This is a genomic window from Streptomyces sp. NBC_00459, from assembly GCF_036013955.1.
In the GTDB taxonomy this organism is placed as follows: domain Bacteria; phylum Actinomycetota; class Actinomycetes; order Streptomycetales; family Streptomycetaceae; genus Streptomyces.
In genome coordinates, this window is sequence record NZ_CP107903.1 from 5,101,121 (window position 1) to 5,156,804 (window position 55,684).

Here is a 55,684-nt window from a genome sequence, read left to right on the forward strand (position 1 = left end):
TCGTTGCGGGAGCGGAAGCGGGCGGCCGCGTAGCGCACGAGCGGGAGGTTCGCCTCGATGAGCGCCCCCCGTACGCGGTTGTGCTCCGGCGTGCCCGGCTCCAGCATCTTGAGCTGGCCGAAGAGCACCTGGGTGAGCGCCCGGGTGTCCGCGCCCCGGCTCCGCTGGGGGGCGGGCTCCTGAGGTGCGGGTTCCTGGGCGGTGGCTTCTCGGGCAGTGGCTTCCTGGGGTGGCGCAGTACTGGCCGACACGGTCAAGGCCACCTCTTCATCGGTCAACTCATCTGTCAACTCATCCGTCAAAAGCGGTCATAGCATCACAAGACATGTGCACTGTGTGCAAGCACCCCATAACACCGTGTTGAGGAAGAGTTGGCCCATAAGACGCAAAAAAGCCCCGCACTGTCCCGGATGATCCGGGGTGCGGGGCGGTCTGCGCGGCCGTGCGGCTCAGAACTCGTAGTCGGCGATCACCCAGGTGGCGAACTCGCGCCAAGGTCCGGCAGCCGCCTGATGGGCCGGGTGCTCCAGGTACCGCTTCAGCGCATCCACGTCCTCGACCGCCGAGTTGATCGCGAAGTCGTAGGCGATGGGGCGGTCGGTGATGTTCCAGGCGCACTCCCAGAAGCGGAGTTCGTCGATCTGGCCGGGCAGGGCGCGGAAGGCCTCGACACCGGCCACGACCCGTGGTTCGTCGCGCTGGACGCCCTCGTTGAGCTTGAAGAGGACCAGATGGCGGATCACATGTACTCCCCGGCTGCTGTTCGGGCTGGCTGGCTGCTACTTGGCGCCGTCGGCGACCCAGGTCATGAAGTCGCCTATGGCGCTGGCCGCGTTCGAGATTCCTTCGAACGCTATCTGGACGTAGTCGGCGGCCTTCGACGGGTCCGTGATGATCACATACAGCACGAAGACCACCACTGCGTAGACGGCGATCTTCTTCGAATTCACCGCCACGGCGGCCTCCCCCTCAGACCCGACCAGACCCGACCGCACGACACCCGACTGATGTCGCACGAAAGGCCCCGCCATCCGGCGAGGCCCTTCTACAGCGGTAGCGGAGGGATTTGAACCCTCGGTGACTTGCGCCACACTCGCTTTCGAGGCGAGCTCCTTCGGCCGCTCGGACACGCTACCGAGGGAGACCTTACAGCAAGGTGTGGCGTGGTCCGAAATCCGTTTTCGTCGGCCCCCGCCGGTGCGTGGGCCGGTGTGTCAGCGGTCAGCGGTCGTGGCGGAAGAAGGTGGTGAGGAGGCCGGCGCAGTCGTCCGCGAGGACGCCGCCGATCACCTCGGGGCGGTGGTTGAGGCGGCGGTCGCGTACGACGTCCCAGAGGGAGCCGGCGGCGCCCGCCTTCTCGTCGCGGGCGCCGTAGACGACCCGGTCGATCCGCGACTGCACGAGGGCGCCCGCGCACATCGTGCAGGGCTCCAGCGTGACGACGAGCGTGCAGCCGGTGAGCCGCCACTCCCCGAGCTTCGCCGCGGCCCGCCGCAGCGCGAGGACCTCCGCGTGCGCGGTCGGATCGCCCGTCGCCTCGCGCTCGTTGTGCCCGGCCGCGAGCACCGTCGTACCATCGGCGGCCAGGACGACGGCGCCGACGGGGACGTCACCGCCCAGGGCGGCCCGCCCGGCCTCGGCCATGGCGAGCCGCATCGCGGCCCGCCACGGATCACGTACCGGGTCGGGCGTCCCTTCGTCGGTCGTCGGGCCCTCCTGGCTCAGCGCACCGTCTCCAGGACCTCCGACGCTCCCAGGGCCTCGGCGATCGCGCTCAGCGCGTCGTCGGCGTCCAGGGCGCGCAGTTCCTTCTCGCCGACGCCGAGGTCGTCGAGGATCACCGGGTCCCCCACGGGGCCGTGCGGCACCGCGTCGGCGGGGGCGATGGTGTCCTCATCGTCGGAGTCGGTGTCCGGATCGGAGTCCGACTCACCGTCCTCGGTGCCGTCGAGGTCGAGGGCGTCGAGATCCGGCTCGTCGGTGTCCGGATCACGGCCGAGCAGCTCGGCCGTGAGCAGGATCTCACCGTACGAACTACGAGAAGCGGCGGCGGCGTCGGAGACGTAGATCCGGGGGTCGTCCTCGCCGTCGATGCGGACGACGCCGAACCAGGCGTCCTCCTGCTCGATGAGCACCAGCACCGTGTCGTCCTCGGGGGAGGCTTCACGGGCCAGTTCGGCCAGGTCCGACAGGGTTTCCACATCGTCGAGCTCTGTGTCGCTCGCTTCCCACCCGTCTTCGGTGCGCGCGAGCAGTGCGGCGAAGTACACCGTGACTCTCCCACTGTTCCTAGGCGTGCCGGTTGGGGGTCCCCCCGGCGGAGGTTACGGGCGGGGCAGGCTGTGCGCCGAGCCCCACCCACTCGGAATCGTGGCAGAAACGGAGCGTTCAGGGGACGTCTTCGCCACCCTGTGTCCGGCTCTTTTGATCGCTTGTCGGTCGAGCCCTTCAGCAGCGCTCTCGTTGCTGCCACCAGCGGATCGTAACCGGCTTCCCTCACCGCCCTCGCACGGCTACCCCTTCAACGCGCGTACTACCAGCGGAACGTACGCATGCGCATGGCGTGGCGGAGGCGGGCGGCCTTGGCGCGGCGGGGCTGGACACGGTCGCGCAACTCGCGTGCCTCGGTCAGCTCGCGCAGGAAGACGGCCCGGCGTCGACGCCGTTCGGCCTCGGTCTCCGACGCTTTCCGGTCGCGGTCGGGTTCCTGGTCAGGCATGGGCAGACACCCCCAATCCGTCCATCCACCTTCCCTCCCCCGGGCGGTTTGATGCCAGCGGAGGGGTGAGGGGGAGCGGAGTCGCTGTACGGGGAAGCGGAACCGCTGTATGGGGGAGCGGGCCGCTGTACGTGACCACGGCTACTGTTAGGGACATGCGTCTCCACGTCGTCGACCACCCTCTGGTCGCCCACAAGCTCACCACCTTGCGCGACCAGCGCACCGACTCCGCGACCTTCCGCCGTCTCGCCGACGAGCTGGTCACCCTGCTCGCCTACGAGGCCACGCGCGACGTGCGTACCGAACAGGTCGACATCACGACGCCGGTCGCCTCGACCACGGGCGTCAAGCTGTCCTACCCGCGCCCGCTGGTGGTGCCGATCCTGCGGGCCGGTCTCGGCATGCTGGACGGCATGGTCCGGCTGCTGCCGACCGCCGAGGTGGGCTTCATGGGCATGGTGCGCGACGAGGAGACGCTCCAGGCGTCCACGTACGCCACCCGCATGCCGGAGGACCTCTCCGGGCGCCAGGTGTACGTCCTCGACCCGATGCTCGCCACCGGCGGCACCCTGGTCGCGGCGATCCAGGAGCTGATCAAGCGCGGCGCCGACGATGTGACGGCCGTGGTCCTGCTGGCCGCCCCGGAGGGCGTCGAGGTCATGGAACGCGAGCTGGCGGGCACCCCGGTGACCGTGGTGACGGCCTCGATCGACGAGCGCCTGAACGAGCACGGCTACATCGTCCCGGGCCTCGGCGACGCGGGCGACCGGCTGTACGGCGCGGCCGAGTAGTACCGAACAGGCAGTACGGAGTACGAGGCTCAGCAGCTCTTCTGGGTGCTGGAGGGCGTCGGCGCGGGACCGGTCAGTGCGGCCAGGGCCTGGTCGGCGTCCTTTTTGCTGGTCAGGGCCGTGAACTTGGTGCCGATGAGCAGGTCGACCTCGGTGGCCGACGCACGCGCGTCGGTCTTCACCTGGGCGCCGGCCAGCTGGGTGCCGAGCACGGGCAGGGCGGCCCGGGCGGCCGACTTCGCGCCGAGCACTATTCCGGCTCCGGCGATCTTCTTGTCGTAGGCCTTGGGCGCGTTGCCGACGTCGCCGATGCGGAAGCCGCGCCTGCGCAGCTCGTCGGCGGCCTGCTTGGCCAGGCCGCTGCGGGGCGTGGCGTTCAGGACGTTGACGGTGATCCCGCCGGGCTTGGGCAGCGTTCTGGGCGCCGTCGGCGCCGTGGCCGTCGGAGTCGCTTTGGTGGCGCAGTCCGACTTCGGTCCCGCTGCCGTGGCCTTGCTGCCGCCGCCGGTGAAGACGTCGATGAGCTGCAAGGTGCCCCAGCCGATCAGGCCGAGGGCGGCGACGGAGGCCACGAGTCCGAGCACGAACCTGCGGCGCCCCCGGGGTCGGCGCATCCGCGGGTACTTGTCCCCCGTGATGCGGTACTGGCCGCCCATTCCGGGGGGAGTCAGCATGCTCATGGGCGCAGCGTAGTGCGCCCGGGCGGCGATGCCTACTAAATGATCATTGACCCGGCCGCAGTACTACCCGAAAGGGCCAATAAGCGTCGCGAGAAAGGCTGTAGGGCCCCGCGTGAGGCCCTCCGCCGGACCGTCCGTCAGTCCATTTCGAGGACGCGGGCGTGCAGCACCTGACGTTGCTGGAGGGCCGCCCTGACCGCGCGGTGCAGACCGTCCTCCAGATACAGGTCGCCCTGCCACTTCACGACATGCGCGAAGAGGTCGCCGTAGAACGTCGAGTCCTCGGCGAGCAGGGTTTCCAGGTCGAGCTGGCCCTTGGTCGTCACGAGCTGATCGAGGCGGACCGGGCGCGGCGCGACGTCCGCCCACTGCCGGGTGCTTTCCCGGCCGTGGTCGGGGTACGGCCGGCCGTTTCCGATGCGCTTGAAGATCACACGGAAAGCCTACCGGTCCAGACGTTCCGGGCGCAGCCATGGAGACGGAGTGCGACGCTGGAAAAGATGCTGTAAAGCGGGGCAAAACGGAAGAGGGGCCCGACATGAGCGACAGCGAGACCGTGCCATCGGCCACCACGGAGGCCGTGACGGAGTCCTTGCCACCGGCAAACGCGCCCGGTTCGCCACCCCGTGCCCCTGGGAGCGCTCCCGCGCTCCCCCGGCCCGCTCTGGAGATCGCCGCCGGGTACGCCTTCACCGGCCCGGCACTCGATCTGGGCGCCCTGCTGTGGGACGGGACGTGCCTCCCGGACGCCCAGATCCGCATCCCGCTGCCCATGCTCAACCGGCACGGTCTGGTCGCGGGGGCCACCGGGACCGGCAAGACCAAGACGCTCCAGCTGATCGCCGAACAGCTCAGCGCCCAAGGTGTGCCCGTTTTCCTGGCCGATGTGAAGGGTGACGTCTCCGGGATCTCCGCGCCGGGGACGATGAACGACAGGGTCGCGTCCCGTGCCGCCGAGGTGCACCAGAAGTGGACGGCGACCGGTTTCCCCGCCGAGTTCTACGCCCTGGGCGGTCTCGGCCACGGCATCCCGGTGCGGGCCACGATCACCAGTTTCGGCCCGGTGCTGCTGTCCAAGGTGCTCCAGCTCAACCAGACCCAGGAGCAGTCACTCGGCCTGGTCTTCCACTACGCCGACCAGAAGGGGCTGGAGCTGCTCGACCTGAAGGACCTGCGGGCCGTCGTCGCCTTCCTCACCTCCGACGAGGGCAAGGAGGAGCTGAAGGGCATCGGCGGACTCTCGACGGCCACGGCCGGGGTGATCCTGCGGTCCCTCACCGCCTTCGAGGCGCAGGGCATGGCGGACTTCTTCGGCGAACCGGAGTTCGACACGGCCGAGTTGCTGCGTACGGCGTCGGACGGCCGGGGCATGGTCTCGGTGCTCGAACTGCCCGCCGTACAGGACCGGCCGCAGCTGTTCTCCACCTTCCTGATGTGGCTGCTGGCCGACCTCTTCCACGATCTCCCGGAGGTCGGGGACTCCGACAAACCCAAGCTCGTCTTCTTCTTCGACGAGGCGCATCTGCTCTTCAACGACGCGTCGAAGGCCTTCCTGGACGCGATCACCCAGACCGTGCGCCTCATCCGCTCGAAGGGGGTGGGCGTCTTCTTCGTGACGCAGACGCCGAAGGACGTTCCCGCCGATGTCCTCGCCCAGCTCGGCAACCGCGTCCAGCACGCGCTGCGTGCCTTCACCCCGGACGACCAGAAGGCCCTCAAGGCCACGGTGAAGACCTTCCCGAACTCGGCGTACGACCTGGAGGAACTGCTCACCGGCCTCGGGACGGGTGAGGCGGTGGTCACCGTCCTGAGCGAGAAGGGCGCCCCGACCCCGGTCGCCGCGACCCGGCTGCGCGCCCCCGAGTCCCTGATGGGCCCGGTCGACGCTGGGGTCCTCGACCAGGCGGTCAGGGCCTCGCAGCTCCACGACCGTTACGCACAGGCTGTGGACAGAGAGTCGGCGTACGAGAGGCTGGCGGCGGCGAAGCCCTCCGGGGGAGCCGGCGGCGCCAAGGGTCCGGACGAGATGAGGCCCAAGGAGTCCAAGGCGCCTGCGGCGCCCAAGGAGGATCCCTCGGTCGTCCAGCAGGTGGTGGGCAGCGGCGTGTTCAAGTCGCTGGCCCGGTCCCTGGGGACGCAGATCGGGCGCGAGATCACCCGCTCCCTCTTCGGCACGGCACGGCGGAGGCGGTAGCCGCAGAGGCCCCGCCCCCGCCGCCCGGTCAGTGGCCCGGCTGCTCCGCGGGCTGCTGCGGCTTGACCTCCTTGGCCTCCTTGACCTGCGGTTTCGGTGCGTTGCGTACGGCCTCGGCGCGCAACAGGGCGCGCAGGAGCACGTAGGGGTCGATCGCCATGTCGGTGTTCCTTGTCCCGTGTGTCGTACGGAGTGACTGACTGATGGACCGGGGGAGCCGGGTCCGTCAGCAGCGCAGGACCACCGAGCGCAGGGCTCGCAGGGAAGGAGGGGTGGGTGCGATGCGGGGTGGCGGCAGGGGCCGGGCGGTGGGAGCCGGGGCCGGGGCCGGTGCGGGCCGCGGCGGTACGTTACGGGCGGTGCCCCGCGTCACCGGCCGCGGCACGGTGTCCAGGGCGTCGTACTCGAAGACGGGCGAGCCGCTCTCGGTCACCGTCGCGGAGAGGGGCACCGCCTGGGCGCCCGCGTACCCGCCCGGCAGGGACAGGGCGAGCAGCAGGACGAACGCCCGCAGCCAGGCACGCCGACGGGCGTGACCGAGAGCCTGCGGTGCGACGGTGCTCACGGGGTGTGTCTCCCGTGCGCGGGACGTCGCTCATCCCACCGGCGGGGAGAACCGCCCGGATGGCTGCTACTTGCCGGAGGCCTTCGCGGCCCTCGCCGCCGCCTTCATCTCCTGCTTGTGGGCCCGGACCTTGGTCAGGGACTCGGGGCCGGTGATGTCGGCGACGGAGCGGAAGGACTCCGGTTCGCCGTACGCGCCGGCGGCCTCGCGCCAGCCCTCGGGCCGGACGCCGAGCTGCTTGCCGAGGAGGGCCAGGAAGATCTGGGCCTTCTGCTTGCCGAAGCCCGGCAGGTCGGTGAGGCGCTTCAGCAGTTCCTGGCCGGTCGTCGCGTCCCGCCAGACTCCCTCGGCGTCACCGTCGTAGTGCTCGACGAGGTACTGGCAGAGCTGCTGGACGCGCTTGGCCATCGACCCCGGGTAGCGGTGGACGGCCGGTTTGTCGGAGAGGAGCGCGGCGAAGGCCTCGGGGTCGTACGCCGCGATCTCGTGTGCGTCGAGGTCGTCGGCGCCGAGGCGCTGGGCGATCGTCGATGGTCCTTTGAACGCCCACTCCATCGGCACCTGCTGGTCCAGCAGCATGCCGGTCAGCGCGGCGAGCGGGCTGCGGCCGAGGAGCGCGTCGGCCTCGGGGTCCTGGGCGAGGTGGAGAGTGACGTCCATGGGTCGATCATGCCCCGATCGGGGCGGGGGTGCCCGGTTGCGGCTACGGCTGCCAGTAGCCCAGCCCGTGCACCCGCTGCTTCGGCAGCCCCGCCTCCTTGCGGAAGTAGCCGGTCAGGGTCCGGGTCGTGACCGTGTCGCAGGCTGTCCAGACGTACGGGTCGGCGGTGCGCCTCAGGAGGTCAGGGAAGGCGGAGCGGACCTCGGATACCAGGTGGGCACCCGCGTCCAGGCGGGGCACCGGGCGGAGGTCGTGGATGTCGGTGATGGTGCGGAAGGGGTAGCCGTCGGTGCCGTGGTCCGACTCGAACCAGATCGTCGCCGGGACCGGACCCAGCGCGTCCAGGAGGGAGTTGAGCGCGGGCAGCGATGCCGGGTCGCCGATCGCGAAGACGTGCGAGGGCTCCGGCCGGGGCCGTGTGAAGCCGGTTCCCTGGACCGTCGCCCCGATGGTGTCCCCGGGCTTCGCGGCCCGCGCCCAGTCGCTGGCGCATCCGTCGTGGAGCGCGAACTCAAGGCTGAACGTGCCCGTCTCGGGGTCCGGGTCGACCAGTGTGTACGCCCGCTGGTGCGGCTTGCCCGCGTTGTCGAACCACAGCCGGACCCACATCGTGGGGTGGACGCCGGTGGCCGAAAGCATGCCGCCGTCGGTGAGATGGAGGCGCCGGTAGTGCGGGGTGACGTCCTCGGCGCCCGTCACGGTGAACACGAAGTCCTTGCCCCGGAAGAGCTTGAGGACAGCGCCCTCCCAGCCGCGCCGTCCCTGGATCTGACCCTTTTCCTGCCGGTTTCGCTGTCCCTGTACCTGTCTCTGCCCCTGCGCCACGACTTCCTCACCCCTCACGTACGATTCCCACACGGCTTACTTAGGTAAGGCTAACCTAAAGCACAGTTTCGGACCCCGTGAGGATGCAGATATGGCCACCGAGATCTACCGCGACGCCTGGGGGATCCCGCACCTGCGTGCCGGCGACGCGTTCGAACTCGCCCGTGGCCAGGGCCGCGTCACCGCCCTCGACCGGGCCTGGCAGCTGGAGGTCGAGCGTCACCGCGCCCAGGGCACCTCGGCGGCCTTCCTCGGCGCCGAGGCGGTCGGCTGGGACGTCTTCGCCAGACGCGCCCGCCTCGACGACACCGCCCGCCGCTGCTACGCCACCCTGGAGGGACGGGACCCCGAGACCGCGGCCTGGGTGCGGGCGTACGCGGAAGGTGTCAATGAGGGGTTGGCGCAAGGGGCCGTCGCCGCACCCGAGTTCGCCGCGACCGGGCTCGCCCCCGGCCGCTGGGAGCCCTGGACCCCGCTCGGTGTCTGGCTCGCCACACACATCCTGTTCGCCGGTTTCCCGGCCAAGCTCTGGCGCGAACAGGTCGCGGCACATCTCGGCGCCGACGCCATCGCCCTGTTCGCCACCGACGGACCCGGCACCTCCGGCAGCAACGGCTGGCTGGTGAGCGGCGAACGGTCGGTCACCGGACTCCCGTTGATCGCGGGCGACCCGCACCGCTACATCGAGGCTCCCGGCGTCTATCAACAAGTGCGGCTGTCCTGCCCCGAGTTCGACGTCGTCGGCTTGGCCGTCCCGGGCGTTCCCGGCATCGCCCACTTCGGCCACACCGGCACGGTCGCCTGGGCCATCACCAACGCCATGGCCGACTACCAGGACCTGTACGTGGAGCGACTTCGCCGTACGGGGACTCCCCTTGCGCGTAAGGGAGTCGAGGCACTCGATCCGGACGGTGAGTGGCGAGCCGCCGACGTGCACGTCGAGGTCGTCGACGTCGCGGGCGGCGAACCGGTCGAGGTGGAGGTGATCGAGACCCGGCGGGGACCGGTGGTGATCGGTCCCGATGAACATCATGGCGATGATGGCGATCGTGCAGAAACGATTAGTCTGCGTTGTCCGCCCCGCGTCACCGGCGACCTCGGCTTCTCCGCCCTTCTCCCCCTGCTCCGCGCCCGCAGCGTCGCCGACGTCGACAGGGCCGTCGACCTGTGGGCCGAGCCCGTCAACGTCGTCCAGGCCGCCGACACCGAGGGCGGGCTGCTGCACCGGGTCGCGGGCCATGTCCCCGTCCGCGCCGAGGCCAACCGGACCCGGCTCGTGCGGGCCTGGGAACCCGGTCACGAGTGGCACGGCCGGCACGAGACGCCGTACGGCACCGTCGACGACGGCCTCGCCGTCATGGCCAACCAGCGCGGACCCGCGACCCCCCTCGGCGTCGAGTTCGCGCCGCCGCACCGGGCCGCCCGGATCCGCGCCCTGCTGGAGGAGAGGGACCGGTGGTCGGCGGCCGAGCTGCCCGCACTCCACATGGACACCCACCTCGCCTCCGCCGCCCCGCTCCTCGACCTCCTCGCCGACCTCGACGGACTCACCCCCGAGGAGACGGCCCTCCGTGACCAACTCCTGCGCTGGGACCGCCGGATGGACGCCGACAGCACGGAGGCGGCTGCGTACGCCGCCCTGCGCTCCGCCGTCGTACGCCGCCTCGCCGCCCACCCCGCCTTCGCCGCACTGGCCGACCCGCCCCCGTACCCCGAGGTCTTCCTCCCCTGGCTCGCGCTGCTCCCCCGGATCGCCTTCGCACTCGAAGGGCTCCTGAAGGCGCGGGAGTTGTACGGCATCGATCGCGCCGCCGCGGTCAGGGAAGCTCTCGCCGAGGTGGCTGCCGAGGCGGTGTCCGTGACCTGGGGCGAGCGTCACCGGCTGGCCCCCTGGCGGGCGTCGGCCACCTCCCCGCACTCCGCGTACGACGAACCGGGGCTCTCGGGCGACCACGACTGCGTACTCTGCACCTCCTCCGTCCCCGGGCTCACCGACCTCAGCGCGCGCGGGCCCGCCGCCAGGTACGTCTGGGACCTGGCCCGGCGTGAGGACAGCCTCTGGGTGGTGCCCTTCGGGGCCTCCGGGGTGCCCGGCTCCGCCCACCACCGCGATCAACTCCCCCTGTGGACAAGGGGGGACCTCGTCCCGGTCGTCACCGACTGGGCCCGGCTGACGCGGGAGTACCCGCCGAGGCCGACGTCGATGTACGAGGCCCGCGCCGCCGTCCACGAGCAGGTGGCCGACGGGTTCGGGACCGTGCGCGTGCTGCGCCTCGACCCCGTCGCCGACGCCGGGGTGGTGCACGGGTGGGTGAGTGAGCCGCGGTCCGCCTTCTGGGGCATGAACGGGCTCAGTGAGGAGCAGGTCGCCGAGATCTACGGCCACTTGGACACCCTCGACACCCATCACGCCTACCTGCTGGTCCAGGACGGAACGGCGGTCGGGCTGCTCCAGACGTACGAGCCCGAGGCCGACCGGGTGAGCGAGTGCTACGCCGTCGAGCCCGGCGACATCGGCGTACATCTGCTGCTCGCGCCCGCCGGGGCGGAGGGCGGGCGGCCCGGGTGGTCGGCCGCGCTGATGGCGGTGCTGGCCCAGTACGTGCTGGTCGTGCTCGGGCGGCGGCGGGTCGTGGTCGATCCCGATGTGGGGAACGAGAAGGCCGTAGCCCGATTTCTGCGGCAGGGGTTCGTGGCCGGGCCCGTGGTCGTCCTGCCCGAGATCGACCTGCCGGACGTGTATCTGCCGGAGAAGCGCGCCCAACTGGCTTTCCTGTCCCGGGAGGTAGCTTTTCCCGGGTGACCTCGACCTCCGGAAACCCGACGCCCGCCGACCTGATCGCCCACTACGGGCTGGAGCCGATCCCGCGTGAGGGCGGGCTGTTCCGGCGTACCTGGGAGGGGCCCGAGCGGGCCGACGGGCGGCCGGAGGGCACGGCGATCGTCGCGCTGCTGACCGCCGCGCCCGGCGACTTCTCGGCGCTGCACCGGCTGCCGTCGGACGAGATCTGGCACTTCTACCTCGGTGATCCGCTGCGACTGCTGCTTCTCGCACCGGACGGCACCTCCCGGACGGCGGTGCTCGGCCCGGATCTCCTGCACGGGCAGGAGCCTCAGCTCACCGTTCCCGCCGGGACTTGGATGGGCGCGCGGGTCGTCGAGGGCGGCGCGTGGACGTTCTTCGGGTGCACGATGGCGCCCGGGTTCACGTACGAGGGGTACGAGCACGGCGACGCCGTCGAACTGGCCGCGCGTTATCCGGCCGAGGCGGCCCGCATCCAGGCACTGTGTCGCCCATGAGGCCATCCATGATCCCATCCATGAGTTCTGCGAGTTCTGCGGGTCTTCTCGCCGGTCAGGTCGCCCTTGTCACCGGGGGCGGTGGCGGGATCGGGCGCGGGGTCGCGTCGCGGTTCGCGGCGGAGGGGGCCGCCGTCGCCGTGCACTGCCGGACGTCGGACGAGGGTGCGCGCGAAGTGGCCGCGCGGATCGAGGAGGCGGGCGGCCGGGCCGTCGTACTGCGCGGTGATCTCACCGTCGAGGACGAGTGCCGACGGGTGGTGCGGGAGGCCGCCGAGTGGGGTGGCGGGCGGCTCGACGCGCTGGTCAACAACGCGGGCGTGCAGCCGGTCCAGGAGCTGGCCGGGATGACGGCCGCGGACTGGCGGGCGGTCGTCGACACCAACCTCCTCAGCGTCTTCGCGTGCACACAGGCCGCCGCGGAGATCATGCGGGAGCAGGAGGGCCGGGGCGCGGACGGGGGCGGGGGCGGGGGCAGTGTCACGCACATCGCGTCCATCGAGGCCGCGCACCCGGCGCCCGGCCACGCGCACTACAGCGCCTCGAAGGCGGCGGTCGTGACGCACGCCCGGTCGGCGGCTCTGGAGTACGGGCGCTACGGCATCCGCGTCAACACCGTCTCGCCCGGCCTCGTCGACCGGGAGGGGCTGGCGGACGACTGGCCCGACGGAGTGCGGCGATGGCAACAGGCGGCGCCCGTAAGGAGGTTGGGGCGGCCCGAGGACATCGGTGACGCGTGCGTGTTCCTCGCCTCCCGGCTGGCTTCCTGGGTGAGCGGGCACGACCTGGTCGTGGACGGTGGGGTGTCCGCCCGTCCCACGTGGTGAAGACCACGGCGAATCCGGTTCCGGCGGGGTGAGCGGGGCGTCAGGATCGTCCGTACGTATACGAGAGCCGAAAAGTCCCGAAGACGGAGAAGGTACGTGGGCCGACTACGGAACGAAGGGCGCGATGACCGACGAGCCGCAGGAGGCGACCGCACGGGGATCGGTGAGCGCACGGAGCTCGGCGGGCGGATGGGCGTGAGGAACGTCCGGGGAGCAAGGAACGTCCGGGGAGTTCAGCGGCTGGCGTTGCTGGGCACCATGCTGGTCCTCTTCCTCCTCGTCGGCGGGGCGGGCACCGCGTCCGCGCACGCCGCTCTCCGTGACACCGACCCCCGGGACGGCAGCGTCCTCGACTCCGCGCCCCGACAGGTCACCCTGACCTTCACCGAGTCCGTCGCCCTGCTCGACGACTCCTTCCGTCTCTTCGACCCCGACAGCCGGCGCGTGAGCACCGGCGAGGCCGAGCATGTGGACGGGCGTTCCGACGCGGTGCGCGTCAGTTTGCCGGGGGGCCTCGGCGAGGGCACGTTCACCGTGGCCTGGCGGGTCGTCTCGGCGGACAGCCACCCCATCTCGGGCGCCTTCACCTTCTCCATCGGCGCACCCTCCGCGACCCCGGCCACCATCGACACCGGCCCCACCGAGAACGTCGCCACCAGCGCCCTCTACGACATCGTGCGCTACCTGGCGTACGCAGCTCTGGCACTGCTCGTCGGCACCGTCGTCTTCGTCCTCCTCTGCCGCCCGCCGAGCACGGACCCCCTGCGCCGACTGGTCCTGACGGGCTGGTGGACCCTCCTGGTGTCCACCGTCGCCCTGCTCCTGCTGCGCGGCCCGTACGAGGCGGGCACCGCACCCGGCAGCGCCTTCGACCTGGCGACCCTGGAACGGACCGCGACCGGCAGGCCCGGTCTGGCGCTCCTGGCCCGGCTCGCTCTGCTGGCCACAACGGCCGTACTGCTGAATCTGGTTGTACGTCGACACCGGCGCGCCGAAGCCGACACGGGCGACCGCGCGAAACCGGTCCTTCTCGCCGCCGGGGCCGTGCTCGCCCTCGGTCTCACGCTGACGTGGGCCGCCGCCGAGCACGCGTCGGCCGGTATCCAGGTGCCGGTGGCGATGGCCTCCTCGGTGCTGCATCTGCTCGCCATGTCCGCGTGGCTGGGCGGCCTCGTCGCCCTGCTCACCCTGCTCCAGGCGGAGGAGCCGCTCCCGGCGTCCACCGTCGCCCGCTTCTCCCGGCTGGCCTTCGCCTCCGTGGCCGTCCTGACCGTCACCGGCATCTACCAGTCCTGGCGCGGCCTCGGCTCCTGGGACGTGCTCACCGGTACGTCGTACGGCCGGATCCTGATCGCCAAGGTGTGCGCGGTGGCCCTGCTGCTGGTGGCCGCCGGGTTCTCGCGACGGTGGACGGGCCGGCTGCTGGTCCCGGAGACGGCGGAGGCGAAGGTCGAGGAGCGGGTGCCGGAGACGGTCGGCGGTCCGGCGACGCGGTCGGGCGACAGCGGCAGCGACGGTGACCGCGACAAGGACGGGAAGGGGGACGGAGACGGGGACGGGGTCAGCGACGCTTCCGACGACGGCATCTCAGACGATGTACGTGCCTCCTACCGGCGTCGGCTCCGCCGTTCCGTGCTGGCCGAAGTGGCCGTCGGGGTAGCGGTGTTGGTGATCACGACCGTCCTGACGACCACCCTGCCGGGCCGGGCCGCCGCCGAGGCGGCGGAGGCCGCCAAGGACGCGCCCGTCCCCGGCGTGATCGGCGCGTCCACGACCACGATTCCCTTCGACGTCGGTACACCGGGCGGCCACGGCAAGGTGCAGATCACCCTCGAACCCGGCCGCGTCGGCGAGAACAGCGTGCAGGCGGTGGTGTTCGGCCCCGACGACGGCTTCGCGACCGTCCCCGAACTGCGCGTCTCCTTCTCGCTCCCCAGCAAGGACATCGGCCCGCTCAACGCCGAAGTCACCGACCAGGGCGGTTATTGGGGCACCAACAACCTCAACCTGCCGATCGCCGGCACCTGGACCATGAAGGTCACCATCCGGACGTCGGACGTGGATCAGGTGAGTGTGTCGCGGAAGGTGCGGATCGGCGGCTGACCCGACCTGATCCGATGGCGGGAGCTCCGGTCCGGCATCTGTCGGGCCCGCGCGGAACCACACCGCCAGGACGAGCGGGTACACCAGATAGCCGAACCGGGTGGCGGGTATCAGGCACATCGCCAGGCCCAGGCCGATGGCGAGACGGTCGGCCGCCGCCCGGAGCGTGTGCGGTGGCCGGACCACGAGTGACGCCGCCACCGCTACGGCGCTCGCGACCAGCAGGGCGACCGCGAGGACGAAGCCGCCGGGGACGTACTCCGCGAGCAGACGGCCGGGCAGCGGGCTCGTCGCCGGGGAGCGGACGTCCCCCTTGCCCAGGGGGAACAGCACCACGTGCTCGACGAAGGCGCGGGGACCGGCCAGGGCGACCGGTACGACGGCCGCCGCGGACGTCAGGAGGGCGGTCGCCGTAGCCCGTACGGCCGAACGGCGGCCCGCCGTGACGGCGATCAGGGCGAGGCCGACCGGGAGGAGGGGCCAGGCGGTCCACTTCAGGGCCGCGGCGGCGCCCATCACCAGCCCGGCCGCTACCCCTGCTCCGGGCCCGGAACCGACCCGGGCCGCCAGCGCGAGCCCCAGACACATCAGCCCGATCACCGGCAGGTCCACCCCGCCGACGGCGAGGGGCAGGGCCACGGCGGGGAACGTGAGCAGCAGCGCCGTGGCACGGGCTGAGCCGGCTGCTGGGGCCCCACCGGGCCTACGGGACCTGGCCGTGGCGTACACGCAGGCGGCGAAAGCCGCGCAGAACCACAGCCGGGCGTCCGCGAGCGGGGCCAGTGGGGTGTCGCCCAGGAGTGCGTGGGGGAGGCCGAAGAGGGCCATGCCGGGCAGGTACGGGTTGTAGTCGTCCACGGTGACGGGGTGAGGCGCGTACGGGTTGCCCGTGTGCAGCAGCAGAGCGCCCGAGTGTTCGACGACCCCCACCTCGGACTGGGCCCCGCCGAACGCGATCAGCAGGGCCAGGGGGAGCAGTACCGCGCCGACGGTGGCCGCGAGCGGTGCTGCCCGGCTCGCCCAGGGGCGGGACGCCCGCGCGGCCAGGGCCGCCGCCGTGCCGTAGCCGAGGGCCGCGCAGACGCCCCAGACGCGGTGCGGGGTCAGGGTCGTGACCAGCGCCAGACAGAGTGCGAAGGCCGCGCAGGCCAGCAGGAGGACGACGTCCCGGCGGAACGGTGCCAGGGTCGACAGCCGGGCCGAGGCCCGGGGCGGGGGCCCGGCGGGGGGTCTCCCGGTAGCCCTGGGTGCCGTGGCGGTGGGCGTGCTGGGCATGGGCGGGCTCCTGCCGGCTCCGGCTGACGTGATCGCCACCAATGTCGCTTCCGGGCCGGTCCGCCCGCCTCGGCTGAAAGGTCATCTTTTGCGGTGGGCGGGGCCGCGCCCCTCGGTCGAACGGCCGAGGGAAGGGTTTGCGTCGGCTGTTTGCCGCCTGTCCGTTAGCAAAGGTTCACGTTCACGTGTCCATCACGTTTCAGGAACGGCGGACCTCAGCTCTTGACGCATGACCGGACATGGGGCTGTTATTGCCGCCACGATGTTCGGTCAAGTTGATTTCTGGTCGATTTAGATCAGCATGGACTAAGCGTAGTCGTGACCTTGCTCCCCGTTTCGGGGGGTCTGTCCTCAGGAGCCGTCATGCACCACACACCCTCCGGTCTGTTCGTCCCCGGTCCGAGTCGTCGCACCCTGCTGCGCGGCATCGGCGGCGCGGCGGCGCTCGGCGCGGCCGCGCCGCTGCTGAGCGCCTGCGGCGACAGCGACTCGGGTACCGACGCGAAAACCGTCACCCTCGGCTCGAACTCGTCGGACGCCGTCCCGAAGAAGGCCTTCGCCGAGATCTACGCGGCGTTCACGAAGAAGACCGGCATCAAGGTCGACGTGAACACCAAGGACCACAACACGTTCCAGGAGCAGATCAACTCCTACCTCCAGGGCACCCCGGACGACGTGTTCACCTGGTTCGCCGGCTACCGCATGCAGTTCTTCGCGGGCAAGGGCCTGGCCAGCCCGATCGACGACGTGTGGCAGAAGATCGGGAGCAACTTCCCCGACGCGATGAAGCAGCTCAGCAAGGGTGCGGACGGCAAGTACTACTTCGTGCCGCTGTACACGTACCCCTGGGCGATGTTCTACCGGAAGAGCGTCTTCAAGGAGCACGGCTACGAGGTGCCCACCACCTGGGCGCAGTTCATCGCGCTGTGCAAGCAGATGCAGAAGGACGGCCTGGTCCCGATCGCCTTCGGCGACAAGGACGCCTGGCCCGCGCTCGGCACCTTCGACCAGATCAACTTCCGTACCAACGGCTACGACTTCCACGTCGAGCTGATGGCCGGAAAGGCATCCTGGACCGACGCGAAGGTTCGCGCCACGTTCGACAACTGGGCCGAAATTCTCCCCTACAGCCAGGAGGGATCGACCGGTCGCACCTGGCAGGACGCGGCCCAGACCCTCGTCTCGAAGAAGGCCGGCATGTATCTGCTGGGCACCTTCGTGGGCCAGCAGTTCACGAACGCGACCGATGCGGCGGACCTCGACTTCTTCGCCTTCCCGGAGATCGACCCCTCCTTCGGGCAGGACACGGTCGAGGCGCCGACCGACGGCTTCATGCTCAGCAAGTCGCCGAAGAACAAGGCCGGTTCGGTCCAGCTGCTGGAGTTCCTGGGCACGCCGGAGGCCGAGCAGATCTACCTCAAGGCCGACCCGAACGTCGTCGCCGCCTCCAGCAACGCCGACACCTCCTCGTACAGCGCCCTGCAGAAGAAGGCGTACGCGATGATCAGCGGCGCGAAGAACCTCACCCAGTTCATGGACCGCGACAGCCGCCCGGACTTCACCTCCACGGTGATGCAGCCGGCGCTGCAGAAGTTCATCCGCGACCCCAAGGGGATCGACAGCCTGCTCTCGTCCATCGAGCGCCAGAAGAAGACGATCTTCGCCTCCTGATGAGCACCTTCGATTCGATCCCCGTGGTCCCGGGGGCGGCCGACACGCCGCCCCCGGGCGGTACCGGTACCCCGTCGTCCCCGCAGAGCCGCAAGCCGGCCTCGGGCCACCGCCGACTGCTGACCCGCCGTGACCGGGTAGCCCTCGGCTTCATGGCGGGCCTGCCGACCTTCCTGCACATCGCCCTCGTGTGGGTGACGGCCTTCGCCTCGATCGGGCTGGCCTTCACCACCTGGGACGGCATCGGCTTCGACTCCATCAAGTGGGTCGGGCTCCAGAACTTCCGTGACCTCTTCGCCGACAACCCGCAGTTCTGGCCGGCCGTCCAGCACAACGTCATCTGGTTCGTCGTACTCATCGCGATCCCGACCCCGCTCGGCCTGTTCCTGGCCGTGCAGCTGGACAAGAACATCCGCTTCAGCCGGGTCTACCAGACGGCCTTCTTCCTGCCGGTCGTCGTGTCGATGGCCGTCATCGGCTTCGTCTGGCAGCTGGTCTACAACCCGGACACGGGCCTGATCAACAGCCTGATCGGCGCCAACAAGCCCGGCCACTACATCGACTGGATCGGCGATCCGGACCTCAACCTCTGGGCCATCCTCGTCGCCGCGTCCTGGCGGCACACCGGCTACATGATGATCCTCTACCTGGCCGGTCTGAAGGGTGTGGACCCGTCCCTGCGCGAGGCTTCCTCGCTGGACGGCGCCAACGAGTGGCAGACGTTCAAGAACGTCATCTTCCCCACCCTGCGCCCCACCAACACCATCGTCCTGGTCGTCACGATCATCGAGTCGCTGCGCGCCTTCGACCTCGTGTACGTCTTCAACAAGGGCGCCCAGGGCACCGAGTTGCTCTCGATCCTGGTGACCAACAACATCATCGGCGAGTCCAGCCGCATCGGATACGGCTCCGCGATCGCCGTCGTCCTCCTGGTGATCTCGCTCGTCGTGATCATCCCGTACCTGATCAGCACCTTCCGGAAGGAGCGGCGGGCATGAGCGCCTCCATGTCGTTGAAACAGCGCGCACCCGTCCGACCCGCCCGCGTACTGCTGCACGTGTTCCTCGTCGTCATGTCCCTGGCCTGGCTCGCGCCGCTGCTCTGGGCGATCTACGCGGCCCTGCGCCCGTACGCCGAGACCAGCACCAAGGGCTATGTCTCCTGGCCCGACAAGCTGAGCTTCGACAACTTCACGAACGCGTTCACGCAGTCGGACATGTCGCACTACTTCGTCAACACGCTGATCATCGCCGTCCCGGCGGTGCTGCTGACACTGTTCCTGTCGTCGATGGTCGCCTTCTACGTCAGCCGCTTCGACTTCCGCGTCAACCTGTTCCTGCTGCTCATCTTCACGGCGGGCAACCTGCTCCCGCAGCAGGTCATCATCACGCCGCTGTACCGCATGTACCTGCTCATCGACCTGCCGGGGATCACCGCGTCCGGCAAGCTGTACGACTCCGCGCTCGGCCTGGTCCTCATCCACATCGCGTTCCAGTCCGGCTTCTGCGCCTTCGTGCTCGCCAACTACATGCGGATGCTCCCGCACGAACTGACCGAGGCCGCGCTCGTCGACGGCGCGTCGGTGTGGCGGATGTACTGGCAGATCGTGCTCCCGCTGTGCCGCCCGGCGATGGCGGCCCTGGCCACCCTGCTCTCCATCTGGATCTACAACGACTTCTTCTGGGCCCTCGTCCTCATCTCCACCGGCGAGAACATGCCGATCACCTCGGCCCTCAACAACCTCTCCGGCCAGTACTTCACCGACCCCAACCTGGTCGCCGCGGGTGCGCTGCTGACCGCGATCCCCACCCTGATCGTCTACTTCGCACTCCAGCGCCAGTTCGTCAGCGGCCTGACCCTGGGCGCCAACAAGGGCTGACGGCCGGACACCCCTCTGCGGGAACGGGCCTTTGCAAGAACAGGAAAGTTGATCGATGAAGCGCGAACTCGCTGTCCCCGGTATCGCGTACGGGGGCGACTACAACCCCGAGCAGTGGCCCGAGGAGGTCTGGGCCGAGGACATGCGCCTGATGCGTGAGGCCGGGGTCACCATGGTCAGTGTCGGCATCTTCTCGTGGGCGCTGCTCGAACCGGCCGAGGGCGTCTACGACTTCACGCGCATGGACCGACTCCTGGACCTGCTCCAGGAGAACGGCATCGCCGCCGACCTGGCCACGCCCACGGCGGCACCGCCGGCCTGGTTCTTCCGCGCCCACCCCGAGGCGCTCCCGGTGGACAAGGACGGGCGCCGGCTGTCGTACGGCAGCCGCCAGACGTTCTGCCCGAGCAGTCCGGCCTACCGGGAGGCGGCCCTGCGCATCGCGGGCGCGCTCGCGGAGCGGTACGCGGACCACCCGGCGGTCGCGATGTGGCACGTCCACAACGAGTACGGCTGCCACAACCCCGCCTGCTACTGCGACGAGAGCGCGGAGTCCTTCCGCCGCTGGCTGCGGGCACGGTACGGGGATGATCTGGCGGCGCTGAACGACGCCTGGGGGACCACCTTCTGGAGCCAGTGGTACTACGACTGGGCCGAGATCATCCCGCCCCGCGCGACCGGCGCGGTCCCGAACCCGACCCATCAGCTGGACTGGCGCCGCTTCTGCTCCGACGAGTTGCTGTCGCTGTACAAGGCGGAGCGGGACGTACTGAGGGCGGCGGCTCCCGGAACCCCCGCCACCACGAACTTCATGGTGATGTACAACTTCGACGCCCTGGACTACTGGCGCTGGGCCCCGGAGTTGGACGTCGTCGCCAACGACCACTACCTCAGCTCGACCGACCCCGAGTCGGAGATCGACATCGCGCTGAGCGGCGATCTGATGCGCTCGCTGGCCCAAGGCCCCTGGTTCCTGATGGAACACTCCACCGGCGCGGTGAACTGGCAGCCGGTCAACAGGGCCAAGACGGCAGGGGAGTTGCGCCGCAACGCCCTCTCCCATGTCGCCCATGGCGCGGACGGCATCGCGTACTTCCAGTGGCGGGCCGCGAAGGCGGGCGCCGAACAGTGGCACTCGGCGATGCTCCCGCACGCCGGCACGGACAGCCAGATCTGGCGTGACGTCGTCCAACTGGGCGCGGATCTGCGGGCATTGGCGGAGGTGCGCGGCAGCAGGGGCACGGCTTCGGTGGCCATCGTCTGGGACTGGGACGCCCGCTGGGCACTGGAACTCCCCTCCCAGCCGAGCGGTGAACTCCGCTTCCAGGATCTCGTACGGGACTGGTACGAGCCGCTGTGGCGCTCGGGCATCGCGGTGGACTTCGTCCGGCCGGACGCGGAACTCGACGGATACCGGCTGGTGCTGGCCCCGAGCCTGTACCTGGTCGACGAGGCAGGGGCGGCCAACCTCATCGGGTTCGCGGAGCGCGGGGGCACGCTGGCCGTCGGCTTCCACAGCGGTGCCGTGGACACCAACTGCCATGTGCGGCTGGGGGGTTACCCGGGCGCGTTCCGAGAGGCCCTCGGAGTACGGGCGGACGAGCTGTTCCCCTTGCTGCCGGGGGAGTCGGTGGGGCTGGGGGAGGGCCGTACCGGGTCACTGTGGTCGGAGCGGTTGCGGCTGGAGGGTGCCGGGGCGGAGGCGGTGCTGTCGTACACGGACGGTCCGCTGGCCGGGATCCCGGCGGTGACACGCAACTCGCTGGGCGCGGGCGCCGGTTGGTACCTGGCCACCCGTCCGGACCCGTCGACGCTGGGCGCGCTGCTCGCCCGTATGTGCGCGGAGGCGGGTGTCGAGGGGGTGCGGGCGACTCCGGCGGGCGTGGAGGCGGTGGTGCGGCGGGGTTCCGACGCGGACTTCCTGTTCGTCATCGACCACGCGGGCGGCGGGGCCGAGGTCGCGGTGGGAGCGGGGGCGACCGAACTCCTCACCGGGGAGGCGTTGGCGGGCGGCTCGGTGCGGGTCGCGCCCGGCGGGGTGGCGGTCGTGCGGGAGCCGCGTCCCTAGCTCGGACGATCCAACGGGGGTGCGCTCACGCCTTCTTGATGGGGTGTCGGGTGGCTCGTACTCTGCTCTCCTGGATGGGGCGGGCCGGCGCAAGGAGATCCTCACCAACGTCACCGACAAGTTCCCGGCCGACCTGCCGGAATCCCTCCGCACCGAGGTCGAGCCCCGACTGGCCCTCGCGAAAGGGGAGGTACTGCGGGAGGCGACCCTCCGCTGTCTGCCGGTCGGCCGTGTCACGGTCAACGCCGACCAGGAATGGGTGTACTTCGTCTTCCCCGAGCCTCCGGAGGCCGACGGCGGACTCAAGGTCGTCCGGCGGCATGCGGAGGCAACGGGTCGTCCGGCCGGCGGGCCTCGCGGCGGCGGCTGTCGTGATCGCCGTACTCGTCGCACTGCCGGCCATGCGGGTGACCGGCTGAGCGAGCGCCTGACGCCGGGTGCTACTCGGCTTCGAAGATCTCTGCGGCGGTCGTGGCGGTGACGGAGCGGGCGATCCAGCCGCGCAGGATCTCGGGGTCGTCGCCGGCCGTGATCCGCTCACGTACTTTGTCGGACACAGCGAGGCCGCGCTTCTCCAGGACGAACAGGATGACTTCGGCGAGGCCTTGAGCGAGGCCTTCGGCGAGGCCTTGAAGGCGGCCTTCGGCGCGTCCTTCATCACGGATCTCCTCCGCGATGAAGGACGTGTAGAAGGAGAGGTCCACAACTGCGCTACTCGGCTTCGAAGATCTCCGCCGCGGATGTGGCGGTGAGAGCGCGGGTGAGCCAGGTGTCCAGGAGGCCGAGGTCGCTGCAGCCGGTGATCCGGTCGTGGGCTTCGGCGGGCACGTGAATGCCGCGCTGTTCGAGGACGAGCAGTATGGCGTTGGCCTTGCCTTGGGCGACGCCCTCGACGCGGCCCTCCGCGACACCTTCGGCTCGGCCTTCCGCGCGGCCCTCCGCGACACCTTCGGCTCGGCCTTCCGCGCGGCCCTCGTCCCGGATTTCTTCCGCGATGTAGGACTTGTAGAAGGAGAGGTCCACGGCCACCAGGTTCCTCCAGAGCTTCCTGGCCGGGCTGTCGCCCAGCCCTTGTGCAACGAATTCGATGATCGGGTCGGCGTCGTCCTCGGGCACGTCCTGCTGCAGGGCGGCGGACAGTGCTTTCAGTATGGCATTGATGTCCGGTTCGGCCGCGTGGGTAATGGCGGAGAGCGCGGCCATCACGAGGTCCTCGCGGGCCTCGGCCGGGTCGGTGATCGCGGGCGTGTTGTGCGGGCCCACGACGAGGGGCGTGAGGGTGAGCGTGGGCAGTCCTGGCGGCCCGCTGACCACCGGTTGCTGGGCCCACCTGGCGGTGGCGTGGTCCTGGCACACGACCATGAGCGCGGTGGGCAGTCCGTATGTGGTCCACAGGTACGACGTGTAGTAGGCCCAACTCGCGGGCTTGGACGAGACCTTCTTCCGCTGTGCCTCGATGGCGAGGACGTAGGAACTGCCGTCCGCGCTCTTCAGACGTAAGACGGTGTCCACGCGGCGTTCGACGGGGTTGGTCTCGGTGAGGTCGGTGGGCATGACGGTGACTTCCACCGGGGTGGGGAGGGAGAAGCCGAGCACGGCGGAGAGGCGGCTGAAGAGGTGTGGATCGTGCTGGAAGATGCGGTGCATCGCTTCATGGGGTGGGCTGACCATGAGGTTCCTTCGTGCTCGGGGTCGTCGGGACGGGCAGGGGGCTCAGAGGTGATGGGCGCCTGGCTGGGCAGCCGTTCGGCAGTCACCGCATCTGCCCGGCTCCGGACCCCGGTAGGCGCGGTCGCAGCTGTCGCAGTTCCGGAGTGGGTGCCGGACGGCTGATGGCCCGGCGGGTGCGCGCAACGGAGGCGGTGGCGGTAGCTGGGCTGCGAGGCGGTGGGCCAGGAGCGCGGCTGGGCGGTGCAGGTCCCCGGGTGGGAGGCGGGTGGTGAGGGCTTCTTGTACGGCAGTGGGGACGAGGTCCCGTTCCAGCCACGCGGCGACGCCGGGGGCCAGGTGTTCCGTGTCCGTGGTGGAGAGGAGCAGACGGTGGTCGTGGCGGCGCAGGCCGACGAGGAGGTCGGTGGCCTTCTGGATGAGGGAGGCGTAGGGGTAGGAGGGTTTCGGTACGTCGGGCAGGGCGCGGCGCGGGGGCTTCTGCGCCGGGGTGGCCCGTCGGGCGGGGGGTTTGGGCGCGTTGTCCGCTGCTGTGGTGGCGGCGCGGTGTCCGGGGCGGTTGCAGGAGACCGTGCGGGTGACGATGTTGCCGGTGGGGGTGCGTTCGCGGGTTCGGCGCAGGTAGCCGTGGGTTTCGAGTTCGCGCAGGGCGGCGGCGATACGGGTCGTGCCCTCGGGGAATCGCTTGGCGAGGGTCTTGATGTCGACGGGGGCGCCCGGGGGCAGCGACTGGATGTGGGCGCCCAGCCCGATCGCGAGCAGCGACAACTCGGCGTGCTGGGCGAGGTGGTTGCCGATCACCGTGAAGCGGGTGGTGTGGCGGACGTTGTCGTGGATCACCCCGGAGACGCCTGAATTGGGGCCCCGGCGAGGGTGATTTTTGCCCGCTGGGCGGGACTGGGCGCACGGGGGCGCACTAGGGTTCTGCGTATCCATCGGGAAGCTCTATCTTCCTTGGTGGTCAGGCCCTCGCATTGGGATTGCAGTCCCGGCGAGGGCCGTCGCATGTCTGGAGTTGTCTGTGACGTTGCTGGTGGTGCTGCGCTGAGAGTAAGTCAGGCAACCGGGGACAAATCCAGCTGAGTTGGTGATGTTCACCCGGGGGAGTGAGTCCGCACGGAAGCGGAAGCAGAAGCAGAAACGGTCGTGGTCGCCCCCTCTCCGGCGAACGGGAGGGAAGGTGGGGCTTGGTGGGTTTCTTTGTCTCCCGTGTTTCTTTGGAAGAGCGCGGGGTCCGCCTGAGCGCACGCCACCGGAACGTGCGTTCCCGGGTTCCGGTGAACCGGTTTGCCGAACCGGCAACAGGCCTCGCGTAGACCGGTCCCCCACCTCACGATTGCCGGTGACCGCCCACACGGCCGCCCATCGACGACGTACGGAGGCCCTCCCGTGCCGCACCCGCCCCCGCACCCCCTCACCCACCGCCTCGTCCCCTCCCCCGCCGGCCGTATCCACCTGGTGGAACAGGGCACCGGCCCGCTGGTCCTGCTGGTGCACGGGTTCCCGGAGTCCTGGTACTCGTGGCGGCACCAGCTCCCGGCGCTGGCCGCCGCCGGATACCGTGCCGTCGCCGTCGACGTGCGCGGCTACGGCCGTTCCTCGCGCCCCGAGGAGACGAGCGCGTACCGGATGCTCGACCTGGTCGACGACAACGTCGCCGTCGTGCACGCCCTCGGGGAGAGTTCCGCGGTGGTCGTCGGCCACGACTGGGGTGCGACGATCGCCGCCACCTCCGCGCTGGTCCGCCCGGACGTGTTCCGCGCGGTCGCCCTGCTGAGCGTGCCGTACAGCCCACCTGGCGGACCCCGGCCCAGCGAGGTCTTCGCGCACATCGGGGGCGAGGAAGAGGAGTTCTACGTCTCCTACTTCCAGGAACCCGGCCGGGCCGAGGCCGAGATCGAACCCGACGTACGCGGCTGGCTGGCGGGTTTCTACGCCGCACTCTCCGCCGACACCATGCCCGAACCCGGCGCCCCGGACCCGCACTTCGTGACGCGCGACGGAGGTGAAAGTGAAAGTGGAGGTGGAGGTGGAAAGGGAACACTGCGCGAACGCTTCCCCCGCCACCGACTTCCGGCCTGGCTCGGCGACCACGAACTCGACTTCTACGCCGCTGAGTTCGAGCGCACCGGAATGACCGGCGCCCTCGCCCGCTACCGGAACATGGACCGCGACTGGGAGGACCTGGCGGACGGCGGTCACACCGGTGCCCCCGTCACTCAGCCGGCACTGTTCATCGGCGGCTCCCTGGACGCCTCCACCACCTGGCTGGCCGACGCGATCGACGCCCACCCGGTCACCCTCCCCGCCCTCACCGGCTCCCACATCCTCGAAGGCTGCGGCCACTGGATCCAGCAGGAACGCCCCGAAGAGACCAACGCGCTGCTAACGGGCTGGCTCAAGTCCCTTCCCGCATAAGGAAAGTCAGCGCTCACTGCGTGCTTGAAGCCGGTTCGGTCCAGGAACGCGTGCCGCACGCGAGGACGCACACACGGTGGGAACGGCCTCTACTCAGACCGGAGTTGAGTACGCGCGCTCATACCCGGCGCCCGCCACGCGGACAGGATTGGTGCAACGGCGCCGCCAAGAGTGCCGGTCTCGATCTGCTGATCCTGTTGGGGGAAATTCTCATGGCGCGTCGTATCGTTCTGGCCGTGGCTGCCGGTGTTGTCGTCCTCGGTGGTGCCGGAGCCTTCGCTCTCGCCTACGCCGGGGAGCAGCCTCCCTCGGTCGCGCACAGTGCCGCCAGCTACGCGGCCCCCGTCGGCGACCGCGACGGTTCGTTGACCTTCACCACCGACGTGACGGCGTCCGCCGGCGTCAAGAACGTGAAGGTCCTGGCGTGGCCGGCGAACTCGTCCTTCGCCGAGCAGGGGCTGACCGCCAAGGACATGGCCTCCGTGGAGTCGGCCGTGTGCAAGCCGTCCGGTGGGGACACCGTGCGCTGCACCTACACGGTCCCCGTCACCCGCGCCGACGCCGAGGCGTCCGAGCGGGGCGTGTGGCACGTCGCCGTGCTGGCCACCGCGAAGGACGGCGACACGGAGTTCGTCACCAAGGCCGCCGACTTCACCGTTGCGTGATCCGGACGGACAAGTGATCGTGGGGCGGACGCGCTCGTGTCTCCAGGGCTGAGGAAAGCAGGTCGTGATGTCGGTGAACGAGCCGTGGCGGATGTCGGTCGACGGCGAGGAGTTCGAGGTCAGCCAGCCGGACAACACCCCGGGCTCCTACAACCTCACCTGGCTGACCGGCCCCAACCCCGGGTACGGCTTCGGATTCAGCACGCACCCTCCGGTCCAGGCCGACACGGCCCAACTCGAGGAGTCCATCCGGGAGTTCCTCGCGCAGGTGGATCCCGAGACCGGGCACATCGAGTGATCGACAGATGCGGGTGACCCGGGCTGAGGGAAAATGGGCGTATGAGTGACGTGAGTGACGCCTTGGACGTGTTTGCCGGGGATCAGCAGCTGACGCAGGACTGGCTCGGTGGGCTGACGGCCAATTCCGCGTTGCCCGTATCCGTGCTGGCGCGACTGATCACGGTCGCGGTCGAGGAACTGCCCGACCACACCTCCTCCTGGCTCACCCGATACCCACTCGACCGGGAGAGGACGGCCTTGCTGGTGGCCTCCCCGAACACCGCCCACCGGCTTGAGGTGGCGGAGAACCCGTCCGCCGATGTCGACGAACTGGCGCTGCTCGCCCGTGATCCCGAACTGCGGGTCCGGTGGGTCTACGCGGTGCTCGTGGGTGAATTCGGTCGGCGTATACCGGATGGAGCGCTGGAGATCCTGGCCGGCGACCGGGAGGTGAAGATCCGGCGGATGGCGGCGCAGCCGTCCCTGTCACTACCGGTGCGGGCGCGGCTTGCCGAGGACGCGGACGCCTCGGTGCGGGCCGTCGCCCTCACCGCGGAGCTCTGGCCGCAGCTTCCGGCCGCCGTACGCGAGGCCCTGCTTGCCGACCCCGAGCCCCAAGTCCAGGACGCCATAGCCAAGTTGCTCCCCGGTGAGCCCGAACCCCTGCCCGAGCCCGAGCCCGCCGTACGGGTCCAGGACTCCAACCGCTACGTACGGAGCGAAGCAGCCCAGGATCCTGAGGTACCGACCGCCCTGGCCCTGCAACTCGCCGAGGATCCCGACGACTACGTCCGGCTCTGCCTCTCGATGCGTGAGGACCTCACGGAGGAACAGCGCTCCGCCATCGCGTACGTCGTGCCGCACGGCTACCACATGGCCCCGAGCTGGATCGAGGAACGTGGTCACGAACCGGACGTGGCCCGGCGGGCCGCCGCCTCCGGGCATGTCCTGCTGCGGCGGAGCATCGCCAGGCAGCGGCATCTGCCCGCCGATGTGGTGGACCGCCTGGCCGAGGACGAGGACTTCTTCGTGAGGCTCACGCTGTGCGAGTCGTGCGACGAAGCCCCGCACGAACTCGTGCTGGAGATGTACACGTACTGGCACGGCCTGAAGTGGAGCTTCCTGCGTCACCACCCGAACTTCGCCAGACCCGGTCTCGCCCGCTTCGCCGACCACCCCAATCCGAGGCTGCGTCGCGCCGCCCTCGACGACCCCGAGGCCGGACCCGAACTCGTCCTGCGGCTGATCGACGATCCGGAGGTCGGTTCCTGGGCGAGAACGGACCCGAGACTGCCCAGCGAGGAACTGCACCGGTACCTCGGTGTCCCGGGTTACGCAATGGGCGCCGCCGCGAATCCCGCACTGCCGCCCGCGACCATGCACCGGCTCCTCGATCTCGCCGGGGTGGCGAACCCTTCGGGAACCCGCTGACCGGCTGACCTGCTGGCTCACTGAACCCGTGGTGTGGCCCGCAGAAACCCCTCGTCCCCCCGCCCGACCCGCCCCCGAGGCCCCGCCGCCCGCAGGACGACATCGAGTACGCCCGCCGCCCGAGCCGCGTAACTGTGCGAGAACCACGGCATGTTGGCCTCCACCACCGCCCACTGCTCGCGCCCGTCCCGGTCGGGATCCTGGACGAGGCCGACGTCGACGGTGACCGCGCTCGGGAGGGAGTGCCCCTCGGTGGTGAGGAGTCGGTCCGCGAACCGGAGGACCTCCGGCTCGCGTTCGTCCCCGTCGAGCGGGGCCGGGTCGAGGCGCCCGTACACCGCGTACCGGCTGCCGGTCACCACCCGCCCGTCGAGCACGAACAGGCGGTACTCCAGCGCGAACGTGACGATGTCCGACACGAGTACCGGCGTGTCCGGACCCACGTCCTCGCCCGTACGGGGAAGCCGCGAGCCGTCCGCGTACACCGCCGCCGGGAACGACTTGGCGCTCGGCGGCTTCGCGAACACCGGGCGCCGAAACTGCCATGCCTCCGCGAGGGTCGTCAGTTCCACGTGCCGTCCTTTGAACTCCTCCGGCAGCGCGGCGAGCCAGCCGTCGGACGGTTCCAGCAGACCGAGGCCGAGTGCACCGGCGATCCGGTGGTCGTACGCCAGCGGACCCCCGTACCAGTGCACCGGCCGGTCCCCCGAACCGGACAGCCCGGTCAAGGCCGACGCGGAGTCCAGCGACCGCACCTCCATCCCGCGTCCGGCCGCCGCCTCCGCGAGCAGCACCGACGTACTGGTCCGCTGACCGGAAGTCAGGAACACCGGACCCGTCCGCCCGCTGCCGCCCACGACTCGTCCCCTCCTCCTGCCCTCTTGCCTGTTACATGCCGCCCCGGGGCAGGTACTCCGCCACCTGGGCCATGCCCCAAACCTCACCGATCTTGTGCCGGATGTCGAACAGATTCGCCGCGTGCACCCCGGCGTCCCGGTCGCCCACCGCCTCCTCGACCACCACCGGGACGAACCCGTGCTGCATGGCGTCGAGCGCCGTCGCGCGTACGCAGCCGCTGGTCGTCAGGCCGCCGATGAGGAGGGTGTCGATGCCGTGGGAGGTGAGGTACGTGGACAGGTCGGTGCCGAAGAAGGCGCTCGGGTACTGCTTCGTCACCGTCAACTCCGCCTCCGTGGGCGCCAGTCCGTCGATGAAGTCGGCGTACGGGCTGCCCGCCGTGAAAGCCCGCAGGCTCGGCACCTTGCGGTAGAAGACACCCGCGTCGCTGCCGTCGGGGCGCAGCAGGACGCGCGTCACGATCACCGGGATTCCGGCCCGGCGGGCGACGGACAGCAGCTCCTTCATGGCCTCGGCGGCACCCTCCGCGCCCGCCCCCGCGTAGAGGGGGCAGGCCGGATCGACGTACGCCCGGGCCGGGTCCACGAGGAGGAGGGCGGGGGAGGCGCCGGGGGTCAGCCGTCCGGCCAGGCCCGCCCGTTCATAGTCCTCCTCCTGAGCCCCGCCGCCCACTGTTCCCGGTACCGAACTCACTACGAACTCCCCCTCCCCGCACGGGACTTCATCAGCGGCTGAATGCGCGTCCCGAAGTTCTCCAGGCCCTCCAGGAAGTCGTCGAAGACCAGCATGATGCCCTTGGTGCCTTCCACCTCGGCGACCTCGTCGAGCATTCTCGCCACGCTCTCGTACGAGCCGACCAGCGTGCCCATGTTGAAGTTCACCGCGCCCTCGGGCAGCGCGATCGTCCGCGCGGTCGACGTTCCGGTGGACGTCGTGTCCGTGGCCGTCTCGCCCGCCATGTACGCCAGCGCCGCGCGGTCGGCGTTGTCGTGGTAGTCCTGCCACTTGGCCTGGGCTTCTTCGTCCGTCTCCGCCGATATGATCATGAAGAGTGAGAGGGCTCCCACGTTCCGGCCCGTACGTTCCGCCTCCTCGACCAGCGTCGCCGTGCTGCCGGCCAGCGCCGTCGGGGTGTTGACGCCGCTGCCCAGGATGAAGTTGTACTCGGCGTGCTCCGCGGCGAACTTCATGCCGGTGCCGCTCTGTCCGGCCGCGACGATGTCGATGTGTCCGTCCGCCGGGCGCGGGGAGAGGACGCAGTCGTCCATCTCGTAGAACTCGCCCTTGAAGTTGCTGACGCCGTCGCGCCACAGGTCCTTCATCACGGTGACGTACTCGACGGCTCGCGCGTAGCGGTTGCCGAAGTGGTCGTCGCCGGGCCACAGGCCCATCTGGGAGTACTCGCCGGGGGCCCAGCCCGTCACGATGTTGATGCCGAAGCGGCCGGGGGCGATCGAGTCGACCGTGACCGCCATGCGCGCGACGATCGCCGGGGGCAGGGCCAGGATCGGTGTCGAGGCGTAGAGCTTGATGCGGTCGGTGACCGCCGCCAGGCCCGCCATCAGCGTGAACGACTCAAGGTTGTGGTCCCAGAACTCCGTCTCGCCGCCGAAGCCCTTCAGCTTGATCATGGAGAGGGCGAAGTCCAGGTCGTGGGCCTCCGCCTTCTGCACGATCGCCTTGTTGAGGTCGAAGCTCGGCAGGTACTGGGGAGCACTCTTCGAGATCAGCCAGCCGTTGTTGCCGATGGGGATGAAAACGCCGATGTCCATGCCGCTCCTTAGATGGTTCCGCAGAGATCCTCTGGACGGATCCACGGGTCCTCGGATCCTCGGATATGAAGTCCTCGACAGTCAGTTACGTTCAAATCTCAACTGTCCTTCAACGGCAGGTTACTTGGTCCTTATGACGGCGGAATGTCACACAACCTGCCCTGCGAGTACGGTTGTTGATGCCCATGTGCCCCGGTGAAGGTGGCCAGAGGTGAACGTGAGTTTCCTGCAAAGTCTCGCTTGAGGTGCCATTCGAACGGTAAAACTTCAAGTATGAACGCACGGCTGGATCTGCTCGGCTCGGTGGACCCCGGTGTCGCTGAGAGCGAGGTCTTCCGGCTGGCCCTCCAGCACGCGGTGGCGGAGCTGGGCGCGCTCGGGGGAACCATTCACCTCCGAGGCCCCATGTCGGCCCTGCGGCTGGTTTCGGCCACCGGTCTGCCCACGGCTCTCACCGGCCCCTGGGAGATCATCGACCAGGAGGGCCCGCTGGCTCCGGCCCGCGCCCTGTACGAGGACAGTCACGACGGCCCCGGGGTGTGGATCCCCGGAGTGGCGGCCGACGGCGCCGACCCCACGGTCCCCATCTGCCCGTCCAGCGCGCCCATCCCGGGCAGCGGACTCGCCGCCGTGCCCGTCATCCGCCGTGACCGCAGTATCGGCGCCCTCACCGTCATCACGGGCGACCACCACGAACCGACGCCCGCGCACTGGCGGTTCCTGCGGGCCGTCGTCGCCTGGGCCGAGGAACGCATGGTCCAGGCGCCGTTGCCGGCCGGTCCCGTGCACTCCGAGATGAGCGGCGACCGGCTCCGCCAGGCGCTCAAGGAGGTCCGCGTCGGGTCGTGGGACTGGCACATCAAGAACGGTGAACTCATCTGGGACGAAGCCGCGATGGAGCTGTACGGCACCCGCCCCGAGGAGTACACCGCCCGCGTCGAGAACTGGATGCGCTGCGTCCACCCCGACGACCTCGGACCGACCCTCGCCCTCGTCGACCAGGCGATCCGCGGCCACTCGGTGTTCGAGGCCGAGTACCGCGTACGGGCCTTCGACGGCACGTACGGCTGGCACCAGGCGCGCGGCCGGGCGACGTACGACGAGCACGGCGAGCCCCTGCGGATGATCGGCATGGGCTGGGACAGCAATGAGTCGCGGACCGCCCGGGACGCCCTCAGCCGTGCCCTGCGGCACATGAGCGACGGGTTCCTGGCGGTCGACGACGCCTGGCGGATCACCTTCGCCAACCTGGAGGCAGAACGCACCCTCGGCCTCTCCGAGGAGGAGCTGTTCGGGCGGGTCCTGTGGGACCTGCCGACCGTGCGGGAACTGCCCGATCTGGAGCGGCGCTGCCGGAAGGCCGCCGCCGAGGACAAGTCGGTCGGCTTCGACATACGCGTGCCCGGCACCGGTCGCCGCCACCACCTGCGACTGGTCCCGGGCCCCGACGGCCGCACCCTCTACCTCCAGGACGTCACCGAGAAGCGGCGGCACGAGGAGGAACGGCGGGCCGCCGAGTACGACGCGGCCGAACGCGCCGCCCGCATCGCGGAGTTGACCGCCGCGCTCGCCAAGGCGACGACCTCGCGGGACGTCGTCGACGCGGTCGCCCGGCGCGTACTGCCGCCGTTCGCCGCAGCCGGCCTCATCGTCCAGACCATCGAGGACGACCGTCTGTGCACCGTCGGAGCCATCGGCTACGACGACAGCTTCCTCAACCGGATCAGCGACGCCCCGCTGACGCCCGGCTGGCCCAGCTGCGACGTGATCATCACCGAGACGCCCGCGTTCTACTCGTCCCCGGAGGAGTTCGCCGCCCACTATCCCCCGCTGGCCCGCCTGCCCCGGCACAGCGGCAAATCGGCCTGGGCGTTCCTGCCGCTGACCGCCTCCGGCAACACCTTCGGCGTCTGCTCGGTCAGCTTCGACCGCCCGCGTGGTTTCAACGACGAGGAACGCACCCTCCTCACCACCATCAGCGCCCTGGTCGCCCAGGCCCTGGCCCGCGCCCGCCTCTACGACGACGAGCGCAGCCGCTCCCGCGAACTCCAACGCGCCCTGCTGCCGAGCGAGTTGCCCGACCTGCCCGCCTGCACGGCCGCCGCCCGCTACCTTCCCGCCGCCCAGGGCGTGGACGTCGGCGGCGACTGGTACGACATCATCCCGCTCTCCGGCGGCCAGGTCGCCCTCGTCGTCGGCGACGTCATGGGCCACGGCCTGCCCCAGGCGGCCACCATGGGCCGGCTGCGCACCGCCGTCCACACCCTCGCCGACCTCGAACTGCCCCCCGACGAGATCATGAGCCACCTCAACGACATCGTCGGCAACATGGGCGAGGAGTCGTACGTCACCTGCCTGTACGCCCTCTACGACTCCATCACGCAGACCTGCTCCATCACCCGCGCCGGCCATCCCCCGCCGGCGGTCGTCCACCCCGACGGCACGGTGTACTTCCCGGCCCTCACCGCCGACCCGCCCCTCGGCGCGGCCGAACCACCCTTCGAGACCGTCGAGTTGAAGGTCCCCGAGGGCAGCCTGCTGGTGCTGTACACGGACGGTCTGGTCGAGTCGTCCAAGCGGGAGATCGACGAGGGCATGGGCCAACTGGCCCGCCTGTTAAGAGGTGCTTACGAGGCCGGTACGGAAGGGGACCTCGAAGGACTCTGCGACACACTCACCGCGGGACTGCTCCCCGCCGAGCAGCCGAACGCGGACGACGCGGCACTTCTGATCGCCCGGCTGCACGCCCTGACGGGCGACCGGGTCGCCTCCTGGCCGCTGCCCGAGGACCCGAGGGCGGCCGGACAGGCCCGCCGCCATGTCCGCGAGCAGCTCTCCGCCTGGGGCCTGGACGACCTCACGCCCACCACTGAGCTGCTGGCCAGCGAGCTGGTCGGCAACGTCGTACGGCACGCCAAGGGCCCCGTCCAACTCCGGCTGCTGCACGGCGCCGAGCTGATCTGCGAGGTCTTCGACGGCAGCCTGACGATGCCCCGTATCCGCCGCGCGACCGAGACCGACGAGGGCGGGCGGGGGCTGCAGCTGATCACCGCGCTGTCCCAGCGGTGGGGGACGCGTTACACGCCGACCGGTAAGTGCATCTGGACGGAGCAGGCGCTTCAGCCTCCGGCGGGCGGGCACGGTGAAGCGCCCGGTGACGCGATGGAGTTGATGTTTCTGAACCCGGGGGAGTTCGACGACATTCCGGAGTTGAGAGGGCTCGGGGATCTGAACTGAGCCCTCCCGCTGGGTGTCCGGGTGTCTGGGTGTCTGGGTATCTGCGGGCCGGTGGGGGCTGGTCCCGCAGTTCCCCGCACCCCCTGACGGCTAGTTCTGGTAGACCTTGTCGCTGCCCGGGCCGCCCGAGAGGGTGTCCCTGCCGGGGCCGCCGTGCAGGACGTCGTTGCCGCTGTTGCCGTAGAGCGTGTCGTTGCCGGTGTCGCCGTACAGGCGGTCGTTGCCCTTGCCGCCGTAGAGGAAGTCGGCGCCGGACTTTCCGCGCAGGACGTCGTTGCCGGCGTCGCCGTACAGCGCGTTCTCGTCGCCGTCCCCGTCCGTACCGCCGGTGAGCGAGTCGTTCCCGGCGCCGCCGTGGCACGCGGTCGAGCACCCGGTGAGGACGTCGTTACCGGCACCGCCGTCCGCTCCGAGGCCCCAGACCCCGCCCCCGCCGTTGAGGTGGTCGTTGCCGTCCTGGCCGTAGAGCACGTCCCAACTGGTGCCCCGTAGAACGTCGTTGCCCTTGCCGCCGTAGATCGTGGCGTAGGCGGTGTTGTCGGCGGCGATCGTCGCGGTGTCGTTTCCGTCGCCCAGGTCGACGTCGTAGATGTCGGAGTCGTCGGAGCCCGCCGGGACACCGACCGCACAGCGGGCGACCGTGTGGTCGGTCGCCGACGGGTACACGCACTCGTCGTTGTCCGCCGCGCTCCTGTCGATGGCGATGGGGGCACGGTCCCGGAAGGTGAGGATGTAGTAGGCGTCGAACTCGTTGTCACGGGTCTCGATCGTCATCGAGACCGTCAGCTTGTTGGTCTGGCCCGAGGCGCCCTTGTACCAGAGCTCGCCGCCCGTGTGGCGCAGCGAGCCCGCGCTCGGCGTGGCCGCCTGGGCGGAGTGGGCCGTGAGCGCGGCCGCGCCGAGGGCGAAGGTGAGGGCGAGAGCGGTGGTTGTCGCGGTGGCGGTCCTTCTGTGTGTACGCATGCCGAGCAGCCCCTTCGCGGGAGTGGTGCCGTGGGTTCTGATTACCCGTTAGACAGCGGACCCGGGGCTGAGGTTGTGCTCCGGAGCGAACCCGCACCACCGAACGACCCTCTAGAAGAAGGGGCCGAGCGAGACGAGGAGACGCGGAGACACGTGCCGGTCATGGGCCAGCGGACGCACCTCGTGCTGCTCACCCTCTGGACGATCCTGTGGTTCGCCCTGGTCGAGCCGCACGGCGGGTTCTCCTGGCACTATCTGCGCACCGGCGGGGAGTTGATCTACGAGAGCCCGGGCAGCCCCGACGGCGGCCTGAACCTCTACGCCCATCACCCCGAACTCCAGATGGGGCCCGTCAGTTTCCTGGCGGCGGGCCTGCTGAACCCGTTCTCCGAACCCGTCGGGCAGTTCCTGGCCGCCGCCGTGATGTCCCTGCTCGGCCTGGCGATCCTGGTGGTGGCCGGCCGCAGCGCCGCCCAGTACTTCCTGGGCACCGGCACCAACCACCAGCGGCTGCGGCAGCGCGTGCTGATCGCGGGACTGGCGTTCATCCCGATGTGGATCGAGGTCGCGGTCCGCTTCGGCCACCTCGACGACGTCCTGGCCCTCTTCTTCACGGCTCTGGCGGTACGTTCTCTCACCCGCGGCGACGCGGCGGCGACCGGCGCCTTCCTCGCTCTCGCGGTCGACTCGAAACCGACCGCGCTTTCCTTCCTCCCTCTGCTGCTGGCCCTGCCGAGAGCCAAGTGGCCGCGCGCGGCCGTCTGGTGCGCGGGTCTGGTCGCGGTCGTCTGGCTGCCGTTCTTCCTCGACGCCCCGCACTCGTTCGCCGCCGCCGAGTTCGTCATCCCCAACCAGCCCGCGTCCGCGCTGCGCCGCCTCGGCGTCGGCGATCCGGTGACCCCTCCCTGGGTGCGGCCCGCGCAGGCCGCGGTGGGCCTGGCGCTGGGCTGCGTCGCGGTGTGGCGGGGGCGCTGGCCCGCCGTCGTCCTGCTCGGCGCCAACGCCCGCATCGTGCTCGACCCCAGCGTCTACACGTACTACACCGCCTCCGTCCTGCTCGGCACCCTGCTGTGGGACGTGATCGGGCAGCGGCGCCTGGTGCCCTGGTGGAGCTGGATCGCGCTGATCACCCTGTACGGCAGCGTCTTCGCGGTGCCCGACGACGCGGCCCGGGGCCTGGTCCGCCTGGGCTTCGTCACCGTCTCCACCGCGTACGTCCTGTTCTGGCCGCTCCGGGACCGGAGGCGCAGACACTCCGTGGTGCGCGGGGGAGGGGAGCCGGTGTCCGACGCTTCCCAGGCGCCGCGGGGTGCGTCCGGCCTCCAGGGAGGGCAGGTACGAGGGCGCGCGGGCGGCGGGTGACGAACCGGCGGCCCCGACGAGGTGGACCTGGATCTGGATCGCAGCTCCCCGTCACCCACCCCAGTGACCGGCCCTCGTCATCCGCCGGTCACGGCCCCGCCGGTGTGCCGGTCGGTCGTCGGCGGATCAGCAGCAGCCGCCCGCGACGGACGGTTCCTTCGGGGCGGTGTCTGCCTCGGCCGCACCGGCACAGCAGGTGCTGCCCCGCTGCTTGGCCAGGGAGTCGGCGTCCGCCTTGACGACGTAGACCTCCCAGGGTTCCCGGCCGGGGCCGTGGACCCAGACCTTGTCCTGGAGGGCGTAGCAACAGGTGGTGTCGTTCTCCACGTCGGTGGTCAGGCCCGACTCGCCCAGGCGGGCGGTGGCGGCGTGGACGGCCTCGGTGCTCTCGACCTCGACTCCGAGGTGGTCCAGGCGTGTTGCCTCGTCCGCGCTGCCCTCGATGAGGACGAGCTTGAGCGGGGGTTCGGCGACGGCGAAGTTGGCGTAGCCGTCGCGGAGTTTGGCGGGCCCGGTGCCGAAGAGCTTCGTGTAGAAGGCCACGGATGCGGCGAGGTCGGGCACGCGGAGGGCGAGCTGTACACGGGATGTCATGGCGAACCTCCTTGTTCGGGTGGGGAGTTCAGCAGCCGCCGGAGGCGGCGACCGGGGCGCCGACGCCGATCTGGAGAGTGCTGGGGGCGGCGCAGCAGCCGCCTCCGTCCTGCTCGGTGTTCTCCGGCTCGTCGAAGAGACCCGCGCCGCCGCACACACCCGTCTCCGGGAGGGTGAGTTCGACGCGCTCGGCGGCCTCCTGGTCGCCCGCGATCGCGGCGGCGACGGAGCGCACCTGCTCGTAGCCGGTCATGGCGAGGAACGTCGGGGCGCGGCCGTAGGACTTCATACCGACCAGGTAGACGCCCTGCTCGGGATGCGAGAGCTCGGCCACGCCGTGCGGGTAGACCGTGCCGCAGGAGTGGACGTTGGGGTCGATGAGCGGGGCCAGGGCGGTCGGCGCCTGGAGACGGTCGTCGAGGCCGAGACGGAGCTCGGAGAGGAAGGACAGATCGGGGCGCAGGCCGGTGAGGACGATGACCTCGTCGACCGGGTCGAGACGGCGCCCGTCCTCCGCGACGAGGACGAGCCGGTCGCCGTCTCTCTCCACAGCCTGTGTACGGAATCCCGTGACCGCGTCGGCACGGCCGGCCTCGACGGCGGCCCGGGCACGCAGACCCAGCGCGCCCCGGGCGGGAAGCTGATCGGCCTCCGCGCCGCCGTAGGTGTTCGCCCCGATGCCGCGCCGCAGGATCCACACCGTGTGCGTGCCGCCCTCCTCCTTCGCCAGGTCGGCGAGGAGCGCGAGCGCGGTGAAGGCGGAGGCGCCGGAGCCGACGACGGCGGTGCGCCTGCCCGCGTAACGGGCGCGTACGGCAGGGTCGTCGAGGTCGGGGACACGGTAGGAGACGCGCTCGGCGGCCGTCCTCTCACCAAGGGCCGGCAGACCGTCGGCCCCCATCGGGCCGGGAGTGGACCAGGTGCCGGACGCGTCGACGACCGCGCGGGCGGTGATCAGCGACTCGCCTCCGTCGCCGGACCGGACGTGCACGGAGAACGGCTGCACCTCGCGCCCCGAGTCGACGATCCGGTCGCGTCCGGCGCGGGCGACGCCGGTCACCGTGGTGCCGTAGCGGACCCTGTCGCCGAGGGCGTCGGCGAGGGGCTGGAGGTAGCGCTCGGCCCAGTCGCCGCCGGTCGGGTAGGCGCCGGCGTCGGGGCGGACCCAGCCGGTCGGGGCGAGCAGCTTCTCGGCGGCCGGGTCGACGACCTCGCCCCAGGTCGAGAACAGCCGGACATGGGACCACTCGCGTACGGCGCTGCCCGCGACCGGGCCGGTCTCCAGGACCAGGGGTTCGATGCCGCGCTCGACGAGACGGGCGGCGGCAGCCAGCCCGACGGGGCCCGCGCCGATGACCACGACGGGCAGCTGGTCGGTGGCGGGCACGTTGTTGCTGGGCGTGGCCACGGGGTTCCCCTTTGTTTCGATGTCTGTCGATCTAGCGCTCTGCCAGCATGGCACCTGTATCGACAAGCGTCAACATAGACATTCGTCGAATCAGAAGTGAATGGAGGGCCGGGCTCCTCCCGTCACTGATTCGATGTATGTCAACATAGATGCATGTCGAATACGAAGCTGTTGCCGCTGCTGGAGCCCGCCCCCGGCGAGGCCGTGGCGCCGTGCTGCCCGCCGCTCACCGAGCGGCCGTTCACCGCGGAGGAGGCCGAGACGGCCGCGCGGATGTTCAAGGCGCTCGGCGACCCGGTGCGACTGCGACTGTTCTCCGCCGTGGCCTCGCACGAGGGCGGCGAGGCGTGTGTCTGCGACATCTCCGACGTCGGGGTCTCCCAGCCGACCGTCTCCCACCACCTGAAGAAGCTCAAGGAGGCCGGTCTGCTCACCTCCGAGCGACGCGGTACGTGGGTGTACTACCGGGTCGAGCCGTCGGTGCTGGCCGCGATGGGCAAGCTGCTGGCGACCACCGCGACCGGAGCCTGAGCGCGCGACCGGGCCCTACCGGGCACGACTGGGAGCCAGGGGGCCGCTCCCGCGGGGTTGCCGTCAGTCGCCCGGGGAAGCGAACCTCCGCCGCCAGGCCAGGGAGACGTACACCAGCGCGACCAGGACCGGGACTTCGATGAGCGGGCCGACGACACCGGACAGTGCCTGGCCGGAGGTGACGCCGAAGGTGGCGATGGCGACCGCGATGGCCAGCTCGAAGTTGTTGCCGGCCGCGGTGAAGGCGAGGGTCGCCGTGCGGTCGTAGGCCAGGCCGATGACCTTGCCCAGGGCGAAGGTGCCGAACCACATCACCGCGAAGTACACCAGCAGCGGCAGCGCGATACGGGCGACGTCCAGTGGCTGTGAGGTGATCGTCCTCCCCTGGAGCGCGAAGAGGATGACGATCGTGAAGAGCAGGCCGTACAGGGCCCACGGGCCGATCGTGGGAAGGAAGTCGGACTCGTACTTCTCGCGGCCGAGCTTCTTCTCGCCGATACGGCGGGTGAGGAACCCGGCCAGCAGCGGGACGCCGAGGAAGATGACGACGTTGAGGGCGATCTTCCCCATGGAGATGTCGAGGTGTTCGCCGTCGCCGAGCCCCAGCCAGTCGGGCAGCAGGTCGAGGTAGAACCAGCCGAGCAGGCCGAACGTCAGGACCTGGAAGACCGAGTTGAGGGCCACGAGCACGGCCGCCGCCTCGCGGTCGCCGCAGGCCAGGTCGTTCCAGATGATGACCATGGCGATGCAACGGGCGAGCCCGACGATGATCAGACCCGTGCGGTACTCGGGCAGGTCCGGCAGGAAGATCCAGGCCAGCGCGAACATCACGGCCGGCCCGACGATCCAGTTGACGACCAGCGACGAGACCATCAGCCTGCGGTCGCCGGTGACGGCGTCGAGCTTGTCGTAACGCACCTTGGCCAGAACCGGATACATCATGATCAGCAGGCCGACGGCGATCGGCAGCGAGATGCCGCCGATCTCGACCTCGGCCAGCGCGTCGTCCAAGCCGGGGACGGCACGGCCGAGGCCGAGCCCGAGGGCCATCGCGACGAGGATCCATACCGCCAGGAAGCGGTCGAGCGTCGACAGCTTGGCTACGACCGAGGGCTCCTCGGCGGTCGCGGGCGCCGTCTCGGACGCTTCGGTGCGGGTCACGGGCACGCCCTCTTGTTCCCGGCGGCGGCGCGTGCGGACTCGGCCAGGTCGGCGAACCGGCCCGCGAGTTGGGCGACGACATCGGCGCGCAGCTTGTAGTACGTGTACCGCCCGCACGGTTCCGTCTCGACGAGACCGGCCTCGCGCAGCACCCTCAGATGGTTGGAGAGGTTGGTCTGGCGGGCACCCGTCTCCTCCATCAGGTGGGTGGTGCACAGCGTTTCCTGGGCGAGCAGGGTCACGATCCGGAGCCTGAGCGGGTCGGCCAGCACCCGGATCAGATCAGTGTCGACCGGCGTCATCATGGGCTGATACTTTCACATCATTCTGCACTGATGTCACTCTTGGCTGATGCGATCCGGGCGGGTGTCCGGGCGCGCGCAGGAACTTGACGAAGGAAGAACCCTTGACGAAGGAAGAGTCGAAGTCGATGTCCTCCAGCTCGCCGCTCCCCTCCGTGCTGTTCGTCTGCGTCCACAACGCCGGTCGCTCCCAGATGGCCGCCGGTTTCCTCGGCCACCTCGCGGGCGACCGGATCGAGGTCCGCTCCGCCGGGTCGGTCCCCGGAGACCAGGTCAACCCGTCCGCGGTCGAGGCCATGAAGGAGGTCGGCGTCGACATCGCCGACGCCCGGCCGAAGATCCTCACCACCGAGGCCGTCCAGGCGTCCGACTACGTCATCACCATGGGCTGCGGCGACGCCTGCCCGGTCTTCCCCGGCAAGAAGTACCTCGACTGGGCCCTGGAGGACCCGGCAGGCAAGGGCGTCGAGGCGGTCCGTCCCATCCGCGACGAGATCAGGGGCCGTATCGAGGCACTGATCGCGGAGATCGACGGCTGTCGGGAGGCCTGACCCCAAGGCTTCGTAGGCAATTCCCCGGGTCCCGTACAACGTTCCGCGTTGGCGTGAGTCTGACAAGGCGGCATGGGTCGGCGGCCGTTCCTGACGGCAGCCTCGGCGCACTGCCGGCGCACTCAACGGGAGGACTGACGGGGTGAGACGCTTGAGACGCACGACTCTGCGTACGGTGCCGAGCGGAGGGCGGACGAAGACGGGGGCGGTCGCGGTCGCGGCGACCCTGGCGGTGGTGGCCGGGCTGCTGCAGTTCGCATCGGGGCAGGCCGTCGCGGCGGACGGCGGGGACATGCCCACCGTCACGCTGACCGGTGCGCACCGGGCGGCGCCGAGGCCGGCGTACCTCGCCGCGGCGGACGACGCCGGGTATCTGTCCGTACAGCAGCCGAACCTGACCGATTCCCCGGTGACATGGACCGGCCTCGACGGCTCGACCAGGGAATACACGAGCCACGCGTACCTGAGCACCTACAACGGCGGCCTCGGGCTGGAAAAGGCCTCGGGGACGACGAACGTCTACCAGATCCGGCGCTACTCCACCGGCGAGGTGACACGGTTCTACGTGCCGGCCGGTGACCGCGTCACCAGGGTCTTCGCCGAGAACCGCCTGGTGGTGGCCCGCAAGGTCGGCGAGAAGTGGACGCTCCGCCTGCTGGAGATGCCGACGGGCGGCGGACAGCCGGTCGACCGGCCGGTGACCGGCGTGGCGGACGACTTCAGCGGGACGGTCCTCGAAACGGCCTCGGACTCCCGGGGGGCCGCGTTCTGGTACAAGCAGGCCGACGGCGCCAACCCCTGGCGCACCGCGCTGCTCGACTTCGACACCGCCTCGCTGACGTACGTACCGAGCGACGATTTCGGTGTCCTCGAGTACCCCCACCTGGCAGACGACAAGGTGATCTTCTACGCGCTCGACAAGAACCTCCGGAACTCGCGCCTCTACGTCGTCGACCGCGATCACCCGGAGGTCCCCGGACACCTGGTCGATGTTCCGGACTCCGCCCGTCTCAGGGCCCGCGCGATCGGCGACTGGGTGCTGTACCCCGACGACACCAGCAGGAACGCCATCCGCGCGGTGCCGGTGACCGGCGGCCCGGCGCGCACGCTGCTGACGGCCTCGTCCGGCGTCTTCGTCGACGGCGCCGACGGCGGTTTCTCCATCGAGGGCGGTACGGACGCCGAGCACTGGGCGGTCCAGCGCGTCACTCTGGGCGCGGACGGGGATCCGGCCGTCGAGCCGGTGGCGCCGCTGCCCGCGGTCTCGGTGTACGAGGCCGGCGGCATCGCGGTCGACCAGGGGCGGGTACTGCTCGGCACCGAGCACGTGGACGCGACCGGCCCGAACTCCGGCACCGAACTCACCGCCTCCACGCTCTCCCTGGCGGCCGACGGCACGCTGACCGCCGCACCGCCGGAGACGCTGCACGACCTCGGGTACGAGGTGCCCGACCCCGAACACCCGTTCCGCGCCGAGTGCTACGGGGAGTGCCTGCGGTTCACCGGCACGGGGACGGGCGGCATCCTCAACCGGGAGGACCGGGCGTCGTCGGTCGTGGCGGCGTCCGGTTCGTACTCGGTGATCCGCACGTCCCAGGGCGCCCTCCAACTGCGGAACGGGAACGAGGTATGGGCCACCCGCCCCTGGTCGGCCGCTGCTCTGTGGGGGAACACGCTGTGGACGGCGACCGCTGCGGGGGGAAGGACCCAGTTCGACAGGAGCCCGCTGCCGTCCATGGGGACCGAATTCCGCCGGTCGCTCGACTCCTGCCTCCCGACCGACCTGCAGGCGGTGGGCCGATACGTCTACCTGTCCTGCGGGCCCGGCAAGGAAGCGGGCGTCTACGACCAGGAGCTGGATCTGATACAGGAGGTACCGCGGGGCTACGCGCGGCTGGGCGACGGCTATCTGGTCACCCAGGACGACAAGGCCGGCAAGCTGCTGATCACCTACCTGCGCGGCGCGGTCCCCGCCGACCGGATCGGCACGGAGGAACTCGGCCCGCTCCCGTCCCCGGCGCACGCGCCCGCCGACCTGCGCGGCCGGTACTGGAACGTGGACCGGTTCGGCGGTCCGGTCGCCTACACGACGGCGTCCGGTGACGTGACGGTGAAATGGCCGCAGGTGACCACCTCCCCGTTCACCGCGATCGACACCACCGCCTCTCCCTCGGTCGACCTGCGCAAGTTCGGCGTCTTCCAGGGCGTCTGGCATCTGAGCCGGCCGGCCGCGAGCTGGAAACTGACCGTCGCCGGTTGGGGCGGCGTCATACGCACCTACACCGGCGGACCGGTGCGCGGGAAACTCGCCGTGGACTGGGACGGGCGCGCCGAGAACGGGTCGCTGGTCTCCACCGGTAACTACCGGCTGATACTCACCGCCCGTGCCGCGAACGGCACGACAACAGACACGCAGATATTCAACAAATGGGTGCCCGTACAGTCGGTGGAGCGTCATGACTTCGGCCGGGACGGCATCGGTGACCTGGTCACCTTCGACAGTGCGGGCCGTCTGGCGATCCAGCCCGGCACGGGGAACGGGAAGATCGACAGTGCGCACAAGGCCCTGGCGGGCGGCTGGCCCACCTCGTCGACGTTCATCCCGTTCGGTGATCTGAGCGGTGACGTGTGCAACGACCTCCTCGTGCGGGACTCCGGCGGGCGGCTGACCCGGTACGACGGCACCTGCGGCAAGGCGTTCACGCCCAAGACCCCGCACCGTCTGCTCGGCACCGGGTTCGGCGGGTACGACGCGCTGACCTCGCCCGGCGACATCACCGGCGACGGGTGGGCCGACCTGATCGCCCGTGACAAGGCGGGTGTGCTGTGGCGGTACTCCGGCGACGGCAAGGGCGGTCTGGCCGCACGGGTCAGGCTGGTCGCGGGCCAGGGCGGCTACACCCGGCTGATCGGCGTCGGCGACCTGTTCCGCGGCAACGGCCTGGAAGGCATGGGTGACATGGTCGGCCTGGACGGCAAGGGCGTGCTGTGGCGGTGGAACGGCGACAGCAAGGGCGGCTTCGGCCCGCGGACCCGGATCGCCGGCGGGATCAGCGTCAACGCGCTGGCCTCCCCCGGAGACCTGACCGGTGACGGCCGTCCCGACCTCGTCGGCCGGGACAGCGCGGGCGCCCTGTGGCGCTGGAACGGGACATCGGCCGGCACCTTCGGCACGAAGACCCGCATCGCCACCGGCTGGGGCGCCTACACAGGGCTGTACTGAGCCTCCCGCCTCCTACCTGCCACCTCCCGCCTCGCACCATCGGGCCCGGCCGCGACTCCCGCGGCCGGGCCCGATCACGTGCTCGTCAACCGGGCCGGAGCACCGGCAGGTCCGTCACCCGCCGGGAGCAGGTCCGTCACCCGCTGGGCCAGTGGGACCGCCGTTGGCACCGCCTCCACCAGGCAGGGACCGCCGATCCCTGGACAAACCTTCCTCTCCCGCCCGGGCGCGGACGCTCCTACGGTCGACGCTGTGGGCGCTCACCCGCCCGCGGAAGCGAAGGAAAGCCAAGGAAGAGGCCACCCCCATGAAGATGACCGGCAACACGATCCTGATCACCGGCGGCACCTCGGGCATCGGGCACGGCCTGGCCCTGCGGCTGCACGAGGCCGGCAACAAGGTGATCGTCGCCGGCCGGCGCAAGGAACTCCTCGACGAGATCACCGCCGAGCACCCGGGCATCGACGCGCTCGTCCTCGACGTCGCGGACCCCGACTCGATCGCCCGCGCCGCCGAGACGGTCGCGGCGAACCACCCCGAGCTGAACGTCCTGGTCAACAACGCCGGCATCATGCTGACGGAGAACCTCCTCGACCCGGCGTCCCTCCCGGTCGCCGAGGACCACGTCACGGTCAACCTGCTCGGCACGATCCGGATGACGTACGCCTTCCTGCCGCTGCTGCTGGGCAAGGACGACGCGGCCGTCGTGAACGTCACCTCCGCGCTGGCGTTCGTACCGCTGCCGATCACCCCGACCTACAACGCGACCAAGGCCGCGCTGCACTCCTTCTCCGAGAGCCTGCGCATCCAGCTCGCCGGTGCCGACGCCGGCGTCCAGGTGATCGAGGTGGCCCCGCCGGCTGTGCGCACGACCCTGCTCGGCCAGCAGGACAACGACCAGTCCATGCCGTTGGACGACTTCCTCACCGAGACCCTCGACCTCCTGCGCGAGAACCCCGACGCGAAGGAACTCGTCGTGGAGCGCGCCAGGTTCGTACGCGACGCGGAGGCCAACGGCTCCTACGACAACGTCCTCGCCATGCTCAGCGGCATCTGAGAGCCCAGGCCCCAGCCACGCATTTCCTCCCCGCGCCATGCAGAGCATGCAGAGACATGCGGAGCGCGACACGCAGAGACAGGCAGAACCACATGCGACCCACCAATGAAGACACTGTCGAAGTAGCACAGGTACTGGCCCTGTGGGGCCACCTCATGGACGACCGCGAGCTGGACCGCCTCGGCGAGGTCCTCACCGAGGACGCGGAATGGGACGGCAGCGTCTTCGGCTTCGCCCCGGTCGTCGGACTGGAGGCGATCACTTCCGTCCTGAGCGCCGACGGGCACGCGAGCGCTCACCACACGACGAACGTCGTAGTGTCGGAGGGGCCGGGCGACGAGGTCCGGGCCAGGTCCAAGGCCCTGGGCATCGTCGGCGGCACCGTCATGAGCGCCGTCTACGTGGACGCCCTGCGGCGTACGGCGGACGGCTGGCGAATTTCCAGGCGGGTCATACAGGTCAAGTGACCATCAGGGGCGGTCTGTAACGGCCCCATCGGAACCCCTGACCGCCTGCTCGTGCACGGCGAGGAGCGGGTGAAGTGCGATGAAGTGAGGCGAGGCGTGGTGAGGCGTGGTGAGGTGAGGTGCGGTGAGGTGCGGTCACGGCGTCGTGCGGCCGGGCCCCGGCGGGACAGGGCGGCTCAGCCAGGGATCGGCGGTCTCTGGATAGCCGGGCGGGATGCGGCGAGGATGGGTGGCATGGACAAGAAGGAACTGGCCGATTTCCTGCGCCACCGGCGCGAGATGTTGCGCCCCCGCGATGTCGGGCTGGTCGAGGGGCCGCGCAGGCGTACGCAGGGGCTGCGCCGTGAGGAGGTCGCCCAGCTCGCCGGCATGTCCACCGACTACTACGCCCGGCTGGAACAGCAGCGTGCCCCGCAGCCCTCCGTCCAGATCACCACGGCTCTCGCCCGGGCCCTGCGGCTGACCCTGGACGAACGCGACCACCTCTTCGTCCTCATCGGCCACAACGCCCCGGCCCGCCTCCAGCGCTCCGAGCACGTGAGCCCGACGCTCATGCGGGTCCTGGACCGCCTGGACGACTCCCCGGCCATGGTGATGACCGACCTGGTCGACACCCTCGCGATGAACCCGCTGGCCGTCGCGCTGCTCGGCGACCAGACCCGCCACACCGGCCTGGCCCGCAGCGCCTACTACCGCTGGTTCATGGACCCCGCCGAGCGCCTGGTCTACCCCGAGGAGAACCACGAACGCCACGGCCGGGCCCAGGCGGCCCGTCTGCGGGTCGCGCTGTCGGCAGGCAGCGACATCCCCCGGGCCGCCCGGATCCTGGCCGAACTCCAGGAACACAGCCCCGAGTTCGTCCGCTTCTGGGAGCTCCAGGAGGTCGCCCAGCGCTACGACGACTGCAAGACCATCCTCCATCCCGAACTGGGCCGCATCGACGTCGACGGCCAGGTCCTGTTCACCGAGAACCGCGCCCAGACCCTGGTGGTGCTGACCACCCGCCCCGGCACGGAGAGCCACAGCAAGCTGGAACTGCTCTCCGTAATAGGCCACCAACAGCTCACTCCCTGAGCCCTGTACCGGGGACGGGACTGGGGCGGGGTCCGGCTCCAGGTCCGGGTCCGGGTCCGGGTCCAGCTTCGGCCCATGCCATCAGCCTCGGCGAAACGCCCCAGGCGACAGGTACCCCTGGCCCAACGCCAACGCCAACGCCCGTCACCCCGATGTGCTCGCCGCCGCAGCCTGAACGGGTGGGGAATCCCGCCGTGCCCGGATGTGGAGATCAGACAGCGGCCAGGCTCTTCGCCATGACCCGCTCCCTGCCCACGCCATCGGGCAGAAGATCGCCGGGCTCACCTGTGTCCGTGAAACCGTGCCGCTCATAGAGCGCGGCCGCCTTGCGGTTGTCCGGCATGACGGACAACCGTATCGCCGTGGCACCGCGCTCCGCCGCCCACCGCTCGATCGCCTGAATCAGGTGGTCACCCACGCCCTTGCCCCGAGCCGCGGGGTTGACCCACATCGAGATCAACTCCACGTTCCCCGCTCGTTCGCCCGGCACTCCGCTGGCCATGCCTATCGGGAGGTCGTCGAGGAGTGCGACGAGGTCGTGCGCGCCAGGAATCGACAGACGGGCGCGCCAGCGATCCTCTTGGTCGCCGGAGCCCTGCCACTGGGCCAGTGTCGAGCCGAACGCGTAGGGCGCCTCAGCAAGCGCGGCCAGACGCAACTCCCGCCACAGGGGCCAGTCGTCTGATTTCAAGGCGCGTAGTTCAAGCATGATCCAGACCCTGCCCGCGCGCCGGGGTGGTCAGCAAGTTGATTACAGCGATGCAAACGAGGCCGTTCCCCCTTGCGACCAGCCAAAACCGGCGAGCAGCGGTCACTCGGCACCCGCAGACCACGAGACCTCGGTGAACCTGTCCGGTCACGGCACCAGCTGGTGAGCTGCTTCAGCGTGGCCACTGATCGAGCGACGACGTAACCGTCCGCAACGGACAAGGCGCCTGTGCCCCTGAGGCCCACCAACGGGACCGACATGACGACCACTTGAGACGGACAACGACGAAGGCCCCCGCTGCGAAGGCGAACAGCGGGAGCCTTCGACATCGTGCCCGGTGAGGTGTCGGCGGAGGACACGAGATTCGAACTCGTGAGGGGGTTGCCCCCAACACGCTTTCCAAATGTTCGTCCGGGGGTTCTGGGGTGTGCGGGGACGTTCTGACCTGCGGTGCAGCTGGTCCGGTCAGGGGTTCTGAACGGTGCTGTACGCCGGTGAACGCAACCAGAACCGCAACCACGGAAGTGGGAGCAGGGTGACTGTGTCCAGCTTCTGCTCGTGGTTCCTGGTCAGCGGGGAGTCGCCTCCTTACTCCCCGTTCTGCGACCAGGCCGCGGTGAGCGCGGTGACCGGGTCACTGTCGGCCGGTGCCGCGGGCCACCATTCGCCGTCGTCGTCCTGGAGGTAGGGGTACCAGCGGGCGTCGGGGCCCAGCCGCAGCTGGATGCCGTGGTGGGTGAGGGTGAGGCGGTTGCGCCAGGTTCTGAGGTGTGTGGGGGAGTCGGTCATCTCGGCGAGGGCCACGTCCAGGGCGGTGCGGGCGGCCTTCATCACCGTGGTGTCGGGGGCGTAGGGCTGTTCGGCGACGGTGATGCCCGTGGGGCCGCCGTGGCGCCAGGCGCGGGTGAGGCGTGCGAAGGCAGTGGGTTTGGTGCCGGTGCTCTGGATCAGGTGGTGGAACCACTCGGGTCCGGGGTTGCCCGCGGCGATGCGGACGGCGTCCTGGTACTGGGTCAGGTGCAGGTCGGAGGTGTCGCCCGCGAGGAACCGGGCGGCGCGCGCGGTGGCATCGGCCATGAGGCGTTCCAGGTCTGCGGCGGCCAGGCCGGTGCCGGACGGCGGGGCGACGGGCAGTGCTGTGGTGTGCGCGGCGGGTTCCGGGAGTTCGGGCGGTTCGGGGAGCTCTTCGGCCCAGCGGGCGTACGCGGCGGCGGCCGGGATGCCGGCCGGTGCCGGTGGGGCGGCCGTCTCCTGTACTGCCGTACGGAGTGCGCGCAGTTGGGCGAAGACCTCCTCGCGACCGCGGCCGCGCAGCGCGAAGAGTACGAACGGGTCGGTGTCGATGGTGGCGGCGATGGCGTAACAGAGCGCGGCGGCGTGCTTGCAGGGGTATCCCCAGTCGGGGCAGGAGCACTCCGGATCGAGCTCGGTGGGCAGCGGGAGCAGGGGGACGCCCGCGTGCCGGGCGTCGGCCACGAGTTCGGCGGGCATCTCGTCGTCGAGAAGTGCCGCGAGATGCCCGGCGCGGGCCGCGATCGTGTCGAGCAGGGTGTCCCACTGAGGGTCGGTGAGGACGGGCAGGTGGACCGAGGCGCGGTACGGGCGCGGGCGGCTGCCCTGGACAGCGGCATTGACCTTGCCCGGAGCGACGGTGACCGGGCCGACCATGCCTTTGCGGGCGTAGGTGCGTCCGCGCGAGAGCCGTCCGGCGTCCAGGGTGGAGTCCTCCAGGGCGGCCACCCATGCCTGGCCCCACCAGGTCGCGGCGAAGGCTCGCTTGCCGCGGGCGGGCGCACGGCGCGGGCCCGGGACAGCGGGGCTCATGACGGCCTTCCCAGGGCGACGAGTTCGGCGAGGTCGGCGTCGGACAGTTCGGTCAGGGCTGCCTCGCCGGAGCCGACGACGGCGTCGGCGAGGGCGCGCTTGGCTTCGAGCAGCTTCGCCACCTTGTCCTCCACGGTTCCCTCCGCGAGGAGCTTGTGCACCTGGACGGGTCTGTCCTGGCCGATGCGGTAGGCGCGGTCGGTGGCCTGGTCCTCTACGGCCGGGTTCCACCAGCGGTCGTAGTGCACGACGTGAGTGGCGCGGGTGAGATTGAGTCCGGTGCCCGCCGCCTTCAACGACAGCAGGAACACCGGCACTTCACCGCGCTGGAAGCGGTCCACCATCTCCTCGCGCCGCGCGACGGGGGTGCCGCCGTGCAGGAAGAGAGTGGGGACGCCGCGCTCGGCGAGATGCTTCTCCAGCAGAGCCGCCATCTGTTTGTACTGCGTGAAGACCAGCACGGATTCGCCTTCGGCGGTGATGGTGTCGAGAAGTTCGTCGAGCAGGTCGAGCTTGCCGGAGCGGCCCCGCAGGGGAGTGGACCGGCGCTGGCTGTCCTCCTTCCCATACGGGGGCTCTTTCAAATACTGGGCGGGATGGTTGCAGATCTGCTTCAGCGCGGTCAGCAGCTTGAGTACCAGACCGCGTCGGGCGATGCCCTCCGACTCCGCGATCCTCGCCATGGTCTCGCGGACCTGTGCCTCGTACAGGCCGGTCTGCTCGGCCGTCAGCGGGACGACGTGGTCGGTCTCGGTCTTGGGCGGCAGTTCGGGGGCGATGCCGGGGTCGGACTTCTTGCGGCGCAACAGGAAGGGACGTACGAGACGGGACAGGCGCTCGGCTGCCTCGGGATCCTCACCCGTCTCGATGGCGCGGGCATGCCGGTCACGGAAGGCGGTGAGTGAGCCGAGGAGCCCGGGGGTGGTCCAGTCGAGCAGTGCCCACAGCTCGGAGAGGTTGTTCTCCACGGGGGTGCCGGTGAGAGCGACGCGGGCGCGGGCGGGCAGGGCACGCAGTTCGCGGGCGGTGACGGCGTAGGGGTTCTTGACGTGCTGTGCCTCGTCGGCGGCCACCAGCGACCAGGCTGTCTCGGCAAGCACTTCGCGGTCGCGGCGCAGCACCCCGTAGGTGATCAGGACGATCTCGTCGCCGGCCAGGTCGTCCAGGTGGCGGTCGCCGCCGTGGTACCGGCGTACGGGGGTGAGCGGTGCGAATCTGGCAGCCTCGCGCTGCCAGTTGCCGAGCAGGGAGGCCGGGCAGACGACAAGGGTGGGGCCCGCGGTGGTGGGCTCGCTCTGGCGGTGCAGGTGCAGAGCGAGCAGGGTGACGGTCTTGCCCAGGCCCATGTCGTCGGCGAGGCAGCCGCCGAGGCCGAGTGCGCACATCTCGGCCAGCCAGGCCAGGCCCCGCTTCTGGTACTCGCGCAACGTGGCCTTGAGGGCGGCGGGCTGGGGCACGAGGGTGCGGGACTCGGGGTCGCGGATACGAGCGACCAGGTCGCCGAGCGCACCGACCGCCGCACAGGGGACCCGGTCACCGTCCAACTCGGCCTCGCCGGTCAGCGCGGCGCTCAACGCCTCCATGGGGGTGAGCGGTTCCATCCGGCGGCGCTTGGCACGGGCCACCAGCTTCGGGTCGGCGACCACCCACTGGTCGCGAAGCCGGACGAGGGGACGGCGCGACTCCGCGAGAGCATCCATCTCGGCCTCGGTGAGCGGCTCGCCGCCAAGGGAGACCTGCCAGCGGAAGTCGAGGAGGGCCTCGGTGTCCAGCAGGCCGCCGGCGGCGGAACCGGGGGCGGTGCGCTGCCCGATCTCCGCGGTCGCGGTGAGCGCCTTGACCAGGTCGCGCGGCCAGTGCACGTCGACACCGGCCGCGCGCAGCGCGTTCGTGGCGTCCCCAAGGAGATCGAAGGCTTCGTCGTCGGTCAACCGGACCTGATCGGGAGCGGCATCGTCGAGCAGCCTCCGCAGCGGGGGCCAGGCGCGGGTGCCGCGGCGCAGGGCGAGCAGGGTCTCGGTCTCGGCGCGTGGGCCGAGCAGCCGCTCCACTTCGGTCGGCTCGCTCCAGAGTCGTGCGGCCTCGACGACGAGCGCCGGGTCCGCCGCGGTGTGCAGTTGCAGGACGGCCCGGAACTGCCGTCGGCGTCCTTCGGGTACGTCGACACGCAGGGAGACACTGACCTCGGCGGTGAGCGCCGCCTGGGTTTCCTCGGCCCATTCACGCAGGGCGGGCACGGCGCGGGCCTCGCGCCAGGCGTACGGCAGCGCTCCCATGGCGAGCGGCGCGGCCGGCGTACGGACCAGATCATCGGCGACCGCGTCGCAGAACTGGCGTACCAGCACGGCCGGTTCGGCGATCCGTACCGGAGCAGGGCCAGGCTCGGGCAGACAGTGGGCGTGTGGCGGGAAGGCGGCGGCCAAGGCGTCCAGCGTCCGCCGCTGTACGGAGGTGAGGGGACCCACCCGCCAGGTGTCGTAACCGGCGGGGGTGAGGGCCGGGTGGAGGCGGCCGTCGGCGAGCAGCCGCAGCGCGAAGCGAGTGGCGGCCTGCCAGGCTGCGGCGGACGGATGCGGCGGCTGCGCCCCGGCCAGCGCGGAGACGGCGAGGGCGACGGGCAGCGCGTAGCCTTCCACCCTCCGCCGCCTGACCGAGCGGCCGTGCGGCAGGACCAGCTCCACGGCCTCGGTCTCAAGGCCGGTGGGCGCCGTACTGTCTCCGGCCGCTGCCCCGGTCGGCTTCCACAGCAGCAGCCGCCCGAGGCGGGCGGGCTCACCGGGCAGGAACACCGCCGCCCAGCCGGCGCCGAGCAACTCCCTCACGAAGGCGGATGTCTCCTGCCGGGCCGGCGGCGGTGCGCTCCTCGCGCCCGTACTCGGCCTCGGCTCTCGTACGACGACTCGTGCCACTCTCTTCCGCCCTGTCGCTAGCCAGGCCCTCCCCTGGGCCGCTCACTACCGAACCCCACCAGGCAACGTCACACACTGGCAACCGCGAGCCTCGGCTTGACTGCTGGCGACGGCGCCACGACGGACAAGCCGCTGCTGAACACACCGGTCCTCAACCGTACGGTGCGGCGCTACGGTGAGGCCATGAGCACCTGGGCCCCAGCCGCGCTGGAGGCGTTGATCGAAGAGGCCACCGTCGACGCCTACGGCGAGGATGAACAGCTCACCGGCTTCTTCACGATGATCGAGGAGAGCCTTGCCGTGCCCTTCACCACGACTGTTCTCGGCGTCGAGGTGAGCGTGGTCGGTGTCGATCTGGTCGAGGACGAACGCATGGTCGCACGCTGCGCCCGGGGGTCGGTCCGACAGGGCATCGGAATTCTGGACCTGCCGCTGCCGGAACCCGCCCCCGAGGGCTGGCAATGGATCGAGGCATACCGCTACTGGACCCGCTGAACCGGCGCGTCGTGCGACTGGCCGGCTGAGCCCCTGCTCGAACGGACAGTCACCCCGCCTGCCGCTGACCGGACCGACTGCGAGGAACAGGCAGCACGTAGTGCGCATACCGAAGTATGCTTGAACCTATGGCTGACACCACGCGCATCACGGTGACACTCCCCACCGAGCAGGTGGCGGAGCTGAAGAAGATCACGGACAACATCTCCGGCTACGTCGCCGAAGCGGTCGCCAGGCAGATCCGGCACCAGCTCCTGGGGGCCGACCTGCGCAGCCACACAGACGAGCACGGGGCCTTCAGTGAGGAAGAGCTGGCCGAGGCGCGGGCGCGCATCTTCGATACGACGTCGGCCGGCGGCGGCGCGAGCGCCGCGTGAGCGGGCACATTGAGACCGTCGTCCTGGACAGCGAGGGGCTGTCGGCCTGGATGGTGCAGGACCGGAAGGTTCTGGCGATGTTCCAGGTGTTCCACGACATGGGAGCGGACCTTGTCGTCAGCGCCAACACCATCGTGGAGGTGAGTCACGCCAGGGTGAACCTGCCCCGACTGCAATGGGCGCTCTCCCGGGTCAAGGTGGAGCCGATCACGGAGGCAGCGGCCAAGGCGGCGGCCCAACTGCTCAAGAGCGCCGGTCTGCACGGACACAAGTACGCGATCGACGCCACCGTCGCGGAAGCGGCCTTGCGCCAGCCTGGCCCGGTCGCCATCCTCACGTCGGACGTCGATGACATGACCCGGCTGTGCGGCAGCAAGGTCCGGCTGATCGGGCTATGACCGCGACATCGACCCCGGAACATGGACGGGACCATGGGCGGATCCGCGTGGATCCGCCGAGACCGGAGCCGCCGCAGGCCAACCCGTGATGGGTGAACAAGGCGTCGACGGATACGGGGCATGACCGCGTTCGGTGTCAAAGCTCCTCAAGGCGCAACGCCTGTCGGCGGCTCAGGGCGGCGACTGCCTCTTCGTCTACGCCGTTGAGGACGGCCAACTCATCGTGTGGGTCCTGGCGGCCGGTAACCGTCGTGACGACCCCGTCAGATGGTGTGGCTCCCCGCAGTCTGCGCCGGTCGCCCTGTAGGACGTGAGCGTGCGCTCTTCCTGCTTGAGGAAATACCCTAAATATCCCCTATAAACGCAGCCGAAACTGCAACCAAGGCATGTCGAAGGGCCCCACCCTGAGGTGGGGCCCTTCGACATCGTGCCCGGTGAGGCACTGGCGGAGGATACGAGATTCGAACTCGTGAGGGGTTGCCCCCAACACGCTTTCCAAGCGTGCGCCCTAGGCCACTAGGCGAATCCTCCGACGCGAACATTACATGACCGTGGGTGGTGCTTGCGAACTCGTTCGGACCCCCCGCGATCAGGTACGCTGGGCCCCAGCCCCTCACGCGGCGCTATCTGACTGAACTCCCCCAGGGCCGGAAGGCAGCAAGGGTAGGTTGGCTCTGGCGGGTGCGTGGGGGGTCTTCTTTGTGTCCAGGGTGCGTTGGTGGGCGTACAGGAACACCCGTTCGTCGATGTACACGGCGAGGAAGAAGACGAGCGCCACGCCCAGGCCGATCACCGATGGGTGGTGGCCCGTCGCAGGTGCCAGTACCGCCGTCATCGCGAGCCATAGGAACACGTTGGGTGTGTTCTGGGTGATGATCATGTCCCGACCGAGACCCGCACTGTGCGCGCGTACGCGCAGGAACAGCGTTGTCAGCAGGCGCAGGGCGGCCAGCGCGGCCCCGGTGACGGTCATCGTCAGGAGCAGACGGGTCGCCAGACCTGCCGTGTCCGGGCCGGTCAGGCCCACCGGCGGAGTGAGCGCGAAGGTCGCCGTGCCCGCGAGGGGGACCAGTGCCAGACCGCCGAGCCAGTTCCAGTTGGTGCTCAGGGCGCCCGCGCGGATGGGGTCGCGGTGCCGCAGAGCCTGAGCGGCGATGCCGGGCAGGGCCAGGGCCGCGACCAGGACCACCGCGTACGTCAGGAGCGCTGGGACCAGTGTCGTCAACATGTGGGCGGCGTGCGTGGCGGGGAGGGCGAGGGGGGCGGCCAGGCCTGCCAGCAGGAGGGCCGGGAGGGCGAGTGAGGCCGCCACGGTGTGCCGTATCGCGAAGAAGTAGTCGCCGCCCCAGAGGAGGGAAAGAGTCGGGGCTATCAGGGCCGGGGGCAGGAGCAGGAACAGGCCGGCCAGCTCCAGGGGCACCGAACGGGCCGTCCAGAGGAGGGCGAGGCCGAGCGCCAGACGGGGGAGGAGGAGCGGCCAGGCGGTACGGAGGCTGGCGACCGGGCCGCGCAGGGCGGACGGCGCGACGCGGAGCATGGCGAAGAACGAGCCGATGGCCAGCAGGAACGTCAGGACGAGGGTGAAGGCCCACCCGGGGACGCTTACGCCCACCAGCAGTTGGGCCACCGCCCCGCTCGTCGCCGCTGCCGCGACCAGCAGCGGCAGCCGGATCTCTACGATCTCGCCCAGGTCATTGAGCAGCCCGGCCGCGGACGGCGCTGTGACCGCCCGGCGCAGGTCCTCTTCCGAGAGCGGTCGCGCGTTGGGGATCTTGAGATCGCGGTACGAGGACGGGTCCGCGTCGGCGACCACCAGCGCGAACACCTCCACGATGTACTTGTGGGCGACGACCAGTACGGTGCGCCCCGCGCGTGAGGCGGGCAGCAGTACGTCGCGGTGGTACGCGGCGACCCGGTCGTACATCGCCTGCCAGCTCTCGCCGCCGGGCGGCATGCCGGTCGGGGAGTGGAACGCCTCGGTGTATCCGGCGAAGCCGATCGACTTCTTCACCAGGCTCTTGTTGCGCCCGCTGTAGCTGCCGAAGTCGCGTTCCACGAGCGCCTCCTCGGTCGTGGTCCAGGTCGGCGGCTCGGGGAGACGGTCGATGATCGTCCAGGCCGTCTCGCGGGCGCGTCGGAGGGTGGACATGTGTACCTCGTCGATGCGTACGCCGGCCGCGACCAGCGCGGCGACCCGGTCGGCCGCCTGTTCGGCCTGGCTGGTGCCGAGGGCGGTGAGGGGGGAGTCCAGCCGTCCGGCGAAGCGGTTCTGCTCGTTGGCGCCGGATTCGCCGTGGCGGACGAAGTAGAGCGGCATGCGGTTCCTCGCGTGGGGGGCGTGGGGAGTGAAGTGGGGGCGCGGATTGGAGAGGGGTGAGGGATGGTGGGGGAGC

General features: G+C 70.3%; 52 protein-coding genes, 2 tRNA genes, 1 other RNA gene and 2 pseudogenes (2 of these 57 cut by a window edge). 27 read left to right on the forward strand and 30 right to left on the reverse strand.

Annotated elements, in window-relative coordinates; genetic code table 11:
• From OHN74_RS22365 to OHN74_RS22395, 7 genes are all read right to left on the reverse strand, one after another.
• Window positions 1-290 carry the 5' portion of an RNA polymerase sigma factor SigF gene (locus tag OHN74_RS22365; protein ID WP_327696331.1) on the reverse strand. Its footprint begins 604 nt before the window's first position, so only the first 290 of its 894 coding nucleotides appear in the window; its start codon is at window positions 288-290; the stop codon falls past the left edge of the window.
• Window positions 291-449: 159 nt separating this feature from the next.
• On the reverse strand, window positions 450-743 hold the full coding sequence (locus OHN74_RS22370) for a Dabb family protein (RefSeq protein ID WP_327696332.1): 294 nt from the start codon (window positions 741-743) through the stop codon (window positions 450-452).
• 36 nt (window positions 744-779) lie between these two features.
• A complete protein-coding gene (locus OHN74_RS22375) occupies window positions 780-956 on the reverse strand; it encodes a hypothetical protein (protein ID WP_327696333.1) in 177 nt (58 codons plus the stop codon).
• A 95-nt stretch (window positions 957-1,051) separates the two neighbouring features.
• Window positions 1,052-1,136 (reverse strand) — tRNA-Ser (locus OHN74_RS22380).
• An 85-nt stretch (window positions 1,137-1,221) separates the two neighbouring features.
• Window positions 1,222-1,656 carry a tRNA adenosine(34) deaminase TadA gene (gene tadA, locus OHN74_RS22385; RefSeq protein WP_327696334.1) on the reverse strand — a complete coding sequence of 145 codons (435 nt, stop codon included), beginning with the start codon at window positions 1,654-1,656 and terminating at the stop codon, window positions 1,222-1,224.
• A 65-nt stretch (window positions 1,657-1,721) separates the two neighbouring features.
• On the reverse strand, window positions 1,722-2,270 hold the full coding sequence (locus OHN74_RS22390) for a tRNA adenosine deaminase-associated protein (protein WP_327696335.1): 549 nt from the start codon (window positions 2,268-2,270) through the stop codon (window positions 1,722-1,724).
• A 263-nt stretch (window positions 2,271-2,533) separates the two neighbouring features.
• Window positions 2,534-2,719 (reverse strand): hypothetical protein, encoded by a 186-nt coding sequence (locus tag OHN74_RS22395; protein WP_327696336.1) that lies wholly within the window; start codon window positions 2,717-2,719, stop codon window positions 2,534-2,536.
• A gap of 155 nt (window positions 2,720-2,874) precedes the next feature.
• On the opposite strand from OHN74_RS22395, the gene upp reads away from it, so the two are divergent.
• Window positions 2,875-3,510 carry a uracil phosphoribosyltransferase gene (upp, locus tag OHN74_RS22400; protein WP_327696337.1) on the forward strand — a complete coding sequence of 212 codons (636 nt, stop codon included), beginning with the start codon at window positions 2,875-2,877 and terminating at the stop codon, window positions 3,508-3,510.
• Window positions 3,511-3,539: 29 nt separating this feature from the next.
• Here the strand turns inward: upp and OHN74_RS22405 are convergent, their stop codons facing one another.
• The gene (locus OHN74_RS22405; RefSeq protein ID WP_327696338.1) at window positions 3,540-4,190 is read right to left on the reverse strand and encodes a LytR C-terminal domain-containing protein; all 651 of its coding nucleotides are present in this window, start codon (window positions 4,188-4,190) and stop codon (window positions 3,540-3,542) included.
• 137 nt (window positions 4,191-4,327) lie between these two features.
• Window positions 4,328-4,624 carry a type II toxin-antitoxin system VapB family antitoxin gene (locus OHN74_RS22410; RefSeq protein ID WP_006377352.1) on the reverse strand — a complete coding sequence of 99 codons (297 nt, stop codon included), beginning with the start codon at window positions 4,622-4,624 and terminating at the stop codon, window positions 4,328-4,330.
• Between the two features lie 104 nt (window positions 4,625-4,728).
• Between OHN74_RS22410 and OHN74_RS22415 the strand changes: the two genes are divergently transcribed.
• Window positions 4,729-6,384 (forward strand): helicase HerA-like domain-containing protein, encoded by a 1,656-nt coding sequence (locus OHN74_RS22415; RefSeq protein ID WP_327696340.1) that lies wholly within the window; start codon window positions 4,729-4,731, stop codon window positions 6,382-6,384.
• Between the two features lie 28 nt (window positions 6,385-6,412).
• On the opposite strand, the gene OHN74_RS22420 is transcribed toward OHN74_RS22415, so the two are convergent.
• The 4 genes from OHN74_RS22420 to OHN74_RS22435 form a co-directional block, all read right to left on the reverse strand.
• Entirely contained in the window at window positions 6,413-6,544 is a 132-nt protein-coding gene (locus OHN74_RS22420; RefSeq protein WP_327696341.1) for a hypothetical protein, read from the reverse strand.
• A 66-nt stretch (window positions 6,545-6,610) separates the two neighbouring features.
• Complete coding sequence (locus tag OHN74_RS22425) at window positions 6,611-6,949, reverse strand: hypothetical protein (RefSeq protein WP_327696342.1); 339 nt, start codon at window positions 6,947-6,949, stop codon at window positions 6,611-6,613.
• Window positions 6,950-7,015: 66 nt separating this feature from the next.
• Entirely contained in the window at window positions 7,016-7,609 is a 594-nt protein-coding gene (locus OHN74_RS22430) for an HhH-GPD-type base excision DNA repair protein (protein ID WP_327696343.1), read from the reverse strand.
• Between the two features lie 43 nt (window positions 7,610-7,652).
• Window positions 7,653-8,378, reverse strand: a complete 726-nt coding sequence (locus tag OHN74_RS22435) for a siderophore-interacting protein (RefSeq protein WP_327700231.1) — start codon at window positions 8,376-8,378, stop codon at window positions 7,653-7,655.
• Between the two features lie 148 nt (window positions 8,379-8,526).
• Between OHN74_RS22435 and OHN74_RS22440 the strand changes: the two genes are divergently transcribed.
• From OHN74_RS22440 to OHN74_RS22455, 4 genes are all read left to right on the forward strand, one after another.
• Window positions 8,527-11,238 carry a GNAT family N-acetyltransferase gene (locus OHN74_RS22440; RefSeq protein WP_327696344.1) on the forward strand — a complete coding sequence of 904 codons (2,712 nt, stop codon included), beginning with the start codon at window positions 8,527-8,529 and terminating at the stop codon, window positions 11,236-11,238.
• Window positions 11,235-11,735, forward strand: a complete 501-nt coding sequence (locus OHN74_RS22445; protein ID WP_327696345.1) for a cupin domain-containing protein — start codon at window positions 11,235-11,237, stop codon at window positions 11,733-11,735. Before OHN74_RS22440 ends, OHN74_RS22445 begins: the two co-directional genes overlap by 4 nt.
• 20 nt (window positions 11,736-11,755) lie before the next feature.
• The gene (locus OHN74_RS22450) at window positions 11,756-12,562 is read left to right on the forward strand and encodes an SDR family NAD(P)-dependent oxidoreductase (RefSeq protein WP_327696346.1); all 807 of its coding nucleotides are present in this window, start codon (window positions 11,756-11,758) and stop codon (window positions 12,560-12,562) included.
• 189 nt (window positions 12,563-12,751) lie between these two features.
• A complete protein-coding gene (locus tag OHN74_RS22455) occupies window positions 12,752-14,665 on the forward strand; it encodes a copper resistance CopC/CopD family protein (protein WP_327696347.1) in 1,914 nt (637 codons plus the stop codon).
• 168 nt (window positions 14,666-14,833) lie between these two features.
• Here the strand turns inward: OHN74_RS22455 and OHN74_RS22460 are convergent.
• Window positions 14,834-15,493 (reverse strand): annotated as a pseudogene (locus tag OHN74_RS22460) (glycosyltransferase 87 family protein); the annotation flags it as partial.
• A 61-nt stretch (window positions 15,494-15,554) separates the two neighbouring features.
• Here OHN74_RS22460 and OHN74_RS22465 point away from each other — a divergent pair.
• From OHN74_RS22465 to OHN74_RS22485, 5 genes are all read left to right on the forward strand, one after another.
• Complete coding sequence (locus OHN74_RS22465; protein WP_327700472.1) at window positions 15,555-15,731, forward strand: hypothetical protein; 177 nt, start codon at window positions 15,555-15,557, stop codon at window positions 15,729-15,731.
• 572 nt (window positions 15,732-16,303) lie between these two features.
• The gene (locus OHN74_RS22470; protein WP_327696348.1) at window positions 16,304-17,611 is read left to right on the forward strand and encodes an ABC transporter substrate-binding protein; all 1,308 of its coding nucleotides are present in this window, start codon (window positions 16,304-16,306) and stop codon (window positions 17,609-17,611) included.
• Entirely contained in the window at window positions 17,611-18,609 is a 999-nt protein-coding gene (locus tag OHN74_RS22475) for a carbohydrate ABC transporter permease (protein ID WP_164417745.1), read from the forward strand. Before OHN74_RS22470 ends, OHN74_RS22475 begins: the two co-directional genes overlap by 1 nt.
• On the forward strand, window positions 18,606-19,490 hold the full coding sequence (locus OHN74_RS22480) for a carbohydrate ABC transporter permease (protein ID WP_327696349.1): 885 nt from the start codon (window positions 18,606-18,608) through the stop codon (window positions 19,488-19,490). Before OHN74_RS22475 ends, OHN74_RS22480 begins: the two co-directional genes overlap by 4 nt.
• 55 nt (window positions 19,491-19,545) lie before the next feature.
• Window positions 19,546-21,558 (forward strand): beta-galactosidase, encoded by a 2,013-nt coding sequence (locus OHN74_RS22485; RefSeq protein ID WP_327696350.1) that lies wholly within the window; start codon window positions 19,546-19,548, stop codon window positions 21,556-21,558.
• A 440-nt stretch (window positions 21,559-21,998) separates the two neighbouring features.
• Here the strand turns inward: OHN74_RS22485 and OHN74_RS22490 are convergent, their stop codons facing one another.
• The 3 genes from OHN74_RS22490 to OHN74_RS22500 are packed head-to-tail and all read right to left on the reverse strand — an operon-like array spanning window position 21,999 to window position 24,162.
• Window positions 21,999-22,262, reverse strand: coding sequence for a hypothetical protein (locus tag OHN74_RS22490; RefSeq protein ID WP_327696351.1), 264 nt, complete (start codon window positions 22,260-22,262; stop codon window positions 21,999-22,001).
• 7 nt (window positions 22,263-22,269) lie between these two features.
• The gene (locus OHN74_RS22495; RefSeq protein ID WP_327696352.1) at window positions 22,270-23,229 is read right to left on the reverse strand and encodes a hypothetical protein; all 960 of its coding nucleotides are present in this window, start codon (window positions 23,227-23,229) and stop codon (window positions 22,270-22,272) included.
• Between the two features lie 42 nt (window positions 23,230-23,271).
• Window positions 23,272-24,162, reverse strand: a complete 891-nt coding sequence (locus OHN74_RS22500; RefSeq protein WP_327696353.1) for a helix-turn-helix domain-containing protein — start codon at window positions 24,160-24,162, stop codon at window positions 23,272-23,274.
• Window positions 24,163-24,615: 453 nt separating this feature from the next.
• Between OHN74_RS22500 and OHN74_RS22505 the strand changes: the two genes are divergently transcribed.
• The 4 genes from OHN74_RS22505 (at window position 24,616) to OHN74_RS22520 (ending at window position 28,019) form a co-directional block, all read left to right on the forward strand.
• Window positions 24,616-25,644 (forward strand): alpha/beta fold hydrolase, encoded by a 1,029-nt coding sequence (locus OHN74_RS22505; protein ID WP_327696354.1) that lies wholly within the window; start codon window positions 24,616-24,618, stop codon window positions 25,642-25,644.
• 212 nt (window positions 25,645-25,856) lie between these two features.
• Window positions 25,857-26,309 carry a DUF5707 domain-containing protein gene (locus OHN74_RS22510; RefSeq protein ID WP_327696355.1) on the forward strand — a complete coding sequence of 151 codons (453 nt, stop codon included), beginning with the start codon at window positions 25,857-25,859 and terminating at the stop codon, window positions 26,307-26,309.
• A 67-nt stretch (window positions 26,310-26,376) separates the two neighbouring features.
• The gene (locus tag OHN74_RS22515) at window positions 26,377-26,607 is read left to right on the forward strand and encodes a hypothetical protein (protein WP_327700232.1); all 231 of its coding nucleotides are present in this window, start codon (window positions 26,377-26,379) and stop codon (window positions 26,605-26,607) included.
• A gap of 41 nt (window positions 26,608-26,648) precedes the next feature.
• Window positions 26,649-28,019: a hypothetical protein gene (locus OHN74_RS22520; protein WP_327696356.1), complete on the forward strand. Its 1,371-nt coding sequence runs from the start codon at window positions 26,649-26,651 to the stop codon at window positions 28,017-28,019.
• A 17-nt stretch (window positions 28,020-28,036) separates the two neighbouring features.
• On the opposite strand, the gene OHN74_RS22525 is transcribed toward OHN74_RS22520, so the two are convergent.
• From OHN74_RS22525 to rutA, 3 genes are all read right to left on the reverse strand, one after another.
• Window positions 28,037-28,780, reverse strand: coding sequence for an ATP-grasp domain-containing protein (locus tag OHN74_RS22525; RefSeq protein ID WP_443060568.1), 744 nt, complete (start codon window positions 28,778-28,780; stop codon window positions 28,037-28,039).
• A gap of 127 nt (window positions 28,781-28,907) precedes the next feature.
• Window positions 28,908-29,570: an isochorismatase family protein gene (locus tag OHN74_RS22530; RefSeq protein ID WP_327696358.1), complete on the reverse strand. Its 663-nt coding sequence runs from the start codon at window positions 29,568-29,570 to the stop codon at window positions 28,908-28,910.
• Complete coding sequence (rutA, locus tag OHN74_RS22535; protein WP_327696359.1) at window positions 29,570-30,649, reverse strand: pyrimidine utilization protein A; 1,080 nt, start codon at window positions 30,647-30,649, stop codon at window positions 29,570-29,572. The genes OHN74_RS22530 and rutA overlap by 1 nt, the downstream gene beginning before the upstream one ends.
• A gap of 273 nt (window positions 30,650-30,922) precedes the next feature.
• Here rutA and OHN74_RS22540 point away from each other — a divergent pair, with 273 nt between their 5' ends.
• On the forward strand, window positions 30,923-33,886 hold the full coding sequence (locus OHN74_RS22540; RefSeq protein WP_327696360.1) for a SpoIIE family protein phosphatase: 2,964 nt from the start codon (window positions 30,923-30,925) through the stop codon (window positions 33,884-33,886).
• 90 nt (window positions 33,887-33,976) lie between these two features.
• On the opposite strand, the gene OHN74_RS22545 is transcribed toward OHN74_RS22540, so the two are convergent.
• Window positions 33,977-34,849 carry a calcium-binding protein gene (locus tag OHN74_RS22545; RefSeq protein WP_327696361.1) on the reverse strand — a complete coding sequence of 291 codons (873 nt, stop codon included), beginning with the start codon at window positions 34,847-34,849 and terminating at the stop codon, window positions 33,977-33,979.
• Between the two features lie 162 nt (window positions 34,850-35,011).
• Here OHN74_RS22545 and OHN74_RS22550 point away from each other — a divergent pair, with 162 nt between their 5' ends.
• Window positions 35,012-36,211, forward strand: coding sequence for a hypothetical protein (locus tag OHN74_RS22550; RefSeq protein WP_327700233.1), 1,200 nt, complete (start codon window positions 35,012-35,014; stop codon window positions 36,209-36,211).
• 126 nt (window positions 36,212-36,337) lie between these two features.
• On the opposite strand, the gene OHN74_RS22555 is transcribed toward OHN74_RS22550, so the two are convergent.
• Complete coding sequence (locus OHN74_RS22555) at window positions 36,338-36,805, reverse strand: ArsI/CadI family heavy metal resistance metalloenzyme (protein ID WP_327696362.1); 468 nt, start codon at window positions 36,803-36,805, stop codon at window positions 36,338-36,340.
• A 28-nt stretch (window positions 36,806-36,833) separates the two neighbouring features.
• Window positions 36,834-38,213, reverse strand: coding sequence for an NAD(P)-binding domain-containing protein (locus OHN74_RS22560; RefSeq protein ID WP_327696363.1), 1,380 nt, complete (start codon window positions 38,211-38,213; stop codon window positions 36,834-36,836).
• 153 nt (window positions 38,214-38,366) lie between these two features.
• Here OHN74_RS22560 and OHN74_RS22565 point away from each other — a divergent pair, with 153 nt between their 5' ends.
• Complete coding sequence (locus OHN74_RS22565) at window positions 38,367-38,744, forward strand: ArsR/SmtB family transcription factor (RefSeq protein WP_327696364.1); 378 nt, start codon at window positions 38,367-38,369, stop codon at window positions 38,742-38,744.
• A 63-nt stretch (window positions 38,745-38,807) separates the two neighbouring features.
• Here OHN74_RS22565 and arsB read toward each other — a convergent pair whose 3' ends face one another.
• Both arsB and OHN74_RS22575 read right to left on the reverse strand, forming a co-directional pair.
• Window positions 38,808-39,905, reverse strand: a complete 1,098-nt coding sequence (arsB, locus tag OHN74_RS22570) for an ACR3 family arsenite efflux transporter (protein WP_327696365.1) — start codon at window positions 39,903-39,905, stop codon at window positions 38,808-38,810.
• Entirely contained in the window at window positions 39,902-40,210 is a 309-nt protein-coding gene (locus OHN74_RS22575) for an ArsR/SmtB family transcription factor (protein WP_327696366.1), read from the reverse strand. Before OHN74_RS22575 ends, arsB begins: the two co-directional genes overlap by 4 nt.
• Window positions 40,211-40,335: 125 nt before the next feature.
• Here OHN74_RS22575 and OHN74_RS22580 point away from each other — a divergent pair, with 125 nt between their 5' ends.
• From OHN74_RS22580 to OHN74_RS22600, 5 genes are all read left to right on the forward strand, one after another.
• A complete protein-coding gene (locus OHN74_RS22580) occupies window positions 40,336-40,758 on the forward strand; it encodes an arsenate reductase ArsC (RefSeq protein ID WP_327700234.1) in 423 nt (140 codons plus the stop codon).
• Between the two features lie 151 nt (window positions 40,759-40,909).
• Entirely contained in the window at window positions 40,910-43,981 is a 3,072-nt protein-coding gene (locus OHN74_RS22585) for a VCBS repeat-containing protein (RefSeq protein WP_327696367.1), read from the forward strand.
• A gap of 307 nt (window positions 43,982-44,288) precedes the next feature.
• Window positions 44,289-45,038: an SDR family oxidoreductase gene (locus tag OHN74_RS22590; RefSeq protein WP_327696368.1), complete on the forward strand. Its 750-nt coding sequence runs from the start codon at window positions 44,289-44,291 to the stop codon at window positions 45,036-45,038.
• Window positions 45,039-45,130: 92 nt separating this feature from the next.
• Entirely contained in the window at window positions 45,131-45,505 is a 375-nt protein-coding gene (locus OHN74_RS22595; RefSeq protein ID WP_327696369.1) for a nuclear transport factor 2 family protein, read from the forward strand.
• A 234-nt stretch (window positions 45,506-45,739) separates the two neighbouring features.
• Window positions 45,740-46,579 carry a helix-turn-helix transcriptional regulator gene (locus tag OHN74_RS22600; protein WP_327696370.1) on the forward strand — a complete coding sequence of 280 codons (840 nt, stop codon included), beginning with the start codon at window positions 45,740-45,742 and terminating at the stop codon, window positions 46,577-46,579.
• Window positions 46,580-46,790: 211 nt separating this feature from the next.
• On the opposite strand, the gene OHN74_RS22605 is transcribed toward OHN74_RS22600, so the two are convergent.
• The 3 genes from OHN74_RS22605 to OHN74_RS22615 form a co-directional block, all read right to left on the reverse strand.
• Complete coding sequence (locus OHN74_RS22605) at window positions 46,791-47,288, reverse strand: GNAT family N-acetyltransferase (RefSeq protein WP_327696371.1); 498 nt, start codon at window positions 47,286-47,288, stop codon at window positions 46,791-46,793.
• Between the two features lie 588 nt (window positions 47,289-47,876).
• Window positions 47,877-49,112 carry an SWIM zinc finger family protein gene (locus OHN74_RS22610; RefSeq protein WP_327696372.1) on the reverse strand — a complete coding sequence of 412 codons (1,236 nt, stop codon included), beginning with the start codon at window positions 49,110-49,112 and terminating at the stop codon, window positions 47,877-47,879.
• The gene (locus OHN74_RS22615) at window positions 49,109-51,934 is read right to left on the reverse strand and encodes a DEAD/DEAH box helicase (RefSeq protein ID WP_327696373.1); all 2,826 of its coding nucleotides are present in this window, start codon (window positions 51,932-51,934) and stop codon (window positions 49,109-49,111) included. Before OHN74_RS22615 ends, OHN74_RS22610 begins: the two co-directional genes overlap by 4 nt.
• A 183-nt stretch (window positions 51,935-52,117) precedes the next feature.
• Between OHN74_RS22615 and OHN74_RS22620 the strand changes: the two genes are divergently transcribed.
• The 3 genes from OHN74_RS22620 to OHN74_RS22630 all read left to right on the forward strand — a co-directional run bounded on the left by OHN74_RS22620 (window position 52,118) and on the right by OHN74_RS22630 (window position 53,291).
• Entirely contained in the window at window positions 52,118-52,516 is a 399-nt protein-coding gene (locus OHN74_RS22620; protein WP_327696374.1) for a calcium-binding protein, read from the forward strand.
• Between the two features lie 128 nt (window positions 52,517-52,644).
• Window positions 52,645-52,893: a hypothetical protein gene (locus OHN74_RS22625; RefSeq protein WP_327696375.1), complete on the forward strand. Its 249-nt coding sequence runs from the start codon at window positions 52,645-52,647 to the stop codon at window positions 52,891-52,893.
• A complete protein-coding gene (locus tag OHN74_RS22630) occupies window positions 52,890-53,291 on the forward strand; it encodes a PIN domain-containing protein (RefSeq protein ID WP_327696376.1) in 402 nt (133 codons plus the stop codon). The genes OHN74_RS22625 and OHN74_RS22630 overlap by 4 nt, the downstream gene beginning before the upstream one ends.
• Before the next feature lie 443 nt (window positions 53,292-53,734).
• Here OHN74_RS22630 and OHN74_RS22635 read toward each other — a convergent pair.
• Window positions 53,735-53,822 (reverse strand) — tRNA-Ser (locus tag OHN74_RS22635).
• A gap of 73 nt (window positions 53,823-53,895) precedes the next feature.
• Between OHN74_RS22635 and ffs the strand changes: the two genes are divergently transcribed.
• Window positions 53,896-53,992: signal recognition particle sRNA small type (gene ffs / locus OHN74_RS22640), an RNA gene on the forward strand.
• Between the two features lie 1,118 nt (window positions 53,993-55,110).
• On the opposite strand, the pseudogene OHN74_RS42910 reads toward ffs, so the two are convergent.
• Window positions 55,111-55,684: pseudogene (locus OHN74_RS42910) on the reverse strand (histidine phosphatase family protein) (its annotated part continues 8 nt past the right edge of the window); the annotation flags it as partial.

What these genes read in the sequence shown, in the direction of transcription:
- OHN74_RS22415 (WP_327696340.1), top strand. Translation starts at nt 4,729, where the DNA reads ATGAGCGACAGCGAGACCGTGCCATCGGCCACCACGGAGGCCGTGACG.
- tadA (WP_327696334.1), bottom strand. Translation starts at nt 1,656, where the DNA reads ATGCGGCTCGCCATGGCCGAGGCCGGGCGGGCCGCCCTGGGCGGTGAC.
- OHN74_RS22470 (WP_327696348.1), top strand. Translation starts at nt 16,304, where the DNA reads ATGCACCACACACCCTCCGGTCTGTTCGTCCCCGGTCCGAGTCGTCGC.
- OHN74_RS22485 (WP_327696350.1), top strand. Translation starts at nt 19,546, where the DNA reads ATGAAGCGCGAACTCGCTGTCCCCGGTATCGCGTACGGGGGCGACTAC.
- OHN74_RS22590 (WP_327696368.1), top strand. Translation starts at nt 44,289, where the DNA reads ATGAAGATGACCGGCAACACGATCCTGATCACCGGCGGCACCTCGGGC.
- OHN74_RS22405 (WP_327696338.1), bottom strand. Translation starts at nt 4,190, where the DNA reads ATGAGCATGCTGACTCCCCCCGGAATGGGCGGCCAGTACCGCATCACG.
- OHN74_RS22475 (WP_164417745.1), top strand. Translation starts at nt 17,611, where the DNA reads ATGAGCACCTTCGATTCGATCCCCGTGGTCCCGGGGGCGGCCGACACG.
- OHN74_RS22605 (WP_327696371.1), bottom strand. Translation starts at nt 47,288, where the DNA reads ATGCTTGAACTACGCGCCTTGAAATCAGACGACTGGCCCCTGTGGCGG.
- OHN74_RS22520 (WP_327696356.1), top strand. Translation starts at nt 26,649, where the DNA reads ATGAGTGACGTGAGTGACGCCTTGGACGTGTTTGCCGGGGATCAGCAG.
- OHN74_RS22545 (WP_327696361.1), bottom strand. Translation starts at nt 34,849, where the DNA reads ATGCGTACACACAGAAGGACCGCCACCGCGACAACCACCGCTCTCGCC.
- OHN74_RS22525 (WP_443060568.1), bottom strand. Translation starts at nt 28,780, where the DNA reads ATGGAGGTGCGGTCGCTGGACTCCGCGTCGGCCTTGACCGGGCTGTCC.
- OHN74_RS22550 (WP_327700233.1), top strand. Translation starts at nt 35,012, where the DNA reads ATGGGCCAGCGGACGCACCTCGTGCTGCTCACCCTCTGGACGATCCTG.
- OHN74_RS22625 (WP_327696375.1), top strand. Translation starts at nt 52,645, where the DNA reads ATGGCTGACACCACGCGCATCACGGTGACACTCCCCACCGAGCAGGTG.
- OHN74_RS22610 (WP_327696372.1), bottom strand. Translation starts at nt 49,112, where the DNA reads ATGAGCCCCGCTGTCCCGGGCCCGCGCCGTGCGCCCGCCCGCGGCAAG.
- OHN74_RS22480 (WP_327696349.1), top strand. Translation starts at nt 18,606, where the DNA reads ATGAGCGCCTCCATGTCGTTGAAACAGCGCGCACCCGTCCGACCCGCC.
- OHN74_RS22440 (WP_327696344.1), top strand. Translation starts at nt 8,527, where the DNA reads ATGGCCACCGAGATCTACCGCGACGCCTGGGGGATCCCGCACCTGCGT.
- OHN74_RS22565 (WP_327696364.1), top strand. Translation starts at nt 38,367, where the DNA reads ATGTCGAATACGAAGCTGTTGCCGCTGCTGGAGCCCGCCCCCGGCGAG.
- rutA (WP_327696359.1), bottom strand. Translation starts at nt 30,649, where the DNA reads ATGGACATCGGCGTTTTCATCCCCATCGGCAACAACGGCTGGCTGATC.
- OHN74_RS22540 (WP_327696360.1), top strand. Translation starts at nt 30,923, where the DNA reads ATGAACGCACGGCTGGATCTGCTCGGCTCGGTGGACCCCGGTGTCGCT.
- OHN74_RS22420 (WP_327696341.1), bottom strand. Translation starts at nt 6,544, where the DNA reads ATGGCGATCGACCCCTACGTGCTCCTGCGCGCCCTGTTGCGCGCCGAG.
- OHN74_RS22595 (WP_327696369.1), top strand. Translation starts at nt 45,131, where the DNA reads ATGCGACCCACCAATGAAGACACTGTCGAAGTAGCACAGGTACTGGCC.
- OHN74_RS22455 (WP_327696347.1), top strand. Translation starts at nt 12,752, where the DNA reads ATGGGCGTGAGGAACGTCCGGGGAGCAAGGAACGTCCGGGGAGTTCAG.
- upp (WP_327696337.1), top strand. Translation starts at nt 2,875, where the DNA reads ATGCGTCTCCACGTCGTCGACCACCCTCTGGTCGCCCACAAGCTCACC.
- OHN74_RS22430 (WP_327696343.1), bottom strand. Translation starts at nt 7,609, where the DNA reads ATGGACGTCACTCTCCACCTCGCCCAGGACCCCGAGGCCGACGCGCTC.
- OHN74_RS22450 (WP_327696346.1), top strand. Translation starts at nt 11,756, where the DNA reads ATGAGTTCTGCGAGTTCTGCGGGTCTTCTCGCCGGTCAGGTCGCCCTT.
- OHN74_RS22495 (WP_327696352.1), bottom strand. Translation starts at nt 23,229, where the DNA reads ATGGTCAGCCCACCCCATGAAGCGATGCACCGCATCTTCCAGCACGAT.
- OHN74_RS22500 (WP_327696353.1), bottom strand. Translation starts at nt 24,162, where the DNA reads ATGGATACGCAGAACCCTAGTGCGCCCCCGTGCGCCCAGTCCCGCCCA.
- OHN74_RS22515 (WP_327700232.1), top strand. Translation starts at nt 26,377, where the DNA reads ATGTCGGTGAACGAGCCGTGGCGGATGTCGGTCGACGGCGAGGAGTTC.
- OHN74_RS22395 (WP_327696336.1), bottom strand. Translation starts at nt 2,719, where the DNA reads ATGCCTGACCAGGAACCCGACCGCGACCGGAAAGCGTCGGAGACCGAG.
- OHN74_RS22575 (WP_327696366.1), bottom strand. Translation starts at nt 40,210, where the DNA reads ATGATGACGCCGGTCGACACTGATCTGATCCGGGTGCTGGCCGACCCG.
- OHN74_RS22580 (WP_327700234.1), top strand. Translation starts at nt 40,336, where the DNA reads ATGTCCTCCAGCTCGCCGCTCCCCTCCGTGCTGTTCGTCTGCGTCCAC.
- OHN74_RS22555 (WP_327696362.1), bottom strand. Translation starts at nt 36,805, where the DNA reads ATGACATCCCGTGTACAGCTCGCCCTCCGCGTGCCCGACCTCGCCGCA.
- OHN74_RS22600 (WP_327696370.1), top strand. Translation starts at nt 45,740, where the DNA reads ATGGACAAGAAGGAACTGGCCGATTTCCTGCGCCACCGGCGCGAGATG.
- OHN74_RS22510 (WP_327696355.1), top strand. Translation starts at nt 25,857, where the DNA reads ATGGCGCGTCGTATCGTTCTGGCCGTGGCTGCCGGTGTTGTCGTCCTC.